At 65.0% G+C, this 55,881-nt stretch carries 52 protein-coding genes (2 of these 52 cut by a window edge); 28 read left to right on the top strand and 24 right to left on the bottom strand.

All coding sequences use genetic code 11. The annotated features are described in order from the left end of the window. The 3 genes in view from WFP44_RS11250 to WFP44_RS11240 are tightly spaced (at most 10 nt apart) and all read left to right on the top strand, a layout consistent with a single transcriptional unit that may run on beyond the window. On the top strand, positions 1–386 hold the 3' portion of the coding sequence (locus tag WFP44_RS11250) for a RidA family protein (RefSeq protein ID WP_336926655.1). It extends 73 nt beyond the left edge of the window; 386 of the gene's 459 nt are visible here — the last part of the coding sequence; the start codon falls outside the window, past its left edge; the stop codon is at positions 384–386. Beyond that, positions 373–1,149, top strand: coding sequence for a glycerophosphodiester phosphodiesterase family protein (locus tag WFP44_RS11245; RefSeq protein ID WP_336926654.1), 777 nt, complete (start codon positions 373–375; stop codon positions 1,147–1,149). The genes WFP44_RS11250 and WFP44_RS11245 overlap by 14 nt, the downstream gene beginning before the upstream one ends. Before the next feature lie 10 nt (positions 1,150–1,159). After that, the gene (locus WFP44_RS11240) at positions 1,160–2,302 is read left to right on the top strand and encodes a GNAT family N-acetyltransferase (RefSeq protein ID WP_336926653.1); all 1,143 of its coding nucleotides are present in this window, start codon (positions 1,160–1,162) and stop codon (positions 2,300–2,302) included. 4 nt (positions 2,303–2,306) lie between these two features. Here the strand turns inward: WFP44_RS11240 and WFP44_RS11235 are convergent, their stop codons facing one another. Beyond that, complete coding sequence (locus WFP44_RS11235) at positions 2,307–2,639, bottom strand: SEL1-like repeat protein (RefSeq protein WP_336926652.1); 333 nt, start codon at positions 2,637–2,639, stop codon at positions 2,307–2,309. A 286-nt stretch (positions 2,640–2,925) separates the two neighbouring features. Here WFP44_RS11235 and dksA point away from each other — a divergent pair, with 286 nt between their 5' ends. The 4 genes from dksA to WFP44_RS11215 all read left to right on the top strand — a co-directional run bounded on the left by dksA (position 2,926) and on the right by WFP44_RS11215 (position 5,950). Beyond that, a complete protein-coding gene (dksA, locus tag WFP44_RS11230; protein WP_336926651.1) occupies positions 2,926–3,384 on the top strand; it encodes an RNA polymerase-binding protein DksA in 459 nt (152 codons plus the stop codon). Between the two features lie 136 nt (positions 3,385–3,520). Continuing rightward, positions 3,521–3,895, top strand: coding sequence for a PilZ domain-containing protein (locus WFP44_RS11225; protein ID WP_336926650.1), 375 nt, complete (start codon positions 3,521–3,523; stop codon positions 3,893–3,895). Positions 3,896–3,986: 91 nt separating this feature from the next. Further along, positions 3,987–5,456: an ABC transporter substrate-binding protein gene (locus tag WFP44_RS11220; protein WP_336926649.1), complete on the top strand. Its 1,470-nt coding sequence runs from the start codon at positions 3,987–3,989 to the stop codon at positions 5,454–5,456. A gap of 65 nt (positions 5,457–5,521) precedes the next feature. Continuing rightward, positions 5,522–5,950, top strand: a complete 429-nt coding sequence (locus WFP44_RS11215; protein WP_336926648.1) for a DUF4112 domain-containing protein — start codon at positions 5,522–5,524, stop codon at positions 5,948–5,950. Between the two features lie 3 nt (positions 5,951–5,953). On the opposite strand, the gene WFP44_RS11210 is transcribed toward WFP44_RS11215, so the two are convergent. Continuing rightward, entirely contained in the window at positions 5,954–6,514 is a 561-nt protein-coding gene (locus tag WFP44_RS11210) for an HNH endonuclease (RefSeq protein WP_336919227.1), read from the bottom strand. Between the two features lie 191 nt (positions 6,515–6,705). On the opposite strand from WFP44_RS11210, the gene gluQRS reads away from it, so the two are divergent. Genes gluQRS through WFP44_RS11195 form a run of 3 tightly spaced genes read left to right on the top strand, consistent with a single transcriptional unit; the run spans position 6,706 to position 8,378 of the window. Continuing rightward, positions 6,706–7,542 (top strand): tRNA glutamyl-Q(34) synthetase GluQRS, encoded by an 837-nt coding sequence (gene gluQRS / locus WFP44_RS11205; RefSeq protein ID WP_336926647.1) that lies wholly within the window; start codon positions 6,706–6,708, stop codon positions 7,540–7,542. Between the two features lie 10 nt (positions 7,543–7,552). Next, the gene (locus tag WFP44_RS11200; RefSeq protein ID WP_336926646.1) at positions 7,553–7,786 is read left to right on the top strand and encodes a hypothetical protein; all 234 of its coding nucleotides are present in this window, start codon (positions 7,553–7,555) and stop codon (positions 7,784–7,786) included. Between the two features lie 25 nt (positions 7,787–7,811). Continuing rightward, the gene (locus WFP44_RS11195; RefSeq protein WP_336926645.1) at positions 7,812–8,378 is read left to right on the top strand and encodes a cob(I)yrinic acid a,c-diamide adenosyltransferase; all 567 of its coding nucleotides are present in this window, start codon (positions 7,812–7,814) and stop codon (positions 8,376–8,378) included. A gap of 18 nt (positions 8,379–8,396) precedes the next feature. Here the strand turns inward: WFP44_RS11195 and mutS are convergent, their stop codons facing one another. Beyond that, on the bottom strand, positions 8,397–11,030 hold the full coding sequence (gene mutS, locus WFP44_RS11190) for a DNA mismatch repair protein MutS (protein WP_336926644.1): 2,634 nt from the start codon (positions 11,028–11,030) through the stop codon (positions 8,397–8,399). A 116-nt stretch (positions 11,031–11,146) separates the two neighbouring features. Here mutS and WFP44_RS11185 point away from each other — a divergent pair, with 116 nt between their 5' ends. Continuing rightward, on the top strand, positions 11,147–13,405 hold the full coding sequence (locus tag WFP44_RS11185; protein ID WP_336926643.1) for an NADP-dependent malic enzyme: 2,259 nt from the start codon (positions 11,147–11,149) through the stop codon (positions 13,403–13,405). 44 nt (positions 13,406–13,449) lie between these two features. Here the strand turns inward: WFP44_RS11185 and WFP44_RS11180 are convergent, their stop codons facing one another. From WFP44_RS11180 to lptB, 6 genes are all read right to left on the bottom strand, one after another. Continuing rightward, a complete protein-coding gene (locus tag WFP44_RS11180) occupies positions 13,450–15,237 on the bottom strand; it encodes an SLC13 family permease (protein ID WP_336926642.1) in 1,788 nt (595 codons plus the stop codon). 88 nt (positions 15,238–15,325) lie between these two features. After that, entirely contained in the window at positions 15,326–16,048 is a 723-nt protein-coding gene (trmB, locus tag WFP44_RS11175) for a tRNA (guanine(46)-N(7))-methyltransferase TrmB (protein ID WP_336926641.1), read from the bottom strand. Between the two features lie 75 nt (positions 16,049–16,123). After that, positions 16,124–16,819: a response regulator transcription factor CtrA gene (gene ctrA, locus WFP44_RS11170; protein ID WP_336926640.1), complete on the bottom strand. Its 696-nt coding sequence runs from the start codon at positions 16,817–16,819 to the stop codon at positions 16,124–16,126. 481 nt (positions 16,820–17,300) lie between these two features. Continuing rightward, entirely contained in the window at positions 17,301–17,843 is a 543-nt protein-coding gene (locus WFP44_RS11165; protein ID WP_336926639.1) for a hypothetical protein, read from the bottom strand. Between the two features lie 184 nt (positions 17,844–18,027). Next, positions 18,028–19,497: an RNA polymerase factor sigma-54 gene (rpoN, locus tag WFP44_RS11160; protein WP_336926638.1), complete on the bottom strand. Its 1,470-nt coding sequence runs from the start codon at positions 19,495–19,497 to the stop codon at positions 18,028–18,030. A gap of 23 nt (positions 19,498–19,520) precedes the next feature. Next, positions 19,521–20,282, bottom strand: coding sequence for an LPS export ABC transporter ATP-binding protein (lptB, locus tag WFP44_RS11155; protein WP_336926711.1), 762 nt, complete (start codon positions 20,280–20,282; stop codon positions 19,521–19,523). Between the two features lie 242 nt (positions 20,283–20,524). On the opposite strand from lptB, the gene WFP44_RS11150 reads away from it, so the two are divergent. Beyond that, complete coding sequence (locus WFP44_RS11150) at positions 20,525–20,914, top strand: hypothetical protein (protein ID WP_336926637.1); 390 nt, start codon at positions 20,525–20,527, stop codon at positions 20,912–20,914. 138 nt (positions 20,915–21,052) lie between these two features. On the opposite strand, the gene ppa is transcribed toward WFP44_RS11150, so the two are convergent. Further along, positions 21,053–21,595 carry an inorganic diphosphatase gene (gene ppa / locus WFP44_RS11145; protein ID WP_336926636.1) on the bottom strand — a complete coding sequence of 181 codons (543 nt, stop codon included), beginning with the start codon at positions 21,593–21,595 and terminating at the stop codon, positions 21,053–21,055. A 205-nt stretch (positions 21,596–21,800) separates the two neighbouring features. Between ppa and WFP44_RS11140 the strand changes: the two genes are divergently transcribed. The 8 genes from WFP44_RS11140 to WFP44_RS11105 all read left to right on the top strand — a co-directional run bounded on the left by WFP44_RS11140 (position 21,801) and on the right by WFP44_RS11105 (position 30,946). Continuing rightward, positions 21,801–22,913 (top strand): LLM class flavin-dependent oxidoreductase, encoded by a 1,113-nt coding sequence (locus WFP44_RS11140; RefSeq protein WP_336926635.1) that lies wholly within the window; start codon positions 21,801–21,803, stop codon positions 22,911–22,913. Positions 22,914–23,095: 182 nt separating this feature from the next. Further along, a complete protein-coding gene (hisS, locus tag WFP44_RS11135) occupies positions 23,096–24,367 on the top strand; it encodes a histidine--tRNA ligase (protein ID WP_336926634.1) in 1,272 nt (423 codons plus the stop codon). A 10-nt stretch (positions 24,368–24,377) separates the two neighbouring features. Then, positions 24,378–25,445 (top strand): peptide chain release factor 1, encoded by a 1,068-nt coding sequence (gene prfA, locus WFP44_RS11130; RefSeq protein ID WP_336926633.1) that lies wholly within the window; start codon positions 24,378–24,380, stop codon positions 25,443–25,445. Beyond that, positions 25,442–26,272, top strand: coding sequence for a peptide chain release factor N(5)-glutamine methyltransferase (prmC, locus tag WFP44_RS11125; protein WP_336926632.1), 831 nt, complete (start codon positions 25,442–25,444; stop codon positions 26,270–26,272). Before prfA ends, prmC begins: the two co-directional genes overlap by 4 nt. Before the next feature lie 233 nt (positions 26,273–26,505). Further along, positions 26,506–27,342: a DUF4167 domain-containing protein gene (locus tag WFP44_RS11120; protein ID WP_336926631.1), complete on the top strand. Its 837-nt coding sequence runs from the start codon at positions 26,506–26,508 to the stop codon at positions 27,340–27,342. Positions 27,343–27,394: 52 nt separating this feature from the next. Next, positions 27,395–29,020: an apolipoprotein N-acyltransferase gene (lnt, locus tag WFP44_RS11115; protein WP_336926630.1), complete on the top strand. Its 1,626-nt coding sequence runs from the start codon at positions 27,395–27,397 to the stop codon at positions 29,018–29,020. 46 nt (positions 29,021–29,066) lie between these two features. Next, entirely contained in the window at positions 29,067–30,272 is a 1,206-nt protein-coding gene (gene metK / locus WFP44_RS11110; protein WP_336926629.1) for a methionine adenosyltransferase, read from the top strand. Positions 30,273–30,307: 35 nt separating this feature from the next. Further along, positions 30,308–30,946: a hypothetical protein gene (locus tag WFP44_RS11105; protein WP_336926628.1), complete on the top strand. Its 639-nt coding sequence runs from the start codon at positions 30,308–30,310 to the stop codon at positions 30,944–30,946. Positions 30,947–30,950: 4 nt separating this feature from the next. On the opposite strand, the gene WFP44_RS11100 is transcribed toward WFP44_RS11105, so the two are convergent. Next, the gene (locus WFP44_RS11100; RefSeq protein ID WP_336926627.1) at positions 30,951–32,216 is read right to left on the bottom strand and encodes a spinster family MFS transporter; all 1,266 of its coding nucleotides are present in this window, start codon (positions 32,214–32,216) and stop codon (positions 30,951–30,953) included. A 147-nt stretch (positions 32,217–32,363) separates the two neighbouring features. Here WFP44_RS11100 and WFP44_RS11095 point away from each other — a divergent pair, with 147 nt between their 5' ends. Next, the gene (locus WFP44_RS11095; protein ID WP_336926626.1) at positions 32,364–33,035 is read left to right on the top strand and encodes an eCIS core domain-containing protein; all 672 of its coding nucleotides are present in this window, start codon (positions 32,364–32,366) and stop codon (positions 33,033–33,035) included. Here the strand turns inward: WFP44_RS11095 and WFP44_RS11090 are convergent. The 4 genes from WFP44_RS11090 to WFP44_RS11075 are packed head-to-tail and all read right to left on the bottom strand — an operon-like array spanning position 33,010 to position 35,967. Beyond that, positions 33,010–33,693, bottom strand: coding sequence for a glutathione S-transferase family protein (locus WFP44_RS11090; protein ID WP_336926625.1), 684 nt, complete (start codon positions 33,691–33,693; stop codon positions 33,010–33,012). The two genes, WFP44_RS11095 and WFP44_RS11090, sit on opposite strands and share 26 nt — an antisense overlap. Before the next feature lie 13 nt (positions 33,694–33,706). Further along, entirely contained in the window at positions 33,707–34,366 is a 660-nt protein-coding gene (locus WFP44_RS11085) for a CoA transferase subunit B (protein ID WP_336926624.1), read from the bottom strand. 15 nt (positions 34,367–34,381) lie between these two features. After that, positions 34,382–35,251 carry a hypothetical protein gene (locus tag WFP44_RS11080; protein WP_336926623.1) on the bottom strand — a complete coding sequence of 290 codons (870 nt, stop codon included), beginning with the start codon at positions 35,249–35,251 and terminating at the stop codon, positions 34,382–34,384. Then, positions 35,248–35,967 carry a CoA transferase subunit A gene (locus WFP44_RS11075; protein WP_336926622.1) on the bottom strand — a complete coding sequence of 240 codons (720 nt, stop codon included), beginning with the start codon at positions 35,965–35,967 and terminating at the stop codon, positions 35,248–35,250. The genes WFP44_RS11080 and WFP44_RS11075 overlap by 4 nt, the downstream gene beginning before the upstream one ends. Positions 35,968–36,366: 399 nt before the next feature. Between WFP44_RS11075 and WFP44_RS11070 the strand changes: the two genes are divergently transcribed. After that, a complete protein-coding gene (locus tag WFP44_RS11070; protein WP_336926621.1) occupies positions 36,367–38,673 on the top strand; it encodes a CDC48 family AAA ATPase in 2,307 nt (768 codons plus the stop codon). A 30-nt stretch (positions 38,674–38,703) separates the two neighbouring features. Here the strand turns inward: WFP44_RS11070 and WFP44_RS11065 are convergent, their stop codons facing one another. Both WFP44_RS11065 and polA read right to left on the bottom strand, forming a co-directional pair. Continuing rightward, entirely contained in the window at positions 38,704–39,777 is a 1,074-nt protein-coding gene (locus WFP44_RS11065; RefSeq protein ID WP_336926620.1) for a mechanosensitive ion channel family protein, read from the bottom strand. Positions 39,778–39,787: 10 nt separating this feature from the next. Next, positions 39,788–42,634, bottom strand: coding sequence for a DNA polymerase I (gene polA, locus WFP44_RS11060; protein WP_336926619.1), 2,847 nt, complete (start codon positions 42,632–42,634; stop codon positions 39,788–39,790). 235 nt (positions 42,635–42,869) lie between these two features. Here polA and WFP44_RS11055 point away from each other — a divergent pair, with 235 nt between their 5' ends. Further along, entirely contained in the window at positions 42,870–43,115 is a 246-nt protein-coding gene (locus WFP44_RS11055) for a hypothetical protein (RefSeq protein ID WP_336926618.1), read from the top strand. 97 nt (positions 43,116–43,212) lie between these two features. Here the strand turns inward: WFP44_RS11055 and WFP44_RS11050 are convergent, their stop codons facing one another. Then, complete coding sequence (locus WFP44_RS11050; RefSeq protein ID WP_336926617.1) at positions 43,213–44,277, bottom strand: serine hydrolase; 1,065 nt, start codon at positions 44,275–44,277, stop codon at positions 43,213–43,215. Positions 44,278–44,391: 114 nt separating this feature from the next. Further along, the gene (locus WFP44_RS11045) at positions 44,392–45,195 is read right to left on the bottom strand and encodes a class I SAM-dependent methyltransferase (RefSeq protein WP_336926616.1); all 804 of its coding nucleotides are present in this window, start codon (positions 45,193–45,195) and stop codon (positions 44,392–44,394) included. Between the two features lie 193 nt (positions 45,196–45,388). Here WFP44_RS11045 and WFP44_RS11040 point away from each other — a divergent pair, with 193 nt between their 5' ends. Both WFP44_RS11040 and WFP44_RS11035 read left to right on the top strand, forming a co-directional pair. Further along, entirely contained in the window at positions 45,389–47,632 is a 2,244-nt protein-coding gene (locus WFP44_RS11040) for a DUF305 domain-containing protein (protein ID WP_336926615.1), read from the top strand. Positions 47,633–48,013: 381 nt separating this feature from the next. Next, positions 48,014–48,247, top strand: a complete 234-nt coding sequence (locus tag WFP44_RS11035) for a hypothetical protein (protein ID WP_336926614.1) — start codon at positions 48,014–48,016, stop codon at positions 48,245–48,247. Between the two features lie 168 nt (positions 48,248–48,415). Here the strand turns inward: WFP44_RS11035 and groL are convergent, their stop codons facing one another. The 3 genes from groL to WFP44_RS11020 form a co-directional block, all read right to left on the bottom strand. Beyond that, positions 48,416–50,053, bottom strand: a complete 1,638-nt coding sequence (groL, locus tag WFP44_RS11030) for a chaperonin GroEL (protein WP_336926613.1) — start codon at positions 50,051–50,053, stop codon at positions 48,416–48,418. A gap of 59 nt (positions 50,054–50,112) precedes the next feature. Next, a complete protein-coding gene (groES, locus tag WFP44_RS11025; RefSeq protein ID WP_336926612.1) occupies positions 50,113–50,400 on the bottom strand; it encodes a co-chaperone GroES in 288 nt (95 codons plus the stop codon). A gap of 144 nt (positions 50,401–50,544) precedes the next feature. Next, positions 50,545–51,948: an MATE family efflux transporter gene (locus WFP44_RS11020; RefSeq protein ID WP_336926611.1), complete on the bottom strand. Its 1,404-nt coding sequence runs from the start codon at positions 51,946–51,948 to the stop codon at positions 50,545–50,547. 194 nt (positions 51,949–52,142) lie between these two features. Here WFP44_RS11020 and WFP44_RS11015 point away from each other — a divergent pair, with 194 nt between their 5' ends. Then, entirely contained in the window at positions 52,143–52,724 is a 582-nt protein-coding gene (locus tag WFP44_RS11015) for a c-type cytochrome (protein ID WP_336926610.1), read from the top strand. A gap of 90 nt (positions 52,725–52,814) precedes the next feature. Here the strand turns inward: WFP44_RS11015 and rplL are convergent, their stop codons facing one another. Together rplL and rplJ are read right to left on the bottom strand one after the other, a co-directional pair. Then, a complete protein-coding gene (gene rplL, locus WFP44_RS11010) occupies positions 52,815–53,192 on the bottom strand; it encodes a 50S ribosomal protein L7/L12 (RefSeq protein ID WP_336926609.1) in 378 nt (125 codons plus the stop codon). Positions 53,193–53,269: 77 nt separating this feature from the next. Further along, positions 53,270–53,782, bottom strand: coding sequence for a 50S ribosomal protein L10 (gene rplJ, locus WFP44_RS11005; RefSeq protein ID WP_336926608.1), 513 nt, complete (start codon positions 53,780–53,782; stop codon positions 53,270–53,272). A gap of 322 nt (positions 53,783–54,104) precedes the next feature. Here rplJ and WFP44_RS11000 point away from each other — a divergent pair, with 322 nt between their 5' ends. Next, entirely contained in the window at positions 54,105–55,202 is a 1,098-nt protein-coding gene (locus WFP44_RS11000; protein ID WP_336926607.1) for an endonuclease/exonuclease/phosphatase family protein, read from the top strand. Positions 55,203–55,461: 259 nt separating this feature from the next. After that, positions 55,462–55,881: the beginning of a DNA-directed RNA polymerase subunit beta gene (rpoB, locus tag WFP44_RS10995; protein ID WP_336926606.1), read on the top strand. The gene runs 3,756 nt beyond the window's last position; only the first 420 of its 4,176 coding nucleotides appear in the window; its start codon is at positions 55,462–55,464; its stop codon lies off the right edge, out of view.

Below are 55,881 nucleotides of genomic sequence, written 5' to 3'. Positions count from 1 at the left end.
TGCCCGTGGTGGTTGCGGGCGGGCTGGCGCATATCTCAGGCCAGCTTCCCTTTGTGAACGGGCAATTGGTAACCGGGCGGCTGGGCGAGGATGTGACCCTTGAAGCCGGGCATGAAGCCGCGCAGGCGTGCGGGCTGATGCTGCTGGCGCAATTGCAGGCCGCCGGTCTGCTCGACCGTGTTGTCCGCGTGGTGAAGCTGGGCGCCTTCGTCAATTCCACCGCCGATTTCACCGATCAGCCCAAGGTCGCCAATGGTGCCTCCGAACTGATGGTGGCCGTGTTTGGCGATGCCGGACGCCATGCGCGCAGCGCGGTGGGCGTGCCGGTGCTGCCGCTGGGCGCGGCGGTGGAAGTGGACGCGATCTTTGCCCTTGGCGCTGATTGACAGCTGGCGCGCGCCGCCGCCTGATCCCGCCCGTGCGGGGTGGCTGGGTGCGCATAGCTATGCCCATCGCGGCCTCCATGGCGGGTTGGTGGAGGAAAACTCGCCCGCCGCCTTTGCCGCGGCAATCGGTGCGGGGCTGGGGATTGAATGCGATGTGCGCTGCACGCTGGATGGCCGTGCGGTGGTGTTCCACGATGCCACGCTTGACCGGCTGGCAGGACGAGAGGGCCGGATCGACGGCTTGAGCGTGGGCGAGGTGACCGCCACGCCCCTCGTCAAAGGCGGGGAAACCATCCCCACCCTGCGCGATCTACTCGACCTGGTGGCAGCCCGCGTGCCGCTGCTGATCGAGCTGAAGACCGAACGTGGGCGTTCCGTCCACCGCCTGTGCCGCGCGGTGCGGCGCGATCTGGAAGGCTATACCGGGCAGGCGGCCGTCATGAGTTTCGACCCGCGCGTGGGCCGCTGGTTTGCGCTTCGCGCGCCGCATATCCTGCGCGGGCTGGTGGTGAGTGAGCAGAACAGCCGCACCTTCTCAGGCCTTGTCCGCCGCCATCTGGCGCTGTGGCACGCGCGCGCGCAGTTCTTGGCCTATGATGTGCGCGATCTGCCCAGCGGCTTTGCAACGGCGCAGAAAAAGCGCGGCCTGCCACTGCTCAGCTGGACGGTATCCACTCCGGCCTTGGCCGCTTTGGCGCGGGAAAATGGTGCGGCACCCATAGCCGAAGGGGCAGGTCTCGCAAAGCTGCCGCCGGCTTCCTAGCTTGGGCCGCATGGGGCACGGCGACATATCCATCCGCGTGGCGCAAGGCGTAGGCGCGCTTGATCCGGCCCAATGGGATGCGCTGACCGGCGGCACCAACCCCTTCATGCGGCACGCCTTCCTCTCCGCGATGGAGGATTCGGGCAGCGTGGGCGAAGGCACCGGCTGGCAAAGCCTGCCGATCGTGCTGGAGGATGCGGGCGGCAATCTGCTGGGCGCGCTGCCGTCTTACGCCAAGTTTCACAGCCAGGGCGAATATGTGTTCGATCACGGATGGGCCGATGCGTGGCACCGGGCGGGGGGAAATTACTATCCCAAGCTCCAGATCGCCGCGCCATTCACCCCGGCCACCGGCCCGCGGCTGCTGCTGCGCAAGGATGCGACCGACCTTGCCCCCGTCCTGCTGCGTGCGGCCGAAAAACTGTGCGATGACAACGCGCTGTCATCGGCGCACGCCACCTTTGTCGATCCCGCGCAGCACGCGCTGTTTGCTGAGGCTGGCTGGCTGCGGCGGGAAGATATCCAGTTCCACTGGATCAACCGCGATTACCGGACTTTTGACGATTTCCTCACCAGCCTTTCCTCGCGCAAGCGCAAGGCGATCCGCAAGGAGCGCGAGGGCGCGCAGGCCGGGGTAACAATCCGGTGCCTGACAGGCGGCGATATTCGCCCCGAACACTGGGATGCCTTCTGGATCTTCTATCAGGATACCGGCGCGCGCAAATGGGGCACGCCCTATCTCACGCGCTCTGCCTTCGACCTGCTGGGGGAACGCATGGCGCAGGACATTCTGCTGGTGCTGGCCTTCGAAGGGGATCGGCCGATTGCCGGCGCGCTCAATTTCATCGGGGCCGACGCGCTCTATGGCCGCTATTGGGGCTGCACGGTGGACCGCCCCTTCCTGCATTTCGAGCTGTGTTATTATCAGGCGATCGACGTGGCGATCGCAAGGGGGCTGAAAAGGGTCGAGGCGGGCGCCCAGGGGACGCACAAGCTGGCGCGCGGTTATGAACCCGTGCCGACCACATCGATGCACTATATTGCCGATCCGGGTTTCCGCAAAGCCGTGGCCGATTTCCTGGAGCGCGAGCGGTGCGGCGTGGCTGCCGACCGGAATTACCTCAGCGAACGCACCCCATTCCGCAAGGATTAGGGCATCAGGCGGCGCGGCGGGTTCCCGCAGACAGCCATTCGCGCGCGCGGCGCTGGGCTTCGGCAATCTCGCGGGCGGTCATCTCGTCCGCCACATCGGCCCGGCACCAGGCGGCTTCCTCGTGGCCGCGGCTGGCGGCGAGGTTGAACCATTTATGCGCTTCGATCATGTCGGCAGCTACACCGTGGCTGCCGGTGGAATACATCACGCCCAGGTCGAAATAGGCGCTGGTATCGCCCGCTGCGGCCGCCGCCAGACATTGCGCCACCTGCAGATCCGGCTCTGCCGGCTGCGCGGGCGTGATCTTGGCAAATGTTTCGATCTTGGCAAGTTCCATGACCGTTAACCCCCATCTTCGGCCCGCAAACCCCCATAGGGCGGGCGTCTGAAGCTGATCTTCTGACAAACATGGTCAAGAAATGGTTAACGAACTCACCAAGTGCTTCGCGGGGCGGAGGAAGGGAGCAGCGGAACTTTCCCTATTTGCCGCTTGTGCCATGCGGGCCTGCCCACTATAGGCGCGCCTCAAATCCACAGCCTGGTTCAGGCCGCCAAAAGATCCAAATGGGCAGGCGCCGTTTGACGCAGGACAGGCCGGTATGGATCAGGATGCGGAGTGCACAATGGCGTCGGTTCCCCGGGGTGACATCGATATTCTGGCCAAGGCCAAGCGAGCCCTGCCCAGCGATTACGCCCCTTCCGAAGATGAAGAATATATGTCGGCGGCGCAGCTCAACTATTTTCGCGTGCTGCTGCTGGAATGGAAGAAAAGCATTCTGGAAGCGTCGGAAGGCACGTTGCAGAGCCTGCAGGACGGCCCCATCCGCGAGCCCGACCTGAACGACCGCGCCTCGTCCGAAACCGACTGGGGCATTGAACTGCGCACCCGCGACCGCCAGCGCAAGCTGATTACCAAGATCGACGCGGCGCTGCGCCGGATCGACGAGGGCGAATATGGCTGGTGCGAAGTCACCGGCGACCCCATCGGCATCAACCGCCTCATCGCACGCCCCATCGCCACCATGACGGTGGAAGCACAGCAGGCGCACGAACGACGCGAAAAGATTTCGCGCGACGACTGACCCGTTACGGGACAGACCTGTCTTTCGGGGGCACCCGTTAACAACCCGTTAGCCAGAATGGCTGCAGGAAATTCGCACGAGTGTTCCCGCGCGACCGGGGTCCATCCCAGCGCGCACCACAGGACCATTGGCGAAAATGAACAATGTCGACACCCGTCAGGTTAACCGCGACAGCCTGTTTCTGCTGGCCCAGCTGCGCATTGATGGCAGCGAGGAGCTGTACCGGGTCAAAGTGCGCAACCTTTCCGCCGGCGGCATGATGGCCGAAGGCCACGTATTGGTTGAACGCGGTCAGCTTGTCGCGGTGGAACTGCGCAATATCGGTTGGGTGAAGGGTTCGGTGGCCTGGAAGCAGGATGAGCGTTTCGGCATCGCCTTTGTCGCCGAGATTGATCCGGCCCGCGCCCGCGCACCCGTCACTTCGCCCCCGCCGGCGGGGGTGAGCGCCGTGCACAAGCCGATCCTGCCATCCCCCCCTGCACCCGACGCCTCGCGCCTGCGCAAGATCTGACAGGGTCGCAAACCCGCAGTTCGCGCTTGTTGTGCCGGCAGATTTGTCCCTGCCGTTGATGCGGGCCGTCCATGCGCCTAGTGTCGGGCGTATGTCCCAGGCCCGCTTTCGACTGCCAACCCTGCTCGCTGCCGCCCTGCTGCTGGCCGGTTGCGCAGGCGGCAATGGCGAATTCGATGTCGCCTTCATGGACGAGGATGAGGCCAGCCTGTTCACCGGCGGAATTCGCCTGTCCGAAGGGGCGCAACATATCGTCGGGGCCACAAGGTCTGGCCTGGTCGCCATGGATGCAACGGGCGAAGTCGTGCCCGCGCTGGCTGATCGCTGGAACGTCACCGACGGGGGCAGCATCTTCGTGTTCCGCCTGCGCGACGGGACCTGGCCCAATGGCGAGGATCTGACTGCTGAAAGCGTGCGCGATGCTCTGCGCCGGGCCATCCGCAATCTGCGCGGCACCTCGCTCGGCCTTGATCTGGCGCCAATTGACGATGTGCGCGCCATGGCGGGCCGCGTGGTGGAAATACGGCTGGCCAGCCCGGTGCCTGAATTGCTGCAATTGCTGGCGCAGCCCGAACTGGGCCTGACCAGTGGCGAAGGCGAGACCGGGCCGATGCTCCTGACTCGCGAGGAAGGGGGCGCGGTTTTGTCGATGCGTCCTCCGCCCGAACGCGGCCTGCCGGAAGAGGAAAACTGGCAGGACAGAGTGCGCGCAGTTCATCTGCACGCACTCCCCGCTGCCGAGGCGCTGGAACGGTTCGGATCGGGCGAATTCGAAGTGGTGCTGGGCGGCCAGCTCGCTTCGCTCCCCCTGGCCGATACCGGGCCGCTGTCGCGCGGGACGGTGCGGCTGGATCCGGCCATCGGTCTGTTCGGGCTGCAGGTGATGCGCGCGCGCGGGGTGCTGGCAACGCCGCTGGGGCGCGAGGCGCTGGCCATGGCGATCGACCGGCCGGCGCTGGCGGCCGCGTTCAACATCGCCGGATGGGTGCCCACTACGCGGCTGGTCGCACCCGATCTGCCCGATGATCCGGGCGTTGTGGGCGAACGCTGGCAGGGCATGGGGATGGACGAGAGGCGGGCCCGCGCAGCGCAGGCCTTTGCCGCCAGCGCCGAGAATACCGAGAACGCGCGCATTTCCGTAGCTCTCGGCGATACGCCCGGCCACCGGCTGCTGTTTGCCGAATTGCGCCGCCAGCTGGCCGAGGTGGGCGTTGTGCTGGTGCGGGTAGAGCCGGGGGCTGATGCCGATCTGGCGTTGGTGGACCGGGTGGCGCGCTATGCTTCGGCGCGCTGGTTCCTGAACCAGTTCAATTGCCAGCTCGATCGCGGGCTGTGCAGCCCGGAAGCCGACCGGGCGGCCGGCCGCGCGCTGGACGAGCGTGACGGCGCCCGGCGCGCTCTGCTGCTGGGCGAAGCGGAAGCCACGCTGACCGCCGCCAATATCTATATTCCTTTTGGCTCGCCGCTGCGCTGGGCTCTGGTGCGCGGCAATGTGCAGGGCTTTGCACCCAACCAGTGGGCGCACCACCCCTTGCCGCAGATGGCTGTCATACCCAAATAACACAGCGGTGACCGGCGGATGGCTTTGGAGATCGCGATCCGCACGGTTGTTGGAGGATTTTTGCGATGACCGAACGTGTGCGACCGCAGCCGATGATGGCCAGCATCGACGCGCAGGCCTTGCTGGGCCGTGATCCGGTGGCGATCCGTCGCCGTGTGGAAGCCATGGAAGCGGTGCTGGAGCGTGCCTTTGTGATTCCCGGCCTCAACCGCCGCGTGGGCCTCGACGCCATTGGCGGGCTGGTTCCGGTACTGGGCGATGTGATCACTGCGGCCATGGGCCTGTATATCGTGTGGGAGGGGCGCAATCTGGGCCTGCCCAAATGGCAATTGGCGCGCATGGCAAGCAATGTGCTGTTCGATACGGCGGTGGGCGCGGTGCCGGTGGCGGGCGATCTGTTCGATGTGCTGTTCCGGTCAAACACCCGCAACCTGAAAATCATCAAACGGCATCTGGACAAGCATCATCCTGCCACGCGGGTGGTGGAGGGGTAGCATCTACTCTTCCAGTTCGATGTCCCAATAGAGCCAGTCACGCCAGGTTTCGTGCAGGTAATTGGGCGGAAAGCTCTTGCCGTGCTGGTGCAATTGCCAGCTGGTGGGGCGGATCGGCGTAACCGCCAGATGCATCCCCGCTTCCTTCGGCGTGCGCCCGCCCTTCTTCATGTTGCACGGTGCGCAGGCGGTGGCGATGTTTTCCCAGCTGGTCCGCCCGCCCAGCCGGCGCGGGACGACATGGTCGAAGGTAAGATGCTGCCCGCTGCCGCAATACTGGCAGGCAAAACGGTCGCGCAGGAACAGGTTGAAGCGCGTGAAGGCGGGGAATTCCGACGGCTTCACATATTGCCTGAGCGCGATGACCGAAGGAATCTTCATGTCGAGCGAAGGCGAATGCACCTGCCGTTCGTAACTCGCCACGATGTCCACCCGTTCGAGGAAAACCGCCTTGATCGCGGTCTGCCACGGCCACAGGCTGAGCGGGTAATAGGACAGCGGGGTATAGTCAGCATTAAGCACCAGCGCCGGGCAGCTTTCCAGCCTGCGCGCCGGATCTTCCATGATGCTGCGGAAGTGCGCAGCACGGTCAATCAGTTCGGCCTTGAACACTCGCTTGTGTCCTCCCTGATGCCTGCAGGTGAGCATTTGCGCCAAAAAGCGTCAAGCCTGTTACACAAGCGCAATTCACAGGTTTATTGGCCACCGGATCATCGGCCACAGGATTATCGTCGACTCGCAGCAGGAGCAGCAGCATGGAGGTGACCCGTTTTGCCCCCAGCCCCAACGGCGCCTTGCATCTGGGCCATGCCTGGTCGGCCATCGTTGCGCATGATCTGGCGCGCAACAGCGGCGGGCGCTTCCTGCTGCGGATCGAGGATATTGACGGCGGCCGATCACGCCCCGAACTGGCGGACAGCTTCCGTGCCGATCTGGCCTGGCTGGGCCTGACGTTCGAGGAAGTGCCCGCGCAAAGCAGTCGGGTGGACGCATATGAGGTGGCCGCCGCCACGCTCGCTGCGATGGGTCTGCTCTATCCCTGCCGCTGTACCCGTGCCGAAATCGCGGCCGCTGCCCGTGCCATGGGGCCGGACGGGCCGGTCTATCCCGGCACCTGCAAAGCCGACCCACCGGGATGGGGCGAGGCAGCCGCGTGGCGGCTGGATGTGGCGGCGGCCCTGGCGCGCACCGGGCCGCTGACCTGGCACGATGCGCTGGCCGGAGAGCAGCCGGCGCGGCCCGATCTGGCGGGCGATGTGGTGCTGGTGCGCAAGGATGCCGACACGCCCGCCTCCTATCATCTCGCGGTCACGCTGGATGATGCGGCGGACGGGGTGACATTGGTGACGCGCGGGGCCGATCTGTTTGCTGCCACGCATATTCATCGGCTGCTTCAGGAACTGCTCGGCCTGCCCGTGCCGCGCTGGCACCATCATGCGCTGCTGGTGGACGAACAGGGCCGCAAACTGGCCAAGCGTCGCAACTCGCCCGCCCTGTCCGACCGGCGGCTGGCGGGAGAGGACGGACTGGCGCTGGCGGCTGCCTTGCGCATGGGCCAATTGCCGGGTGGTATTTGGCTTTCAAGCGCCTAAATAGGCTCTTATGAACTGGCTCCTTGCACTCCTCATCATCGGCCTCAGCGTGATGGTCGTCGTTTCCCTCATCCGCGGGATCGTGGCTTTCCTGCAGACGACCAAGCTCGATCTGGAGCAGCAGGAAGATACCACCCGCGTGGCCGAAATGCAGGTGCGGCAGAACAAGGCGATGTTTGCCCGCATCAAATACCAGGCGCTGGCGATTGTCGCGGTAGCGGTGCTGCTGGCTATCAACAGCTGACCTTTTGGCCTGCGCGCCCCGGCTGATGGTTTCGCTCACCCGCATTTACACCCGCACCGGCGATGACGGGACAACGGGCCTTGTCGATGGGTCGCGCCTGCCCAAATATGCGGCGCGGATCGAGGCGGTGGGCGCGGTGGATGAAGCCAACAGCGTCATCGGTTTCGCCGTGCTGGCCATTGAGGCTGGACACGCAGCCGATCTTGCGCGCATCCAGAATGATCTGTTCGACCTGGGTGCAGATCTTGCCACGCCGGGGACGGATTTCGCCCCGTCTCAGATGGTGCTGCGCATCGTGCCGACGCAGGTGGAGTGGCTGGAGCAGCGGATCGACGCGCTGGATGCCGACCTTGCCCCGCTCGCCAGCTTTATCCTTCCCGGCGGAAGCGAAGCGGCCGCGCGCCTGCACCTGGCGCGCACCGCCGCGCGCCGGGCCGAACGCGCGATGGTGGCGCTGGCTGCGGCAGAACCGGTGAACCCGGCGGCGCTCGCCTATATCAACCGGCTGTCGGATTATCTGTTCGTGGCAGCCCGCGCGGAGAATGCGGGCGGTGCGGGCGATGTGCTGTGGGTGCCCGGCGCCAGCCGCTAGCTTGGGTTCGCTCCCTCCCTAATCCTCGGCAGCAGCCTGCGCTTTCAGCCGGTAGAGCATATCGAGCGCCTCGCGCGGGGTGAGCGCATCGATATCCAGTTCCTGCAAACTGTCGCGCAAGCTGTCGCGGGCGGGTTCGGCGGCTTGCGCAGCGGCGGCAAACAGCGGCAATTCGCCAAGGCCCGCAGCAAGGCCCCCTGTTTCCGCCCGCCCTTTTTCCAGCCGGGCCAGCACCGCTTTTGCCCGCGTGACCACGGGCAGCGGAACCCCTGCGAGCCGCGCCACCGCAAGGCCATAGGAGCGGTCTGCCGGGCCCCGCGCCACTTCGTGCAGCAGCACCAGTTCGCCCTTCCATTCGCTGGCGCGCACATGGTGCAGCGACAAGGCCGGGCAGCTTTCCGCCAGCCGCGCCATTTCATGGTAATGCGTGGCGAACAGGCAGCGGCTGCGGTTCGTCTCATGGATCGCCTCGGCCACCGCCCAGGCGATCGCCAGCCCGTCATAGGTGGAGGTGCCGCGCCCCACTTCATCCAGGATAACAAAGCTACGTGTCCCCGCCTGCGCCAGAATGGCGGCAGTCTCCACCATCTCGACCATGAAGGTGGAGCGCCCGCGCGCCAGATTGTCTGCCGCGCCCACACGGCTGAACAGCCGGTCTACCAGTCCCACCGTGGCGCTGTCCGCCGGAACAAAGCTGCCCGCCTGCGCCAGCAGCACGATCAGCGCATTTTGCCGCAGGAAAGTGGATTTGCCCCCCATATTCGGCCCGCCCACCAGCCACAGCCGGTCATCGGGTGCAAGATTGCAATCATTCGCCACGAAGCGCGCGCCCGCTTTGGCGAGGGCGGCCTCCACCACCGGATGCCGCCCGCCCGTGATCGTCAGCACCGGCTCTTCCACGATCTGTGGCCGTGTCCAGCCGCCTTCCGCCGCTCGTTCGGCAAGGGCTGCGGCAACATCCAGCCGGGCAAGCGCGGCGGCAGTTGCCGCGATTTTCTCCCGCGCGGCAACGGCGTGTTCCACCAGCTCCTCGAAATGCGCCTCCTCCGCCGCCAGCGCGCGGCCGCCCGCCTCGGCAATGCGCGTCGCTTCCTCGTGCAGGCGCAGCGAGTTGAAGCGCACCACATTGGCCATGGTCTGGCGGTGGATGAAGCCCGCATCCGGCGCCATCAGCGCATCGGCGCGGGCAGCGGGCACTTCGATGAAATAGCCGAGCACGCCATTGTGCCGGATCTTGAGCGAGGCAATGCCCGTCTCGTCGCGGTATCGCGCTTCCATCGCGGCAATCGCGCGGCGCGCATTGCCCGACATTTCACGCAATTCATCCAGCGCGTGATCATATCCGCTGGCAATATAGCCGCCCTGCGCGCGTTCGGTCGGCGGGGAAGGCACCAGCGCCCGTGAAAGCAGATCGGTCAGCGCGCCATGGCCGGTCAGGTCAGGCAGCAGCGTGTCCAGCAAGGCGGGGCGATCCTTGCGCGCCGCCAGCAGGCTGTGCAGCCGCCGCGCCTCCTCCAGCCCGTCGCGCAATTGGCCAAGGTCGCGCGGAGAACCGCGCCCAGCGACAATCCGGCCCAATGCTCTGCCCAGATCGGGGATGGCCCGCAAATGTGCACGCATATCCGCGCGCAGCAGCGGATCGCGGTGAATTTCGGCCACCAGCGCGAGCCGCTCCTCGATCGGGCTGCGATCAGCCAGCGGGGCGGACAGATCATCGGCCAGCAGCCGCGCACCCGCCCCGGTGACGCAGCGATCCACCTCGGCGAGCAGTGAGCCCGCCCTCCCGCCGCTTTGGCTGGAGGTGATTTCCAGGCTGGCGCGCGTCGCCTCGTCCATCGCCAAATGGCCCGCATGGCTGCGCACGACCGGCGGCAGGAGCAGCGGCAAGCGGCCGCGCCCGGCATGGTCGAGATAGGCGATCAGGCCGCCCGCCGCTGCCAGCATGGCGCGGGTGAAACTGCCCATCCCGTCCAGCGAGGCGACACCGTGGATGCGCTTCAGCCGCGCCTCGCCCTCGGCGCTGGCAAAATCGGTGCGCGGACGCGGGATCGCATCGAGCGGCGCGCTGACGATCGCTTCGGCCATGCCTTCGGGGGCGACCACCTCGCTTGCGCCGATGCGGGCCAGCGCCGCGCCCAGCGCCTCTGGCGGACATTCCTCCAGCTCCATGCGCCCGGTGGAGATATCGCACGCCGCAATACCGATCACCCCGCGCACCTCGCACACTGCCGCCAGCATATTGGCGCGGCGGGGTTCGAGTAGCGCTTCCTCGGTCAACGTGCCGGCGGTGACGAAGCGGACAATGGCGCGCGCCACCAGCGCCTTGGACGATGGCGTCCCTTCGCGTTTGGCGCGCTGACGCGCCTCCTCCGGCGTTTCGACCTGTTCGGCAATCGCCACGCGGCATCCGGCGCGGATGAGCCGGGCGAGATAGGCTTCGGCCGAATGCACCGGCACCCCGCACATCGGGATCGGCTCCCCGCCATGTTCACCCCGGCTGGTGAGCGCGATGTCGAGCAGGGCGGCCGCCTTTTTCGCATCGTCGAAGAACAGCTCGAAAAAGTCGCCCATGCGGTAGAACAGCAGGCAATCTCCGGCCTCGGCCTTCAGGCTGAGATATTGCTGCATCATCGGGGTGGCGGGCGTAGACATGGCGGCTGCGAAGTAAGCGGGCGCGCAGCGATTCGGAAAGGGCGCGGGGCCAGCTTTCCCCTATCGCGCGCAGCGATTGCTCTTTATGGGGAAACGCGAAATCACGGAGGATCCCCTTGGCCGAGAAGACCAACGAATTCACCGCGCGCGAAGCGCTGTTCTATCACGAGACGATCCGCCCCGGTAAGATCGAGATCGTGGCATCCAAGCCGATGGCCACCCAGCGCGATCTGTCGCTGGCCTATTCCCCCGGCGTGGCCGTGCCGGTGCAGGCGATTGCGGACAATCCCGCCGACGCTTTCCGCTACACCGCCAAGGGCAATCTGGTGGCGGTGATTTCCAACGGTACCGCGATCCTTGGCATGGGCAATCTGGGCGCGCTGGCGTCCAAGCCGGTGATGGAAGGCAAGGCGGTGCTGTTCAAGCGCTTTGCCGATGTGGATTCGATCGACATCGAACTCGCCACCGAAGATCCCGATGCCTTCATCGAAGCTGTCGCGCTGATGGAGCCGAGCTTTGGCGGCATCAATCTGGAGGATATCAAGGCCCCCGAATGTTTCGTGATCGAGCAGGCTTTGCGTGAACGGATGAAAATCCCGATCATGCATGATGACCAGCACGGCACCGCGATCATCGCCACCGCCGGCCTCATCAATGCCTGCCAGTTGACCGGGCGCAGCCTGAAGGACGTGAAGATGGTGGTGAACGGCGCGGGTGCATCGGCGCTGGCCTGCACCGCGCTGATCAAGTCTGTTGGCGTGCCCCACGAAAACGTGATCGTGTGCGACCGTTCGGGCCCGATCTATCCGGGTCGCGACAATGTGGACCAGTGGAAAAGCGCGCACGCAGTGGATACTCCGCACCGCACGCTGGAAGAAGCGCTGGAAGGCGCGGATATCTTCCTCGGCCTGTCGGCCGCCGGCGCGCTGAAGCCCGAATGGGTGGCCAAGATGGCCGATCAGCCGATCATCTTTGCCATGGCCAATCCCGATCCGGAAATCACGCCTGCCGACGCCATGCGCGTGCGTCCCGATGCGATTGTCGCCACTGGACGGTCGGATTATCCCAACCAGGTCAATAATGTGCTGGGCTTTCCCTTCATCTTCCGCGGCGCGCTGGATGTGCGGGCAACCACGATCAACGAGGAAATGAAGATCGCCGCCGCACACGCGATTGCCGAACTGGCGCGCCTGCCCGTGCCCGAGGAAGTCGCCGCCGCCTATGGCCGCAAGCATCAGTTCGGGCGCGATTACATCATCCCCGCCCCGTTCGATCCGCGGCTGATGGAAACCGTATCCGCTGCCGTTGCCAAGGCCGCGATGGACAGCGGAGTGGCGCAGCTTCCGATTCAGGATTTTGACGCCTACCGCCATCAGCTGAAAAGCCGGATGAACCCCACCACTTCGGTGCTGACCTCGGTTTACGACGAGGCGAAGGCCAATCCCAAGCGGATGATCTTTGCCGAAGCGGAAGAGGATGTGGTGCTGCGCGCCGCGATCCAGTTCCGCGATTTCGGCTATGGCACGCCGGTGCTGGTCGGCCGCACGCAGGCGGTGAAGGACAAGCTGGCCGAACTGGGCGTGGACGATCCTGCCAGTTTCGAAATCCAGAACTCCGCCGAAAGCGAGCTGGTGCCGCAGATGGTCGAGCATCTGTATGCCAAGCTGCAACGCCGCGGCCATACCGAACGCGATGTGCGCCGCATGGTCAACCAGGAGCGCAATATCTTTGCCGCGCTGCTGCTCGAACTGGGGCATGGCGATGCGATGATTTCGGGCCTGACCCGGCCTTTTGCGCAGACCATGCGCGAAGTGGCGCGCGTGCTGGAGCCCAAGCCCGGCGGCGTGCCCTTTGGCGTGCACATGATGATCGGCAAGACGCAGACGACCTTCATGGCCGATACCACCATCAACGAACGGCCCAGCGCTGCCGATCTTGCGCATATCGCGCGCGAAACGGCGGCTGTCGCCCGCCGGCTGGGGCATGAGCCGCGGGTCGCCTTCCTGTCCTATTCCACCTTCGGCAATCCATCGGGCAAGTGGCTGGAAAGCATCCGCGAGGCGGTGGCGATCCTCGATGCCGAGGATCCGGGCTTTGAATATGAAGGCGAAATGGCGCCTGATGCCGCGCTGAACCCCAAGGTGATGGGAATGTATCCCTTCAGCCGCCTGTCCGGCCCTGCCAATGTGCTGGTGATGCCGGGCCTGCAATCGGCCAATCTGTCGGCCAAATTGCTGCGCGAACTGGGCGGCAATGCCACGATCGGGCCGATGCTGATCGGGATGGAAAAGCCGGTGCAGATCGCCCCGATGACCGCGATTGCCCCCGATGTGCTGACCCTCGCCGTGCTGGCGGCGGCTGGCGTGGTGGGATAAGCAGGGTCGCGCGTCGGCCCGTATGTGCAGGCGCGCGGCCCCCTCTACATCAGGATGGTAATCGCCATGCAGGTCGCCAGCCCGACCACAAGGTTCATCGGCAGCCCGATCTTCACGAAATCGAGGAAGCGGTAATTGGCCGCACCGTAAACCAGCGTGTTGGTCTGGTATCCGATTGGCGTTGCAAAACTGGCGCTGGCGCCAAACATCACCGCCACGATCAGTTGCCGCACGTCCAGCCCACTCGCCTCGCCAATGCCGATGGCAATCGGGGTCATGATGACGGCAACGGCGTTATTGGTGACCGTTTCGGTCAGCAGGCTGGTGATGGCATAGACCAGCAGCAGCGTCATGAATGGCGAACTTCCGTTCAGCAAGGGCGTCAGCCATTCCACCAGCAGCGTGATGGTGCCGGCATTGTCCAGCCCCTTGCCAAACGCCAGCATGGCAAAGATCAGCACCAGCGTGTTGCCATCCAGACTCGACCACGCCTCGTCCGGTTCGAGACAGCGGGTGAGCAAGACCACGGCCACCGCCATGATCGCCATCACCTCGATCGGAAAGCCGAAGATCGCCGCGCCCAGCACCACGGCGGCAAGCGTGGCAATGGCGACCGGCGCCTTGTCGCGCAGGAAGGATCGCACTGCCGATTCCGACACATTGACCAGCTGCACATTGGATTGCAGCGCTTCGGCGGCATCGCTTGACGCGGCGATCAGCAGGCGGTCGCCCGCGCGCACGCGCACATCGGCCAGATTGGGGCCGGGCACCGCACGCGGGCGCGACAGGCCCAGAACGCGCACGTGCAGGCGCGAGAGGATGGGTATTTCGGCCAGGCGGCGGCCAATCACCGGATTGGCTTCGGAAATCATCGCCTCGACAATGCGCAGATCGTCCGGGCGCTTGCCACGCATGGTCACCACGCCGCCGCCAAGCCCGACAAGGCCGGTCTTGAAATCCATGTCGGCGGCCAGCGAGGCCAGTTCCTCGGGCGAGGCGGCGACGACGAATTCGTCATCCACCTCCATGATGTGGTCGGCCAGATAGTCGCGCTCCAGCTTGTCACCCGCCTGCCGCGCCAGGATCTTGAGCCCCGGCCGACGGAAAAAGCCGGTATCCTCCAGCCGGCGCCCGGCCAGCTTGGTTTCGGGCGCGAGCTTCAGGTGCGAGAGATACAGGTCGCTTTCGCGGTCCTCGTCCATACGGCGCGGGCCGCGGCTGGGCAGCAGCAGCGGGCCAAGCACGCCGATAACCAGCAGGCCGGCAAAAGCGGTGACAAGGCCAACCTTGGTAATCTCGAAAATGCCGAAGGCTTGCTGCCCGTTGGCCTGCGCCACCCCGTCCACCAGCAGATTGGTGGATGTGCCGATCAGCGTCAGCGTGCCGCCCAGAATGGCGAGGTAGGACAGCGGGATCATCAGCCTTGTGGCGGCGATGTTCAGCACCCGGCCCAGCCTTCTGGCGAGGGGGATCATCACGATCACAACCGGCGTGTTGTTCATGAAGGCCGAAGCCGCCAGCGTGCCGCCGACGATCTCCGCCAGCGCCAGACGCGGGCGGCGCAGCGTGCGGCCGATGACCCAGCCCGAAATCGCCTCCAGCGCGCCGGTGCGCATCAGCGCGCCCGACAGGATGAACATGGCGGCAATGGTGATGGGCGCCGAATTGCCAAAGACGCCCAGCATCTCGGCAGGCGGAAGGAAGCCCAGCACCACGGTCATCGCGGCGGCCAGAATGGCAATCACCACCGGCGGGCGGCGTTCCAGCGCAAAGGCGATGAACACCCCCACCAGCAGAAGCACGCCGATCTCGGCTGAATATTCCGCAATCATGCGCTGGCTGTTCCCCTGCTGCCCCGGCAAACCTTGCAGATATAGGGACTTGCCCTGATTGTGGAGCGACAATTTGCGGCAGGTGGAATCATCCCCTCTCGCGCCGCCGGTATCGGAAGTACCACACTTCGTGGCCATAGACCGTCCGCGCCTTGGCTTCATACCGCGTCTGCGGCCAGCCTGACGGGCGCTGCTGCCAGCTTTGCGGCCCCTCCACCAGCCATTCGAACGGGCCTGTCGCCGGATCGGTGAAGCGGCGCATCACCATCAGCGCGTGGCGCAGATAGACCGGGTGATCGGTGCCGAAACGGAATTCGCCGCCCGGTTTCAGCTTGTCCGCGAACATCCGCACCGGCCCGTCATTCATCATCCGCCGCTTGGCGTGGCGCGCCTTGGGCCATGGATCGGGATGGAGCAGATAGAGCATGGTCAGGCTGCCATCGGGTATCCGCTGCAGCACCTGCAAGGCATCGCCGTGATGGATGCGGACATTGCCCAGATTGCCATCGCGGATATGCGTCAGCGCCTGCGCCACCCCGTTAACGAAAGGCTCGGCACCGATAAAGCCGTGATCGGGGAGCAGATTGGCGCGATACGCCATGTGTTCACCCCCGCCAAAGCCAATCTCGAAATGCAGCGGGCAATCATGGCCGAACAGACGCTCTGCCGTCACCGGGCCTTCGGGGGGAACCGCGATCTGCGGGAGCAAGGTATCAACGAGTTCCTGCTGCCCGGCGCGCAGCGGCTTGCCTTGCGCGCGGCCATACAGGCGGTTCAAAGTGGTGGGATCGCCGGCTTTATGTGCAGTCATGCGCGGCCCCTACAGCGCAAAACGGCCCGCCGGAAGGGGCGAGCCGTCTGCATTTCCCGTGACCGGATAGGAAGGTTACGCGGCTTCGGCATCCACCTCCGCATCGCGCAGCACATAGCCGCGGCCCCATACGGTCTCGATGTAATTCTCCCCGCCGCAGGCGGTCGACAGCTTCTTGCGCAGCTTGCAGATGAACACGTCGATGATCTTGAGTTCGGGCTCGTCCATCCCGCCATAGAGGTGGTTGAGGAACATTTCCTTGGTCAGCGTGGTGCCCTTGCGCAAGCTGAGCAGCTCCAGCATCGCATATTCCTTGCCGGTCAGATGGACGCGCGCGCCGTCGACTTCCACCGTCTTGGCATCGAGGTTCACCGCCAGCTTGCCCGTGCGGATCACCGACTGGCTGTGGCCCTTGGAGCGGCGCACCACGGCATGAATGCGGGCGACCAGCTCGTCACGATGGAAGGGCTTCGTCACATAATCATCCGCGCCAAAGCCGAAACTGCGCACCTTGCTGTCCATCTCGGAAATGCCCGACAGGATCAGCACCGGGGTCTGCACCTTGGCCACGCGCAGCTTCTTGAGCACATCATAGCCGTGCATATCGGGCAGGTTCAGATCGAGCAGGATGATATCGTAATCATACAGCTTGCCCAGATCGAGGCCTTCCTCGCCCAGATCGGTCGAATACACATTGAAGCCTTCGGCCGTCAGCATCAGCTCGATCGCCTTGGCGGTGGTCGGTTCGTCTTCGATCAGCAGCACGCGCATCGGGTGGTCCCCTATTTTCCCCCACGGTAACCCTCCCTTCAGAGAGGTTGCCGCGAATTAACCACGCAAGACCTGAATGAAAAAGGTTAATAACAGGTTTAAGCCGTTAACGATTCAGGGGTGAGTCTTTCGAGTCACACTCTTTTTATTGCGGCCCGCGCATCCGCGCGGGCCGCTCCTCGCTTTCGGTCGGCAGAGCCGACCTTCGCTGCGGGCGGGCGGTCGCCCTTGCGGGCCTGTCGGCCCGTTGGTGGCTCAAGGCACGCTTGTCTCCCCTCCCGCCTGCGGGAGGGGCCGGGGGTGGGCGAGACGATAGCCAAGCCCCGTTCGTCACCCCGGACTTGATCCGGGGTCCAGCTGTCCCCGTGCCAATCCAACCAAACCTTACAAAGTTGACATCGTCACGATGCCCCCGATTGCCCGCAAGTCCGCAGAAAACCGCCACTTTCAGCCCCAAAACCAAAGTTGACACTGCGCACGATCACTTCAGTTCCTCCTCCTCATCCCCCGCGCATTCCTCCATCGCTTCGGCGTAGCCAATGCGCCATTCCTCGTCCCAGGTCTCCGGCCCTTGCGCAACGCGCTCCACCAGCCGCCCGAAATCGCTCGCCCCAAAGCCGGCGGAAGGGTGCGAGGGGTAAGGCGGGCCGCCGGGTGCAAAGCTGGCGCGCATCGCCAGCAGCGCCACGGTCAGCCGCTCGTCAAAACGGCGCGATGTGCCCACCAGCTCGCCCTTGTGGTAATGCGGCACTTCCACGCCATTGAGCGCGCGGTCCATCGCGGCCTCCGCCAGCGCATCGAAGCGGCAGATCAGCGCGGCGGCCCACGCCAGATCAAACGGCTCCCCCCGCAGCCGTGCGCGCAAGGCATAGGCCGACTGCCGGCTCATCCCCACCGCCTTGGCCGCGGTGCTGACGCAATGGGTGGCAGCCAGTTCATTGAGAAACCGCGCCTGACGGTCAGGCGTCCAGCCATCATGGCGAAGGGCGGGAAGGTTGGCGGAGGGTGTGAGAGCGCTTGTCATGGCGCAGAGCGAGGCACGGGCCGGGGGGTGTAGGAAAGGGGTTGTGTGGTTTGCCCCCACCTACTCACGCAAGGTTTGATGGCTGGAAAGCGGAGCAAGAGTGAAGGATTGGGATGGGCGCTGTTGGGTGGAAATATGCCATCGAGGTCAAAGTGGAATCATCCGACCGAAGCGGTCGCTGCGCCTAAACCCCCGCCAGCTTCTTTGCCCTGCGCCGCTGCACGCTGGAGCCAATCCCGATCGCTTCGCGGTATTTGGCCACGGTTCGGCGGGCGAGGTCGAACCCTTCGGCTTTCAGCATATCGACCAGCGTATCGTCGGACAGGATCGCGTCCGCCGCCTCCGCATCGATCAGCGCCTTTATCCGCGCCTTCACCGCCTCGGCGCTCGCGCCTTCGCCGTCGGTTCCGCCACCCACCCCGCTGGTGAAGAAGTATTTGAGTTCAAACGTGCCGCGCGGGCAATTGAGGTATTTGTTGCTGGTGACGCGGCTGACGGTGCTTTCGTGCATCTCGATCGCCTCGGCCACTTTGGCGAGCGTCAGCGGCCGCAGTTCGGAGACACCGCGGCGGAAAAAGCCGTCCTGCTGCTTCACGATTTCGGCGGCGACTTTCAGGATCGTCTTTTGCCGCTGGTCCAGCGCCTTGATCAGCCAGTTGGCATCGGCCAGTTTCTCGGAGAGCCAGCCGCGCGATTGCTTGTCGGCGCATCCGCTTTTGAGGGAGAGGTAATAGCTGCGGTTGACCACCAGCCGGGGCAATGTCGCCTGATTGATGCGGATATCCCAACCATTGCCATCGGGGGTGACGAGGATATCGGGCACCACGGGTGCTGCCATGCCGCCTCCAAATCTGAGGCCGGGCTTGGGATCATAGCCGCGGATTTCGGCCATCATCTCGGCAAAATCCTCGTCATCGACGTCGCAGATGCGCTTCAATTGCGCCACGCTGCCCTTGGCCAGCAGATCGAGATTGGCGAGCAGCACCTGCATACACGGATCGTAGCGGTCGGCCTCTTTCGCCTGAAGGATAAGGCATTCGGACAAGGACCGCGCGCCCACCCCCGAGGGGTCGAGCGATTGCACCAGCGCCAGCGCCTCCTCCGCCTCGGCAAGGGCGATGCCCAGATCGCCCGCCACTTCGCGTAAAGGAACAGGCAGGTATCCCGCCTCGTCGAGCAGGCCGATAATATGGCGCGCGATAAAGGCGCTGCGCGGATCGGGGGCGACAAGGCCGATCTGCGCTTCGAGATGGTCGGCCAGGCTGGGTGCCTCGCCGCCCAGTTCGGTGATGTCGGGGCCGTCCTCTCCGCTGCCCGCAGGCAGGGTGGCGGACCAGTCGCCCGTATCGCGGTCGGTATCCATCGCGGCGGGATCGAGATCGAGCGGGGCATCCGCCTCGCCCGCGCCGGCCAGCATCAGTTCGTCGGCGGTAGGCGCATCGGCGGCGGCATCCGCGCCCGGAATGTCCGGCACGACCTCCGCCTCGCCCAGAGCGCCGCCCGCGTCGAGCAGCGGATTGGCTTCCAGCGCCTCGCCAATAAAGGCTTCGATTTCGAGGTTGGACAGCGCCAGCAGCTTGATCGCCTGCTGCAATTGCGGCGTCATCACCAGCGACTGGGTCTGCCGGAGGTCGAGCCTCGGTCCCAGCGCCATGACCTATCCCCCCGCCTCCGCCATCAGAGCGTAAAGCCCTCGCCCAGATAGAGGCGGCGCACATTCTCGTCCGCCACCAGTTCCTGCGGGGAACCGGCGAACAGCACCTGCCCGCCATAGATGATGCAGGCGCGGTCCACGATGTCGAGCGTCTCGCGCACATTGTGATCGGTGATGAGCACGCCGATGCCGCGCCGCTTCAGGTCTTTCACCAGATCGCGGATATCGCTGATGGAGAGCGGATCGATCCCGGCAAAGGGCTCGTCGAGCAGCATGATCGACGGTTTCGCCGCCAGCGCGCGGGCAATTTCGCAGCGCCGCCGTTCCCCGCCCGAAAGCGCCATGGCCGGGCTGTCGCGCAGGCGGGTGATGTGGAATTCCTCCAGCAGCCGTTCCAGCTCGGCCGCGCGGGTGGCCTTGTCCGGCTCCACCATTTCCAGCACGCAATTGATGTTCTGTTCCACCGTCATGCCGCGAAAGATGCTGGTCTCCTGCGGCAGATAGCCCAGGCCAAGGATCGCGCGGCGGTACATGGGCAGGCGGGTGACATCGACCCCGTCCATCAGAATCCGGCCCGAATCGGGGCGCACCAGCCCCATGATCGAATAGAAGCAGGTCGTTTTCCCTGCGCCATTGGGGCCGAGCAGGCCCAGCACCTCGCCCTTGGCCACGGTGAGCGAGATGTCGGTCAGCACCGCGCGCTTGTCATAACTCTTGGCGATGGAGATGACTTCCAGACCCTGCCCGTGCACCGGCGGCGCCGCCTTGGCCGGAGCAGTCTCCATCTTCTGCGCCAGAGCGGCGGTGTCGATCCCGGTTTCTTCGTTCATATGCAGGTCTGTAGCACCTCTGGCGTGGCTTTGAAGCCGGAATTGGCAGGATTCCTGCATGACAAGGCCGCATCGCCTTGCGGAGAGATGGCACTTGCAGGCGGCTGCGCGAAGTGTAATAAAGTGTAACAGAGCCCAAAAGGGTCGCACCTGTCCCATCCCGAATGGGGCGGAAAATGGAGAGAGGAGAGCGCGCGATGGGGAAAGCGCTGCACGATAATTCACTCGCAAGGCAAGGGCAGCTTGCGCCTGCCGCCGGTCTCGACTGGCGCAAACGCATCAGCGATCATGTCGCCTATGCCCTGCTGGTCTATACCGGCGTGCAGATTGGCGTGACCATGCTGATGGTCAAAGGCAGCCATGGCACAATCATGCCCTATTTCGCGCTGGTTGTGCTGGTTGCCGCGATCATTCCCGCTGCCCGCCTGTTCGAGGCGCGCTGGAGCGAACTGGACGATGACGCCGCGCATGATCCCGCGCTGTCCGCCGCTTTTGCCCGCGATGTGCTGGCCCTGTGGCTGTGCGCGCTGGGCCTGCCCTTTGCGCTGGCCGCGCTGTTTCACGGGGTCGAATTGCTGCTGGGATAGATACCGGCCGGATGACGGCGCCCCATTACCGAGCTTCTCTGGGGGGAGAGGGGAGGGGCGCGCAGGAGACATTCTCCGCGCGCCCCTTTGTTTTGGTGCCCGCCCATTGGGTGCGGCGGCCTTGTATCGGCCGGGTGCTTAACCCGCCTTGCTGGCCGCGTTGTAGCGATCGATGGCTTCCTGCGTCACGCGGCGCGCTTCGGCGGCATCGCCCCACGCACCCACGCGCACCCACTTTTCGGCTTCCAGATCCTTGTAGTGGGTGAAGAAGTGCTCGATCTGCTGCAGCACGATGCTGGGCAGATCCTGCCGCTCGCCCACATCCGAATAATAGGGGAAGGTCGAATCCACCGGCACGCAGATCAGCTTTTCATCGCCGCCATGCTCGTCTTCCAGATTGAGCACGCCAATGGGGCGCGCACGCACCACGCAGCCCGGAATGAAGGGCGAGCGGGCAATCACCAGCGCATCGAGCGGATCGCCATCGGGCGACAGCGTGTGCGGCACAAAGCCGTAATTGGCCGGATAGCGCATCGGCGTGTGCAGGATGCGGTCGACAAACAGCGCGCCGCTGGCCTTGTCGAATTCATACTTCACTGGTTCCCCGCCGGTGGGAACCTCGATGATGACATTCAGGCTTTCAGGCGGATTGTCGCCCACCGGTATGTGTTCAATACGCATGGATGCATGGTTTCCCTGTTTGCAGGATTATGACGGCATCCCCTCCCAACTGGGCCCGCCCGTTAAACCACTTAGCGGGACATGACTACTGGCGAATTGCGCGGCAGCGCGAATCGCGCCATCCTGCACGGTGAAACGGCGAGAGCAGGAGTCGATTACAGGCTTCGCCTTGCCGCCACTGGCTCGGGGAGAGGAGCGACACACGATGCATATAGGTCTGGCAACGGGCTTTGCCCATCAGCGCGGCGACAGTTACGACGATGCGCGGCTGCTGCGTGAGGAGGTGGACAACCTTGTCTATGCCGAGGAACTGGGGTTCGATTCGGTCTGGATTACCGAGCACCATTTCTCGGATTATTCGGTCTCCAACGACCCGCTGCAATTGCTTACCTGGATTGCCGCGCGCACCAAAAGGGTGAAGCTGGGCACGCAATGCATCATCGTGCCGTGGCACAATCCGGCGCGGCTGGCCGAATATATCGTCAACCTTGATATCTTGAGCGGCGGGCGCGTTATCCTGGGCTTTGGCGGCGGGCTGGCCCCGCACGAATTTGCAGGACTTGGCATCGACCAGAACAAGAGCCGCGAGCTTTACAGCGACATTCTCGATGTGCTGATCCCGGCGCTCGAAACCGGCATTCTGGAAGGCGAAGGCGCGTTTGGCCGCATCCCGCGCACCACCTTGCGCCCCCGCCCGATCAAGAGCTTTGCGGGCCGCAAGTTCTGCGGCAGCCTGTCGGGCAATTCGATGTACGCCGCCGCGCGCCACGGCTTTGGCAATATGGTGCTGATGATCCCGCAGCGCGGCGCGGAAACCCCGCCCGATCGCTACGCCGAAGTCTGGGCCGAGGTGCATGGCGATGGCTCCGCCCCGCCGCCGCCCATGCTCAGCGGCAATTTCTACATCCACGAGGACGGGGATTATGCCGAGGAGCAGGGGCGCAAATACCTTGCCAACACCATGCGCGCGGCGGTGAAGAATTACAGCCTGGCGCGGCCCGGCACCTTTGCGCAGGTGAAGGGCTATGAGCATTACGAGAAAATGATGCTCCATTCGCCGGAGGAGATCGACGCCTATTGCGCGAATTTTGCCAAGGGGGCGATCACCGGCACGCCGCAGCAGATCCTCGACCGCTTGTGGGAACTGAAAGCCATCTACAAGCCGCAAGGGTTCTTCCCGCACGTCTATTACGGCGGGATGCCGCAGGACGATGCCGTGCGGTCGATGGAACTGTTCGCGCGCACCGTGCTGCCCGAAGTGAAAAGCTGGGAAGCCGAGGCGAGCATTGACGAGCGGTTTCTGGAAGCGGCGGAGTAGGGATTGCCGCCGGACGGCCCATGCCGGGCTGCAAACGGCACATTTCTGCGCTTCCGGTGCTCACGACCCGAAAGGTCGCTGCGCGCCGGTTCTCGAAATGCACCATTTTCGCCTCGGCCTGAGCCGTCCGGCGGCAATCCCTGCGTTGCGGAATGTGTGCGTCGGCCCTAAACGCGCACCCCATGAGCAAGCAGGAAACGCCGCGCCCGGTGCGCGGCACGCAGGACATTTTCGGGGCCGATGCCGAAGCTTTCGCCTTCGTGGTGGAGACGTTCGAGCGCGTGCGCAAACTCTACCGCTTTCGCCGGGTGGAAATGCCCGTGTTCGAACGGACCGAAGTTTTTGCGCGTTCGCTGGGCGAGACGACCGATGTGGTGTCGAAGGAGATGTATTCCTTTGATGACCGCGGCGGGGAATCGCTGACCCTGCGGCCTGAATTCACCGCCGGAATTGCGCGTGCCTACCTTACCGAAGGCTGGCAGCAATATGCGCCGCTGAAAGTGGCGACGCACGGCCCGCTGTTCCGCTATGAACGCCCGCAAAAGGGCCGGTACCGCCAGTTCCACCAGATCGACGCCGAAGTGATCGGCGCGGCCGAACCGCAGGCCGATGTCGAATTGCTGGCGATGGCGGATCAGCTCTTGAAAGAGCTGGGCGTGGCAGACGGCGTGACGCTCACCCTCAACACGCTGGGCGATGGGATGAGCCGCGAAGCCTGGCGCGCGGCGCTGATCGAGCATTTTGCGGGCGTGCGCGGGGAACTCTCTGAAGATTCGCAGGAACGGCTGGACAAGAACCCGCTGCGCATCCTCGATTCCAAGGACCCGCGCGACAAGGCGTTCGTGGCGGATGCGCCGATGATCGACCAGTTTCTTTCGGCACAGGCGCAGGATTTCTTCGGCGCGGTCACATCCGGGCTGGACGCGGCAGGTGTTGCATGGACGCGCAACCCGGCGCTGGTGCGCGGCCTCGATTACTACCGCCACACCGCGTTTGAATTCGTGACCGATCGCCTCGGCGCGCAAGGCACCGTGCTGGGCGGCGGGCGCTATGACGGGCTGATGGAATCGCTTGGCGGCGCGCCCACGCCTGCGGTGGGCTGGGCAGCGGGGATCGAACGGCTGGCGATGCTGGTGGGGGAGCGGGGTGAGGCCAAGCTGGATGTCGCAGTCGTTCCGCTGGGCGATGCGGCAGCCGCGCGCGGCGAAGGTGTGCTTGCCGAACTGCGCCGCCACGGCATCGTTGCCGATATGGATTACCGCGGCAATATGAAGAAGCGGATGACCCGTGCCAACAATGCCGGCGCTGCTGTTGCCGTAATTCTGGGCGAAGATGAACTGATAAAGGGTGTCGCCAATCTCAAGGATCTTGTCGGCGGGCAGCAGCACGAGGTTCCGCTGGGCGACTTGGTGGATCACGCCTATGGCCTGCTGGCGAAGTTGGGCCGCCGGTGAACTTCGCCCGATGATCATCCCCACCGAACGCCTGGCCCAGATAACGCACCGCTTTGCGGAGCTGGAGGCGCGCATGGCCAGCGGCACGCTGGAGGGGGAGGCGTTTGTGCAGGCCAGCCGCGACTATGCCGAGCTGGAGCCGGTAGCCAAGGCGGCAGCGGGTGTGCAGGCGATGCGCGAGGAGATTGCGGGCCTCACCGCCCTGCTGGCCGACCCGGAAATGAAGGCGATGGCCGAGGAGGAGCTGGCCGACCTCAAGCGCCGCTTGCCCGATGCCGAACACGCGCTCGCCATTGCCATGTTGCCGCGTGACGAGGCCGACAGCCGCAGCGCCATGCTGGAAATCCGCGCAGGGACTGGCGGGGACGAAGCGGCGCTGTTCGCAGGCGATCTGTACCGCATGTATGAACGCTTTGCCGCGAGCGAAGGTTGGCGGGTGGAGCCGGTGAGCATGAACGCATCCGAAGTGGGCGGCTTCAAGGAAATCGTCGCCAACATCACCGGGCCGAACGTGTTCCGCAAGCTCAAGTTCGAAAGCGGCGTCCACCGCGTGCAGCGCGTGCCGGTGACCGAAAGCGGCGGGCGCATCCATACCTCTGCTGCAACCGTGGCAGTGCTGCCCGAGCCTACTGAGGTTGATGTGCAGATCCAGGATAATGATCTGAAAATAGACATTTACCGCGCATCAGGGGCAGGCGGGCAGCACGTCAACACGACCGATTCCGCCGTGCGCATCACCCACCTGCCCAGCGGGCTGGTGGTGATCTGCCAGGACGAACGCAGCCAGCACAAGAACCGCGCCAAGGCGATGCAGGTGCTGCGCGCGCGCCTGTATGAAAAGATGCGCGACGAAGCGCAGGGCGAGGAAGCCGCCGCCCGCCGCGCCATGGTCGGCAGCGGCGACCGTTCCGAACGCATCCGCACCTACAACTTCCCGCAAGGCCGCGTGACCGATCACCGTATCGGCCTGACGCTGCACAAATTGCCCGAAGTGCTGGCGGGCGAAGGCCTGGGCGAATTGATCGACGCGCTGACGGCGGAGGACGAGGCCAAGCGCCTTGCCGCAATGGGCGCGTGACCACGATTGCCGAGGCTTTGCGTGCCGCCGCAACGCGGCTTGCGGCAACCAGCGACACCGCCCGCCTTGATGCCGAAGTGCTGATGGCGCACGCGCTGGGCGTTTCGCGTTCGGACCTGCTGCTGCGGCACACGGGCGATGCCGCCCCTGCCGCCTTTGCCGCGCTGGTCGATCGCCGCGCAGGGCACGAGCCGGTGGCCTATATCACGGGCACGCAGGATTTCTTCGGCCTGACGCTGGCAGTCGATGCGCGCGTTCTCATCCCGCGCGGGGACAGCGAATGCGTGGTGGAGGCGGCGCTGGCTGCGGCCCCGGCTGCGGCATCGCTGCTTGATTGCGGCACCGGCTCGGGCGCGCTGCTGCTGGCGCTGCTGGCCCATCTGCCGGATGCACGGGGTGTGGGCGTGGATGCCTCCGCCGATGCGCTGCACGTGGCGCAGGCCAATGCCGATGCGCTGGGGATGGCGGATCGCGTTCGGCTGCTGCGGCGTGACTGGACGCAAGGTAGCTGGGCGGCCGATCTTGGCCGGTTCGATCTCATCATCGCCAACCCGCCCTATGTCGAGGAAGCTGCCCCGCTCGATCCCAGCGTGCGCCACCACGAACCCGCAGCCGCGCTGTTTGCCGGGCCGGAGGGGCTGGACGATTACCGCGTGCTCATCCCGCAACTGCCTGCACTTCTCAATTCCGGCGGCGTGGCGGTGCTCGAAATCGGCGCGACGCAGGCCGATGCCGTCACCGCGATTGCCGCCGCCGCGGGCTTCGCCGTGCAATGCCGTCCCGATCTTGCCGGACGCCCCCGCGCACTCGTCCTGGCGCAATCGTGACATTTGCACTTGGCAAACCCTTGCCGAGTGGCTACCTCAGCAGAAGGCCAGCGGCGCGGGGCACATCGCCAGCGCCAGCGGTCTAACTCCTGAATTTGCTCTGTAAGCGGCGCGCCAACGTCATTTGCCTGCGCAAATCGGAAAAGCCACAGCTGCAAGGGTTGCGCTGTGACAAGGGGTCATGCGACCGGTGCAAATGCCATTCCCGGTCCCAATGAGGAAGCGGATTTCCTTTGAACAACCAACGCAATAACAACAATCGCCGGCGTGGCCGCGGCAGCAATCGTGGTGGCGGCAATGGCGGCAATCAGGGCAACCGGATCGACAGCCGCGCACGCGGCAACGCCCCGCAGATGCTGGAAAAATACCGCAAGCTGGCGCATGAGGCGTCGCTCAACGATGACCGGGTGCAGACCGAATATTACCTGCAATTTGCCGACCATTACTTCCGCGTGATCGCGGATGGGCGCGCGCAAAAGGATGACGGCCGGCCCCCGCGTCGCGAGAACGAGCAGAGCGGCTTTGAGACCGACGATTTCGATGACGAGCGCGATTTCGGCCGCGAGGATTCGCAGGGCAGCAACCGCGAAGGCGGCCGCGACAACTCGCGCGATGACCGGCCCCGCGATGACCGGCAGCCCCGACAGAATCGCCCGCGCCGCCAGGATGGCGAGGGCGAAGCGCCCGCCGCCCGCGAAGATGGCGAGGCGCACGCACCGCGCGCAAAGGCGCGTTCGGACGAAGGCAGCGATACTCCCTTGGCATTGCGCCCCGGCGCCGAAGGTGACGCCGACGATGGCGACAACCCCTTCCTCGCCAAGCCGCGCCGCAAGCCGCGCCGCCGCAAGGATGGCGATGAGGGCGAGGATGCCAGCGGCGGTTCCGCCATTGATCCGGGCCTTCTGCCACCGGCCATCGGGCGCGGCGCTGCCGAACCGGAAGCCGAAGAAGCGCCGGCAATTCCGGCCGCTGCGGAAGCCGAGGACGATGGCGAGGCCAAGCCGCGCCGCCGCCTGAGGATGCCGCGCGCCCGCTCGGGCGACGAGGAGGAGCTGGCGGCTGTCGGCTGACGGGCCGCACTCCCCTCTTGCGCCGCCTTTTGCTTCCCGCCAAGCGGAGCGGATGACGGTGCCTTTGTCCCCTTCCCGATCGGCTTTCGCGCAACTGCCGGGCCGGTTGCACGACCTGCTGATGCGCTATCCGGCTGCCGCTGCGCTGGGGCTGGGCGTGCTGGCTGCCACCGGCTTCCAGCCGCTGGGATTATGGCCGATTGCCCTGCTTGCGATGGGTGCTTTTGCGGGCCTGTTGCAGCAGGCGCGTGACGTGCGGCAGGCGGCATGGTGGGGCTGGCTGCTGGGCCTTGGCCATTTCACATTCGGCAACAGCTGGATCGCCACGGCTTTCACGTATCAGGCCAATATGCCCGCCGTGCTGGGCTGGGCGGCAGTGCCGCTTCTGGCGGCCTATCTTGCCATTTACCCCGCGCTCGCGGCGGGCGCGGCGCAGCGCATTGCGGGGCCGCGCGGCGGGGCAGTTGCTGCGCTTGCGCTGGCAGGGTGCTGGATCGTGGCCGAGTGGCTGAGAAGCTGGGTGTTCACCGGCTATTCGTGGAACCCGTTTGCGATGGTTCTGCTCGGTCCCATGGACCGGCCCGGCCTTGCCGCTCTCGCACCATGGATGGGCACCTATGCGCTGTCGGGTCTGGCAGTGCTGCTTGCCGCCGGGCTTGTCAACGTATTGCGGGCGCGGCGCTGGATCGCGGCAGGCCTGGCAGGCGCGCTGCTGGTGGCAGGGATGTACTGGCCTGCCGGGAAGGCGGAAGAGGGCAGGCTGGCGGTTACGCTGGTGCAGCCGGGCATTCCGCAGCCGCAGGTCAATGATCCGCGCTTCTACGATGCCAATCTGCTGCGGCTGCTGCAATTGTCGGGGCGCACTGCGCGCACGGGCGCGCCGGACGATCCGCGGCTGGTGCTGTGGCCCGAATCGGGCATGGCCGACTATATCGAGGACGGCTATCCGCAACGCTATTACGACCGGCTGACCACTCTGGGCAGCCCCGCCTATGCCCGCGCCTTGCTCGCCCGTGCGATCGGGCCGGGCAGCCTGCTGGTAACGGGCGGGCAACGGCTTGCCTTCGACGAACAGGGCCGGCTGGCGGGCGCATACAATTCGGTCATGGCGGTGGATGATGCCGGGCAAATCGCCGCCATCTATTCCAAGGCGCATCTGGTGCCATATGGCGAATATCTGCCGCTGCGCTGGCTGCTGGAGCCGCTGGGCTTCAGCCGGCTGGTGCCCGGTTCGATCGATTTCCTGCCCGGCCCCGGCCCGCGGACGCTGAACCTTGGCGTCTTTGGCGATGCGGCGATCCAGGTGTGTTACGAGATCATCTTTTCCGGGCAAGTGACCGACCGGTCGGCCCGCGCCGATTATCTCTACACCGGGTCGAATGATGGCTGGTTCGGCGCGGCTGGCCCGCCGCAGCATTTTGCGCAGGCGCGGATGCGCGCGGTGGAGGAGGGGTTGCCGGTGCTGCGTTCCACCACCAGCGGCATTTCGGGAATTATCGATGCGCGCGGCGTGGTGCGCCACATGATCCCGACGGGCCGCATGGACCGGATCGATGCGCGTGTGCCGCCTCCCGCGCCGCCCACCCTGTTTGCGCGGCTGGGCAATCTGCTGGCGCTGGCGTGGGCGGGCCTGTTCCTGATGCTGGCATTTGTTGCATCGCGCAAAAGCCGCCGTTAGACCCGCTACGCAATTCACCGTGATCCTTGAGGGGCAACCGAACCTTATGCGCCAGTCCTACCTCTTTACGTCCGAAAGCGTTTCCGAAGGCCATCCCGACAAGGTGTCCGACCAGATTTCGGACGCCATTGTCGACCTGTTCCTGTCCAAGGATGCCGAAGCGCGCATTGCTTGCGAAACGCTCTGCACCACGCAGCTGGTGGTGCTGGCCGGCGAAATCCGCTGCAAGGGCGTGTATGAGAACGGCCAGTGGGCCGACGGCGCCAAGGAGGAAATCGAGCGGGTTGTGCGTCAGACGGTGAAGGACATCGGCTACGCGCAGGACGGCTTCCATTGGGAGAAGTTTGAATTCATCAACCGCCTGCACGGCCAGTCCGCGCATATTGCGCAAGGCGTCGATGCCGGGGCGAACAAGGATGAAGGCGCGGGCGATCAGGGCATCATGTTCGGCTATGCCACCGACGAAACGCCCGATCTGATGCCGGCCACCCTGTATTACAGCCACAAGATCCTCGAACGGATGGCGGCAGACCGCCATTCGGGCGCCGCGCCTTTCCTTGAGCCGGATGCCAAAAGCCAGGTGACGCTGCGTTACGAAGGCAGCCTGCCGGTTGCCGCCACCGCCGTGGTCGTCTCCACGCAGCACGCGCCGGGTTATGACGAGGGCGAGAAGGAGGCCGAGCTGCACGCTTATGTGAAGCAGGTCGTGGCCGATGTGATCCCGCCCGTTCTTCTGCGCGAGACCGAATACCACATCAACCCGACCGGCAGCTTTGAAATCGGCGGGCCGGATGGCGATGCGGGGCTGACGGGCCGCAAGATCATCGTTGACACCTATGGCGGCGCGGCCCCGCATGGCGGCGGCGCCTTCAGCGGCAAGGACCCGACAAAGGTGGACCGCAGTGCGGCCTATATCACCCGCTACCTTGCCAAGAATGTGGTCGCCGCCGGTCTTGCCACGCGCTGCACGATCCAGATCGCCTATGCCATCGGCGTGTCCAAGCCGCTGTCGCTCTATGTCGATACGCATGGCACCGGCACGGTGAGCGATGACGCGATCGAGGCAGCAATCATGGGGATTGCCAAGCTGGGCGGCCTCACCCCCCGCGCGATCCGCACGCATCTGGGCCTGAACAAGCCGATCTACCGCAAGACTGCCGCTTATGGCCATTTCGGCCGCAAGCCGGATGGCGACTTCTTCCCATGGGAGAAGACCGATCTGGTGACCGATCTCAAGGCGGCCTTGGGTTGACAGCTGGGCAAGGGCAGGAAGGGAGGGGAAGAGCCATGAAGGTTCGGCTTCTTGCCCCTTTCAGTCCGCTTCTGCTGGCCGCCTGCGATGCGCCCGCGCTGGAACTTCCGGCGGAGCGTATGGCTGCGGCCCGAATGTGCAGCGCGGTCATGCGCGTGTACCGTGAACAGGCGGCCATCGAAGGAGAGCCGATGGCGCTGGACGTCTTTGGCGAATGGTCGCAATTCGCCCTGATCGCCGCAGCGCAGCAAGTTCCCTTCGACCCGTCAACCCTGCTGCAGGGGCTGGGCAGCGCGGAGGATATGCAACAGGTGCTCGCCAGCAACTGGCGCCCAAGGGTCGATGATTGCCTCGATCGTTTCGGCGTGACGGACAGCGCCAACCGGCCCTTGCCCGAAAGCGAAATCGAAGCGGGGGCGGCGTGCCTCGTCATTGCCGACTTTCTGCGCGATGCGCTTGCGAGCGCGCCGCATCTGGCCCCGGCGCGGGACGATTATGCGCAGCTTTCCGCGACATTGGAGACGTGGCTGGATGATCCGGGCAATTCGCAATCCCTGTCGCAAGCCGAATATGAAGCCAGCATCGTTCGTGGCGGAATTGCGGGCTTTGCGGCGGGCAATCCGGTGATCCATGCGGAAAATTGCCAACGCCGCTTTGCGCATCTGCTGCGTTGACGAACTACCCGGCCGACCTCGTGGATGCGAGGTCGGCCCCGTAGCGGCGCGCGGCCAGCAGGTAATGCAGCCCCGCCCAGAAATACAGCGCGCCTGTTATCGCCATCGCCAGCACCAGCCCGCGTCCCGCCCCATGGGTCAGCGCCATATGGTCGCTCAGCCAGCCCAGCAGGAACGGCCCCGCCGCGCTTGCAATGCCATACACCACGTTGAGAACGGCCGAACAGGTGGCGCGCATCCGCGGGTGCATCAGGTTCTGCAGCGCGGCAAAGGTGATGCCGAGATAGCCGAAATTGAGGAAGGTGGCGGCGGCGACAAGCACCAGCAGCGTGCCCAGATCCTCGCGCGTGATCGCCAGCGCATAAAGCGGCCCGCCCAGCAGCAGGCAGACGGCGGGCACCAGCGCATAGGCGGCGGGGTTCTTCGCGCCCAGCCTGTCCCCCAGCATCCCTTGCATGATGACCGAGACCGCGGACGGCGCGCTGGCGATCAGGCCCGAATAGAGGCCGGCCTCGGCCAATCCCACATTGAACTGCCGGATCATCAGCGAGGTGAAGAAGTAATTGAGGCCAAAGCCCATCATCGCCGCCAGCGCCGACCCGATCACCAATTGCCGGGCCGAAGGCAAGGCGAACAGCCGCGCCAGCACCGCGCTGACCGGGGGCACAGCATCGCTGTTCGTGACTGCATCATGCGCACCGCGCCGGGGTTCGGCCACCATGAACCACGCCACGATCCCCAGCACCACGCCCGGAACCGCAGCGATGAGGAAGGTTTCGCGCCAGCCCCAGTTCTGCGCAATCCAGCCGCCGCCCATGAAGCCGATCAGTGCGCCAAGCGCCGGGGCCAGCATCAGCACCGATATGGCAGTGCCGCGCTTGTGCGGCGGGAAATAGTCCGAAATCACCGATTGCAGGCTGGGCAGGCCAATCGCCTCCCCCAATCCCACGCCCATGCGCGCGGCGAGCAATTGCACCCAGCTTCCTGCCCAGCCGCATAAGGCGGTCGCGGCAGACCACAACACCGTGCCGATGGAGATGAGCGACAAGCGCCGCACCCGCTCCGCCGCGCGCGCCACCACCAGACCCACGCCGATATTGAGCACGGTAAAGGCCACGCCCATCAGCGACACCTGCCGGTCGGTCAGGCTAAACTCGGTCTTGATCGGCTCGACCAGCACATTGACCACGATCCGGTCGATAAAGCCCACCGTGCTGATCATCGCCAGCACGATCAGCGCAAACCACGGCGAATTGCGGCGCCAGTCCATGCGGTATCTCTCCCTCTCCCAGCAAAGGAATAGAGCGCAAGCTGCAGGGAGAGGCAAAGATAAAGTGATCAAACGCCGTGTTGCGGCCATTTGATCGCGCGCCTATCGGGCACCCTTGGCAACAAATGCGCGGGTGCATGAACGCCTATGGCAACACAGAAACGCCCCCGGCGCACATGGCGGCTCACCCGGCTGCTTGTGGCGCTTCTTGTCCTTGTTGGAACGGCTCTCGCCGTATTTGCCTATGCCGGCTACTCGCCGCGAACGCTGATGCGCGATGCACGGCTTCGCGCGGATATTCACGCCATCGGTCGGCAGGCGCAGGAGCGTTTGCGCCAATCGGGGAATCAGGCATCGCGCCAGCTTGCCGGCCCGCTGCTGGCCCGATCAATCAGCCATTCGCGCTCCCGTGCGCTTGCCGCTGCCACATTTCCCGTTCCCGATGGCATACGATGCCTTTTGGAGCGGCATTTCCTGTCGATCGATTTTGACGAGGTGCGATGGATGCCGTCGGGCGCTGACCTGACGCTCGGAAATATTCTCACGCGGTGGTATTTGCAGGAAGGGGCCGTGGTTCTTCAGGACGTCGTCGTATTCTCTTCGCCCCAAGCCGCGCAGGGGCGCCGATTGTGGGCGCATGAGCTGACCCATGTCCTGCAATATCAGGAACTGGGCCTTGAAGGATTTGCGCACGCTTATGCGGCAAATGCTCTGGCGTTTGAACGCCAGGCCGAGGATCATGCACAGGCGGTTGTCGCGCGGCTGGATGACAAGGCCTATGCGCGCTGCGGTCTCAGGCTTGTCGGTAATCCGCAATAAGTGCCCCCGCTGCGGCCAGTTCCGCTTCGTGGCTTTCCTCGCGCCAGCTTTCGGCCAGCGCCTCGGCTTCCCATTGCTGCATCGCGGGGTGGGCAAGGATGTCGTCGACCCATGCCTGCCCGCGCCCCACATCCAGCGCATAGGTGCGGATGCGATAAGCGACGGGGGCGAAGAAGGCATCGATCGCGGTGAACTGTGCGCCGGCCAGAAACGGGCCCCCGAATCGCTCCAGCCCTTGCTCGAAAATCTCGCGCACCCGCGCCACATCGCGCGTGAGCGGGGCATCGTGCGGCCCCATCTTCACGCGGACGCCCACATTCATGGTGCATTGGCCCCGCAAGGCCGAAAAGCCGCCATGCATTTCGGCAACCGCGCATTGCGCAAAGGCGCGCGCGGTGGCGTCCCCCGGCCAAACCCCCTCATGCCGATCCGCGATATAGAGCGTGATGCCCAGCGAATCCCACACGGTCGCCGCGCCATCCAGCAGCACCGGCACCTGCCCCGTGGGCGAAAAGGCGCGGAATTCGTCGTAATTGCTCGGCTTGGTGAAGGGCTCCACCCGGTCGGTGAAGGGAATGCCCAGCGCGCGCAGCAACAGCCAGGGGCGCAGGCTCCAGCTCGAATAATTCCGGTTCGCCGTGATCAGCGTGTAGGCCATCGGCTGGCCCGCCTCAGCTGACGTAATGCGCGGATGTGCGCGCCGCCACATCCTCGGCGGTAACGCCGGGGGCCAGTTCGATCAGGCGGAAGGGGCTGGCATGATCGGGGCGGCTGAACACGCACAGATCGGTGATGATCATGTCCACCACGTTGCGGCCCGTCAGCGGCAGGGTGCATTGGGGAATGAATTTGGGGCTGCCGTCCTTGGCGACGTGTTCCATCACCACGATGATGCGCTTCACGCCCGCGACCAGATCCATCGCGCCGCCCATGCCTTTCACCATTTTGCCGGGAATCATCCAGTTGGCGATGTCGCCGCCTTCGGATACCTCCATCGCGCCCAGCACGGTCAGGTCGATATGCCCGCCGCGGATCATGGCAAAGCTGGCCGCGCTGTCGAAATAGGCGCTGTGCGGCAATTCGCTGATCGTCTGCTTGCCGGCATTGATGAGGTCAGCGTCCACCTCGTCCGGATAGGGGAAGGGGCCGATGCCCAGCATCCCGTTCTCGCTTTGCAGCGTCACTTCCATGCCGGCGGGCACATGGTTGGCGACTAGCGTGGGGATGCCGATGCCGAGATTGACATAGAAGCCGTCCTGCAATTCCTGCGCGGCGCGCAGCGCCATCTGGTCGCGGCTCCAGCCCTTGGTCAGGCCATCATGCGTGGTCATAGTGTCTGCTCGTCCTTACGGCTGGGGTGTGGGGGATGGCGGGACCGGAGAAAGCGGAGGTGGCGCGAGAAACCAGCCCCGGCCGATATGCACTTCCAGTTCGCCGGCGACCTCCAGGCTGCGCACATATTCATACAGATCGTCGAAATCGGCGCGTTCGTCGCCCAGGATCGCCAGCAGGCAATCGGTGGTGGCCAGCGCGCGGCGGCGGCTCTGCTTGTTCTCGCGGGCAAAGCGGTTGACGATCAGCGGGTCTTCACCCGCCGGATCGAGCCGCGTTTCGACCAGCGCATTGCGGATCGCGCGCGCTTCGCCGGGGCCGTGGCCGCTGATCCAGTAGATGGTAATGCCGCGCTGGCGCAGATCGCCCAGAAAGGCGGGCAGCGCGGAATCGGTGCGCGCGCCAGTGCCCAGCGGCAACAGGCCGCCTGCCGGATCAAGGTCGATCAGCACGGCGGGCGGCAAAGCGTTGCAGGTCAGCAATTCGGGGCTGAGCGCGGGCGGATCGGCCAGCAGCATGGAAGGGCGGCCCGCAGGCGCGGCCAGCCGTTCCAATACAAAACGGTGAAAGGCCGCATAGGGCGATGCGGGCGCGATCGGCAGGGCCGGTGCAGCATCGGTTGCGGAAGGGGCCGGGGTGGGCGCATCAGCCACTGCCGGCGCAGGCACAGGAGCGGCAACCTCCTGCTGAACAGGCGCGGGATTTGGCGCGGGAGTTGGCACGGCAAGAGGCGGGGGCGGCGGGACGGCCCGTTCGCGTTGCGAGGGCGGGATATAGGGCCCGTCGATCGCCGCCAGCGGATTGGTGGCGCAGGCCTGCAGGCTCGCCCCCGCCAGCAGGACGGCCAGAAAGCGTGCGGCGGTTGCGGCAGAGGCGGTAATCATGCGGTCTCGCGCGGACGCGTGGTGACGAATTCGATCTTCTTGTCGTAGGGCGCGCCCACGATCACGCGCTGGACATAAACGCCGGGCAAATGGATGCAGTCGGGATCAAGGCTGCCCGCGGGCACCACTTCCTCCACCTCCACCACGCAGACCTTGCCGCAGGTGGCGGCGGGGAGGTTGAAATTGCGCGCGGTCTTGCGGAAGACCAGATTCCCGGTGGTGTCCGCTTTCCACGCCTTCACGATGGCCAGATCCGCAAAGATCCCGCGTTCGAGGATATATTCCTCCGGGCCGTTCGGGCCATCGAACACTTTCACTTCCTTGCCCTCGGCCACGGCCGTGCCGACGCCTGTCTTGGTGTAGAAGCCGGGGATCCCCGCGCCGCCCGCGCGCATCCGCTCGGCCAGCGTGCCTTGCGGGCAGAACTCGACCTCCAGCTCGCCCGCCAGGAATTGCCGCTCGAACTCCTTGTTCTCGCCCACATAGGAGGAGATCATCTTCCTGACCTGCCGCGTGCGCAGCAGTTTGCCGATGCCTTCATTGTCGATCCCGGCATTGTTGCTGACAAAGGTCAGGTTCTTCACCCCGCTGGCCTGAATCGCGTCGAGCAGCCGTTCGGGCAGGCCGCACAGGCCAAAGCCGCCGCTGGCGATCAGCATCCCATCGTGCAACAGCCCGTCCAGCGCGCTGGCGGCATCGGGGAAAAGCTTCTTCATCGAACACCTCGTTACGCGGAAAATCCGTCAGAATGGCCCCGCAAACTGGGGTCGCAGACAGAACCGAGGAATAGGCTGCCCCGCGCGCCTTGTCACCCCGCTTGCGCCAGCAATGCTGCATTGCACAATTGCGGTCGGCGCCATAAAGGGCCATCCTTCCGCACCCAAGCCCCTGCAAAACCTTGGAAACTGCGCAAAACTGCGTATGTTGCACAAAATCGAACACTGGTTGCGCTTTTCGCACTTGCGAAAGGAATGGTTTCACGGCATACCGAAACTGCCTTTCAGGCATCCTCTCCCAAACTTTTCACGGCCCGGTTGGCAACAACCGGGCCTTTCTTTTTGTCCCGCGCGTTCCTAGCTTCATCGCATACCGATTACCGCAGGACAGGACATTCCATGGCAGAGGCGAAAGCGGCAGAACTCGAAGCGGGCAGCGCGCGGTTGCAGGTCGCTGCCGCCCGGCAGGAGGAATCGGGCCGCGGCATTGCCCGTCTGCCCCGCTCCACCTTCCAGGCGCTTGGCATTACCGAAGGCGATCCGGTGCAGATCACCGGCAAGCGCACCTCTGCCGCCATAGCCATGGCCGCCTATCCGGAGGACGAGGCGCTGGAGGTGATCCGGCTGGACGGGTTGCAGCGCGGCAATGCCGGCACCGCATCGGGCGAACACGTGATCGTCCGCCGCGCCAGTCCCAAGCCCGCCACGCGCGTGGTCTTTGCCCCCGCCCGGCCCGAAATGCGGCTGCAAGGCCCGACCGAGGCGCTGAAACGCGTCTTTTTCCGCCATCCTTTGAGTGCGGGCGATCTGGTGGCGACGCACGGCCAGCAACCGGTGCACAATGTGCCGCCCGAAGTGCGCCGCCTGTTCAATGCGCCCGCCTATGCGCTGACCGAAATCCGCCTCCAGGTCGTCTCCACCGTGCCCAAGGGCATTGTCCAGATCGACGAGGAGACCGTGGTCGAACTGCGCTCCGAATTCGAGGAGCCGCAGGGCGGGCGCGGAACGGTGAATTACGACGATGTCGGCGGGATGGAGGATACCATCCGCGCGCTTCGCGAAATGGTCGAACTGCCGCTGCGCTACCCGGAATTGTTCACCCGGCTGGGTGTCGATCCGCCCAAGGGCGTGCTGCTCCACGGCCCGCCCGGCACCGGCAAGACCCGGCTGGCGCAGGCGGTGGCGAACGAAAGCGATGCCGAGTTTTTCACTATCAACGGCCCGGAAATCATGGGCTCGGCCTATGGCGAAAGCGAAAAGCGGCTGCGCGACGTGTTTGAACAGGCCGAACGCGCCGCGCCTGCCATCGTCTTTATCGACGAGATCGATTCGATTGCGCCCAAGCGGCAGAATGTCAGCGGCGAGGCGGAAAAGCGGCTGGTCGCGCAATTGCTCACCCTGATGGATGGCCTCTCCAAATCCAACATCGTGGTGATCGCTGCCACCAACCGCCCCGATGCGATTGACGAGGCGCTGCGCCGCCCCGGCCGGTTCGACCGCGAGATCGTGGTGGGCGTGCCCGATGAAAGCGGGCGGCGCGAGATTCTGGCGATCCACACGCGCGGTATGCCGCTGGGCGAAGGCGTGGATCTGGGCGAACTGGCGCGCAGCACACACGGCTTTGTCGGCGCGGACCTGGCGGCGCTGGCGCGCGAGGCGGCGATCGAGGCGGTGCGCCGGGTGATGCCGAAGATCGATTTCGACGCGCGCGAGATTCCGCCGCAGGTGCTGGAGGAACTCTGCGTCGAAAAGGACGATTTCCGCGAGGCGCTCAAACGCGTGCAGCCATCCGCGATGCGCGAAGTGATGGTGCAGGCGCCGACCGTGGGCTGGGACGATATCGGCGGCGTGGACGAGGCCGAGGCGCGGCTGCGCGAAGGGGTGGAACTGCCGCTGAAGAACCCCAGGGCGTTCGAGCGGCTGGGCATCCGCCCGGCCAAGGGCTTCCTGCTCTACGGCCCGCCCGGCACCGGCAAGACCCTGCTCGCCAAGGCGGTGGCGAAGGAGGCGGAGGCCAATTTCATCTCGATGAAATCCAGCGACCTGCTTTCCAAATGGTATGGCGAGAGCGAGCAGCAGATCGCCCGGATGTTCGCCCGTGCCCGTGCCGTGGCGCCGTGCGTGATCTTTATCGACGAGATTGATTCGCTGGTGCCTGCACGCGGCAGCGGCGGCGGCGAACCGCAGGTGACCGCGCGCGTGGTGAATACCATTCTGGCCGAAATGGACGGGATGGAAGAACTCAATTCCATCGTGGTGATCGGCGCGACCAACCGGCCCACTCTGGTCGACCCTGCTTTGCTGCGGCCGGGGCGGTTTGACGAACTGGTCTATGTCGGCCCGCCCGATGAAAAGGGGCGCGAGCATATCCTGAAGATCCACACTGCCAATATGCCGCTGGCTGACGATGTCGACCTGGCGCATATCGCAGGCGAGACGGTGCGCTACACCGGCGCCGATCTGGAAGATGTAGTGCGGCGCGCGGGCCTCAACGCCATTCGCCGCACAGCGGGAGAGCCGGAAAATGTGACCGCAGCCGATTTTGCCGATGCGCTGGCCGACAGCCGCCCCACCGTGACCGAGCAGATGGAAGCCGAATACGCCAAGATGAAGGGCGAGCTGAAGAGGAAGGCGCTGGAAGTGAAGCCGATCGGCTTCCTGTGGGAAGGCATGGTGGAATCCACCCGCGATTCCAAGCACCCGTAAATGGTCGAACCGCCTTGGCGGGGCTGGCAATCAGGGCTGCGCGCCTTCCGCGACCGGCAAATTGCCGGGCCGCCGACGCACCAGCGCGTCAGGCAACTCGCGCCGCAGCCAGTCCAGCATATGTTCGCGCACCGCGCAGCGCAGATCGAACAGCTGGCCGATCGTGGCCGCGCTCATCGCCATGCGCAGCTGGATCGAATCGGTCATCACATCGGTCACCAGCAGGCTGGCGGTGCGCTTGTCCCACAGCGGATGCGCGTGCACGAAACGCAAAAATTCGGCGCGGATCGGCTCCACCTCGGCAGCCGGATCGACATTCAGGAACACTGGCCCGGTGAGCATCTCGTTGCGGCGTGACCAGTTTTCGAACGGCTGTTCCAGAAACTGGTTGGTCGGCACGATGATCGCGCGTTCATCCCAGGCGCGCACGATGACATAGCTCATGCGGATTTCCTCCACCCGGCCCGTGTGCCCCTGCACGACCACCAGATCGCCGATGCGCAGCGGTTCGGTAATCGCCATTTGCAGCCCCGCGATGAGCGAGCGCAAGGCGGGCTGCGCGGCCGCACCCACTGCAAGGGCGGCAAGGCCGGCCGAGGCCAGCAGCGTGGTGCCGATATCGCGCACGCCGGGTATGCCCATCAGCATCAGGCCCACCGTGATGAAGATGATGACAAAGGTGGCGGTGCGCGACAGGATCGACAGGCGCGTGCGGCGGCTGCGCATGGCAACGGGATCGTCGCTGATGTCCAGCCGGTATTCGAGCGCCGCGGTGAGCGCCTTTACCAGCGTGTAGACAATCCAGCCAAGCAGAGCGGGCCGCACGAACCGGGCGAACGGCTCCCACACCAGCGCCAGTTCCTTGTCCGCCTGCGCCGCCAGCGTGATTGCGATGGCCAGCATGGCCCATTTCACCGGCCGCTTCACATGGGCAAGCACAAGGTCATCGACCTGCGTATCCGACAGGCGGGCAACCTTGCCCACGATGGCAAAGATGATCCGGTGCAGCAGCAGCGCGCCGCCTATCGCCACAGCCAGCAGCAGCCCGGCCTCCGCCAGCGCGGCCCACTCAATGCGCCAGTTGGCGGGGTTGAAACGGTCCATGGTCACGCCCTCAATGCGCCTCGTCCCAGCTGGTTCCGGTGCCGATTTCCACGCCCAGCGGCACATCCAGCTTGACCGAAGGAAGCGCCGCTTCGGCCATCACGCGTTCGATCACCGGGCGGGCGGCGGCGACATCGCTGGCGGGCAATTCGAACACCAGTTCGTCATGCACCTGCAGCAGCATCCGCACATCGGGCAGCCCTGCATCGCGCAAGGCGGGCAGCATCCGCGCCATGGCCCGCTTGATGATATCGGCGCTGGTGCCCTGAATCGGCGCGTTGATCGCCGCACGCTCGCTGCCCTGCCGCTCGGTCTGGTTGGCGCTGGTGATGCGCGGGAACCATGTCTTGCGGCCGAACAGCGTTTCGGAATAGCCGCGTTCGCGCACGCTTTGCAGCGTCGTGGCGATATAGCGCTGGATGCCGGGGAAGCGCTGGAAATAGCGGTCGATCATCGCCTGCGCCTCATCCGCCTCAACGCCCAGACGGCCCGCCAGCCCCCAGCGCGAAATGCCGTAAAGGATGGCGAAGTTGATCGTTTTCGCCGCCGCGCGGCTATCGCGCGTCACCTCGCCATACATCTCGCGCGCGGTGGCGGCGTGAATATCCTCGCCATTGGCAAACGCCTGCTTCAGCGTATCGACATCGGCCATGTGCGCGGCCAGCCGCAATTCGATCTGCGAATAATCCGCCGCCAGCAGAACGCAGCCCTCTTCCGCCACGAAAGCCTTGCGGATCTCGCGGCCGATTTCGGTGCGGATGGGGATGTTCTGGAGGTTGGGATCGGTTGAGCTGAGGCGCCCTGTCTGCGCGCCGACCAGCGAATAGGAGGTGTGGACGCGCCCCGTCTGCGGGTTGATTGCGGCCTGCAGCGCATCGGTATAGGTGCTCTTGAGCTTGGAAAGCTGGCGGTATTCCAGCACCTTGTTCGCAATCGGTGCACCTTCAGCGGCCAGCCCTTCCAGAATGGCCTGATCGGTGGAATATTGCCCGCTCTTGCCCTTGCGCCCGCCTTTGTAGCCCAGCTTGTCGAACAGCACTTCGCCCAATTGCTTGGGGCTGCCGATGGTGAAGGGGGTGCCGGCGATTTCGTGGATTTCGCCCTCCACCCCTGCGATGCGCGCCGCGAATTGTTCGGACAGGCGGGCCAGCGCGGCACGGTCCACCTTGATCCCCTCGCGCTCCATCGCCGCCACCACCGGCACAAGCGGCCGGTCGACCTGCTCATACACGCGGGTGCCGCCTTCGATGGCGAGGCGGGGCTTGAGCAGCTTCCACAGCCGCCAGGTCACCTCCGCATCCTCCGCGGCATAGGCGGTAGCGCGGTCGAGCGGGACTTCGGCAAAGGAAATCTGCTTCTGGCCGGTGCCGCACACATCCTTGAAGGCGATGCATTCGTGGCCCAGATGCCGCCGGGCGAGCTCGTCCATGCCGTGGCCGCCACCAATGCCGTCCTCGCCGCGCCCGGCATCGAGCGCGAAGCTGATCACCATCGTGTCGTCAATCGGCGCAACCGTGATGCCGTGCCGGGCCAGCACGTTGATATCGTATTTGATATTCTGCCCGACCTTCAGCACCGCATCGCTTTCCAGCAGCGGTTTCAAGGCGGAGATGGCAGCATCCAGCGGCACCATTGCGGGCTTTTCGGCAAACATATCGCTGCTGCCATGGGCCAATGGGATATAGCACGCCTCCCTCGGCCCGACGCACAGGCTGACGCCGACAAGGTCGCCCGTGATCGCATCAAGACTGCGCGTTTCGGTATCCACCGCCACCACGCGCGCGGCGAAGGCGCGGGCGATCCACGCGTCGAGCTGATCTGCGCTTTGCACGCATTCATAAAGCGCATGGTCGATGGCGGGCCATTCGGGCATGGGCTGGCGGTTGCCTTCGCTGCCTTGTGCAACGGGGGCGCCCGCTGTTTGCGGCTTGGCGGGGTTGAGATCGGTCTTGCGCGAAGGGCTGCCCGCGCCTGCATCCAGCCGCCGCAGCAGGCTGGTGAAGCCGTGCTTTTCGAGGAAAGCGGCCAGCGGCTCTTTCGGCACGCCGTCCAGCTTGAATTCGTCCAGCGGCTGGGGCAGCGGGGCATCTTCTTTCAGCGTCACCAGCACGCGGCTGATCGCGGCGGCCTCGCGCCCTTCCAGCAGGCGTTCGCGCAGCTTGGAGGGCTTCATGCCTTCGGCAGCATCAAGTGCGGCATCGAGCGAACCGTAATCCTGGATCAGCTTGGTCGCGGTCTTGGGGCCGATGCCGAAAATGCCGGGCACATTATCGACCGAATCGCCCATCAGCGCCAGCACATCGCCCACCAATTCCGGCGGCACGCCGAATTTCTCGACCACTTCGGGAATGCCGATGCGCTGGTTTTTCATCGTGTCGAGCATATCGATCGTGCCGACGCCGTCGCCGCCCTCGCTTACCAATTGCATCAGGTCCTTGTCGGAGGAAACGATGGTGACATCCCAGCCTTTCGCGGCGGCGGCGCGGGCGTAAGAGGCGATCAAATCGTCGGCTTCCAGCCCCTGCTCCTCGATACAGGGCAGCGAGAAGGCGCGGGTGGCATCGCGGATCAGCGGGAATTGGGGAACCAGATCCTCGGGCGGGGGCGGGCGGTTGGCCTTGTACTGATCGTAAATCTCGTTGCGGAACGATGTCCCGTCCTTGTCAAGGATCACCGCCAGATGCGTGGGGCCATCGGCCTTGTCCAGATCCTCGGCCAGCTTCCACAGCATGGTGGTGTAGCCATAGACCGCACCCACGGGTGTGCCTTCGGGGTTGGTCAGCGGCGGCAGACGGTGATAGGCGCGGAAGATGTAGGACGACCCGTCGACGAGATAGAGATGCTGTTTTCCGCTCATGGCGCGATGTGCTAGCAGCCTTCGCCGCGCGGGTCATCGGGCAAACTGGCCGAAGGAGGCGCGCAGCGGGCGGAATGGCCCTTGCCCTCTCGGCCTGCCGCATTGTCGCCACATTTAGCTTGCGCCGCCTCAATTGTGGCTATATTTGGGCAGCAGGCGGGCCGAGTGGCCTGCTTTGGATCGGCGGATTGCAATCTCCGTTGGCTCCATCACTTTGATGTGTAAGGATATTCTCATGCGCAAGATCGTTCTCGCCGCTGCTGCCGCTCTGACCCTCGCCGCTTGCTCGCAGGGCACCGAAGAAGCCGCCACCGAAACCGCCGAAGGCGCGATGGTTGACGCTGAAGCCAATGCCGACGCCGCTGTCGACGCCGCCGTCGAAGGCGCCGAAGTTGCTGCTGACGCCGCTGCGGATGCCGCTGGTGAAGCCGCTGCTGCTGCTGACGCCGCTGGCGACGCCGTGGAAGCTGCTGCTCAGTAAGCTTCTTCGCGTAAGCGAAAAGAAAGGGCGTGGCCGCAAGGCCGCGCCCTTTTCTTATGCCCGAACTGCCCCGGGGCTTACGAAGCGGGGCAGCGCCTCAGGATTCGGGTGCCGGTTCGGGCTGCGGATACTGGGCCGAGGCATAGACGCGGCCCGTTGCATTTGGCGCATTTCCGGAAGCGGAGAAGCCGTCCACGATCGCCCGCGCAATCGCGGCGATGCGCCGGTCGCGCGTGGTGGAATCGCCTTGCCCCGTTACATAGATCGCCAACGCGATCGTGCGCCCGTCGGGCAGGGTCAGCAGGCCGACATCGCTCGACGTGTTGTGCAGCGTTCCGGTCTTGTGCATCACCAGCACATCACTGCGCATCTGGCCGCGAATGCGGTTTGCGCCGGTGCGCGTGCGCTCCATCGTGCGGATGAGGAGGTTGGTGCTTGCCGGGCTGAGATAGCGGCCCTGATACAGGCCCGCCAGGAACCGCGCCATGGCCAGCGGCGACGCGCTGTCGCGCGTGTCGATATAGGTTGCCGGGTTGAATTCGCGGTTGTCGCGCACCAGCGTGGCGATGTTGCGGGTCAGCTCGAAATCGGTGATGCCCGCGCGCTCGCGCACCCACTGCGTGACCGCCTGCGGCCCGCCGACAACTTCCAGCAGCGCATCGGTGGCGGGGTTGGAACTGCGCGTGATCATGATGTCAATCAGGTCGCGCGCGCTCATCATCTCACCCCGGCGCACTGGTGCGGTGACCGAGGACAGCGCGGGTGAACTGACAGGCAGGATCAGCGGAAAACGGTCATCAAGGCTCCACCGCCCGCGATCCACCCCGTCGAGGAACATTGCCGCCACGGCAATCTTGCTGGTGCTGGCCATGGGAAAACGCTGATCGCCCAGCACGGCGACCTGTTGCCCGGTGGCAAGATCGATCGCGGCCACGCCGATGCGCCCGTGTGTGCCATCGGCCAGCATCGCCACCTGCCGCAGCAGCGGATCGGTGTAACCGGAATAGTAATCGCGCGGTTCGCGCACCTGCGTGCCGAACACGGAATCAAAGGCGATTTCCAGCTGGTCATCATTCGCCAGAGCCGGGCTGGCGACCCCCGCCAGCGGGCTTGCGAGCAGCGCGGCGGCCAGCGCCAGCGTCTTGAACAGTCCCGTCTTCATGACCCCCGATTACCTATCTTATGGTTGTGGAAAACTTAACGCACGCTCTTTGGCTGGCAAAACCTTGCGCGGTGAAAGGACTCCGTGGGGCGGTGGGGTGAGCAATTGCCCGTATCATTGCGCATTCTCCGGCTTGCGCAGCCGCCAGGCGAACTGGTCTGTCCGCCCGCGAATCGCCGCGTCAAAGACATTGGCGGTGCGCGGATCGTCGGGGCGGGTGTAGAGATCGCTTTCGGCTTCCAGCACGAATCCCGCCGTTTCCAGCGCGGTGCGGGCCAGCGCTTCATCCATGCGGTGCAGGCTGTCCGCCGCCGCTGCGCCGCTGCCGGGCGGGGCGCGGTGATCCACCACGATCAGCCGCCCACCAGGTTTCAGCGCCGCATAGAGCGCAGCCAGCGCCGTGTCGGCCGTGCCTTCGGGCAAGGACGCAAGATACAGGTCGTGCAGGTTCATCACCGAGATGATGGCATCGAGCGGTTCGGGAAAATCAGGGGCGGCCACCGGCCCGCGCAAGGGGAATACGCGCACCGGATTGCCCTCGTTATCGGCATAGGGGGCGACCGCCGCGTCCTGTTCGGATGCATATTCGGGGCGGAAGGCGATGAATTCGTCCGGCTGGAAGGCATAGACGCGTCCGCTGCCACCCGTCGCCTGCGCCAGCAGCCGTGTCATATAGCCGCCGCCCATGATGTAATCGCCCACCGCCTCGCCGCTGCGGATCTGGGCAAAGGCGAGGAGTTCACCCGGCTTGCGCTGCGCATCGGCTTCCCTGTCGGCGGCGGGCCGGGCAATGTCGTTGATCGCGGCCGCATAGCGCGACGGGCTGAAAGCATCCGCCCGTGCCGGTGCTGCATCGTCCGCACTGCCGCATCCGGTGAGCACCCCCAGCGCCAGCGCCAACCCCAGAAATCTGCGCATAGTCCTCTCCCCTCTCTACCGTGTATTCTTTTCCCCCATTGTGGCCGGAATGCGGCACAGGCTGCGCCGCTTTCGTCCGTGACCCAAGGACTGGCTTGACGGCAGGCGCATCGCAAAAGAATGGTCCCGGCTGAAACCAGTTTCGCCGGAGATTTGCATGACGCCCGCCGCTTCCTTTCGCCGCTTGTCCGGCATGGCTCTGTTGTTGGCGGGCACGGCCCTGCTGCCGGGCGCGGCTTTGGCGCAAATTGCCATCGTGCAGCCGGGTGCGCCGGGCCAGCCGGTGCGTGTGCTGAACGAGGCCGAGGCGGTGGCGCTGGCGCGCAGTTCCTATGCGCCCGCCGATGTCGCCTTTATGCAGGAGATGATCGTCCACCACGCGCAGGCGGTGGAAATGGCCGCGCTGGTGGCGGATCGAACAAATAACGAGGCGATCATTGCCATTGCCGGTCGCATCACCGCTTCGCAGGCGGACGAGATGAACCAGATGCGCGAATGGCTGGCCGAGCGCGGCGAGCCGGCCGAAATGGCGGGCATGGGCCATGTGCACCATTCGGGCATGGCGGGCATGGCGACACCCGATCAGATGGCCCAGCTGGCCGCCGCACGCTCGACCGCGTTTGACCGGCTGTTCCTCGAACTCATGATCGCGCACCACCGGGGCGCGGTGAAGATGGTGGAGGATCTGCTCGACCTGCCCGGCACCGCCGCCGACCCGGCGCTCTACGCCTTCACCACCGATGTGACGAACGACCAGGAGACCGAGATCGAGCGGATGAACGCGGTGCTGGCGCGTCTTTCGGACGATCCGCGCGCGGGCCTTGCGGCAGGCTTCCTCGATGCGGGCGAGGCGATCAGCAATCTGCGCCATGTGGCTTTCCTGCAAAAGCCCACAGGCTTCTTCGATCCGGAGAACCCGGCCGAACTGCTGCCCGAAATCCCGGCGCAAGAGCCTGCGGAAGTCGCTGCCGATGCTGATGCAGGCCATGCCAATCACGCCGACCATGCCGCGCACAGGGCCGCTGCCGGTCCAGCCGCGCCGGACGCGGAAGAGGAAGCGCCCGAACCCCGCTTTGCCGAACGCAGCGCCCTGTTGTCCTTCGCCAATACCGACATGGCCTTTGCCGGCGATCTGATGGTGGCGGGCAGCTATCACGGCTTTAACGCCTATCGCCTGGGTGCGGACGGCGTGCCGCAGCTTGCCGCCTCGGTCGTCTGCCCCGGCGGGCAGGGCGACGTGTCGATCGTGGGCAATCTGCTCATCATGAGCGTGGAGGAAACGCGCGGGCGAGTCGATTGCGGGCTGCAGGGCGTGCGCGAACGGGTGAGCGCGGAGAGATTCCGGGGCCTGCGCATTTTCGACATTTCGGACATTACCCGCCCCGTGCAGGTGGGCCAGGTGCAGACCTGCCGCGGATCGCACACCCATTCGGTGGTGTCACAGACGCCGACCAGCCTGATCGTCTATAATTCCGGCACTGCGCGGGTGCGGGCAGAAGAGGAGCTGCCGGGCTGCGTGGGCGATGTGCCCGGTGATGACCGCACCGCCCTGTTCCGCATCGATGTGGTGGAGATTCCCCTTGCCAATCCGGGAGCGGCGCGCATCGTATCCAGCCCGGCGGTCTTCGCCGACCCCGAAACGGGGCGGCTGGCAGGCCTGTGGCGCGGCGGCGATCATGGCGAGGAGACGCAAAGCACCTCCCGCACCGATCAGTGCCACGACATTACGGTTTTCCCCTCGCTGAACATCGCGGCGGGGGCGTGTTCGGGCAACGGCATCCTGTTCGACATCTCCGATCCGATGAACCCGGTGCGGATGGATGATGTGCTCGATACCGGCTTTGCCTATTGGCATTCCGCCACCTTCAACAATGACGGCACGCGCGTGCTGTTCACCGATGAATGGGGCGGCGGCGTGCGGCCGCGCTGCCAGGCGGGCGATCCGAAGAACTGGGGCGCCAACGCAATCTACGACATTGTCGAGGGCAAGCTGGTTTTCCGTGGCTATTTCAAGCTGCCCGCGCCGCAGAGCCAGTGGGAAAACTGCGTCGCGCATAACGGCTCGATCATCCCGGTGCCGGGGCGCGATATCTTTGTGCAGGCGTGGTATCAGGGCGGGGTGTCGGTGATCGACTTCACCGATCCCGCCAACCCCTTCGAGATTGCCTATTTCGATCGCGGCCCGATTGACGAGCGGCAGATCGTGGTGGGCGGATATTGGTCGGCCTATTGGTATAACGGCCGCATTTACGCGACTGAGATCACGCGCGGGATCGACGTCTTCGCGCTGGAGCCGAGCGAGTTCCTCACCGCCGAAGAAATCGCCGCGGCAGAGGCTGCCGACATGGGCGAGACCTTCAACCCGCAAACGCAGCTTCCGGTAACATGGAGCGCGGATGTGCTGCGGCGCGTGGAGACCAGCCGCCAAGGGGGGTGAGGGGGGCTCGCTTCTCTATCGCCATTATCACATCTCTCTCGTCATCCCGGGCTGAACCCGGGATCCCGCTTTCCTTTCAGGCGAGAGCGGAAGATAGCGGGGCCCCGGGGCAAGTCCGGCGAGCCGTGCGGGTGCGGTGCGTGTGAGGGAAGGTGCGGTTGGTGTAGTGAACAAAGCGCACAGGACCTGACCGTCATCTTCGCCGGGTTCCTCGCCAGAATCAGAAATTCCGGAAACGACCCCGTTGTCGCCACTAGGCAGGTGTGGCAATCATCCTTCATGTCTATGTGGCGACAGATATTTGCCAGACTTCGACGGGCTTGGGCCCGTCGCAATACAGTTCGCGAACGCATCCCCAACAACCTCAGCGATGAAGTCCCCTTGGACGAAATCCAGAAGGTGACATTCTTCAAGCGCGACGAGCATACCACCGACCTGATCTGCTGCGACAAAGAGGGGCGTGAGCGGGGGTGGTTCTTCCACGAAGACGCAGAGGGCTGGGAAAACCTTTTGCGCCACTTGGAGCGCCTTCCGAACTTCCAACGCGATTGGTATCAGCAGGTAGTCCAGCCTCCGTTTGCCACCTGCGTGACCGTCGCCTTCAGCAAAAGCTGACCGTCGCCTTTCCACCCTCATCTCAAACCAAAAATCCATCGCGCCGAACTTCCTGAAAGCAGCCGTTGCGTCGATCACGCAGCAAAAAACCCCGGTGGATTGCTCCACCGGGGTTTCGTGTTTTGCCAGGCTTTTGGCCGAGCCGGGTCTGACCCAGCCCCTTCAGGCTTAGAAGCCCATGCCACCCATGCCGCCCATGTCGGGCATGGCCGGGGCCGCCTTGTCTTCGGGCATTTCGCAGATCGCCGCTTCGGTGGTGATCAGCAGGCCCGCGACAGATGCCGCATCCTGCAGCGCGGTGCGCACAACCTTGGTCGGGTCGATCACGCCGGCCGCCACCAGATTTTCATAGGTGTCGGTCGCCGCGTTGAAGCCCTGCGTTTCGTCATCTTCGCGCAGCAGATTGCCCGACACCACCGCGCCATCATGGCCGGCATTGGTGGCGATCTGCTTGATCGGGGCGGTGATCGCCCGGCGGATGATGTCGATGCCCTTGGTCTGGTCGTCGTTCGCGCCCTTCAGGCCGGCCAGAGCCTTGGTGGCATAGAGCAGCGCGGTGCCGCCGCCCGGAACGATGCCTTCTTCCACGGCAGCGCGGGTGGCGTGCAGCGCATCGTCCACGCGGTCCTTGCGCTCCTTCACTTCGACTTCCGACGCGCCGCCCACCTTGATCACGGCCACGCCGCCGGCCAGCTTGGCCAGCCGTTCCTGCAGCTTTTCGCGGTCGTAATCGGAGGTGGTGGTTTCGATCTGCGCACGGATCTGTTCCACGCGCGCCTTGATGTCGTCGGCATTGCCGGCGCCATCGACGATGGTGGTGTTGTCCTTGTCGATCGTGACCTTCTTGGCCTGGCCCAGCATCGGCAGCGTGACCGTTTCGAGCTTGATGCCGAGGTCTTCCGAAATCATCTCGCCCGCGGTCAGGATGGCGATATCCTGCAGCATGGCCTTGCGGCGATCGCCAAAGCCCGGTGCCTTCACGGCGGCAATCTTCAGGCCGCCGCGCAGCTTGTTGACCACCAGGGTGGCCAGCGCTTCGCCTTCGATGTCTTCGGCAATGATCAGCAGCGGACGGCCGGTCTGCACCACGGCTTCGAGGATCGGCAGCATCGTCTGAAGCGACGACAGCTTCTTCTCGTGGATCAGGATATAGGGATTTTCCAGCTCCACCGTCATCTTTTCAGGATTGGTGATGAAGTAGGGCGACAGATAGCCGCGGTCGAACTGCATACCTTCCACGACATCCAGCTCGAATTCGAGGCCCTTGGCCTCTTCCACGGTGATCACGCCTTCCTTGCCGACCTTTTCCATGGCTTCGGCGATCTTTTCGCCAACTTCACGGTCGCCATTGGCCGAGATGATGCCGACCTGCGCGATTTCGGCCGAGCCCGAGACCGGCTTCGAACGGCTCTTGAGGTTTTCGACGACCTTGGTGACGGCCAGATCAATGCCGCGCTTCAGGTCCATCGGGTTCATGCCCGCGGCAACTGCGGTCATGCCTTCGCGCACGATCGCCTGGGCCAGCACGGTGGCGGTGGTGGTGCCATCGCCCGCGGCGTCATTGGCCTTCGATGCCACTTCGCGCAGCATCTGCGCGCCCATGTTCTCGAACTTGTCCTTCAGTTCGATTTCCTTGGCAACGGTCACGCCGTCCTTGGTGATGCGCGGAGCGCCGAAGCTCTTGTCGATCACCACATTGCGGCCCTTGGGGCCCAGCGTCACCTTTACGGCGTTGGCGAGCGTGTCCACGCCCTTGAGGATGCGTTCACGCGCATCACGCCCGAACTTCACGTCCTTGGCAGCCATTGTCTTGTTCCTTCTTGCGAATTCTTACAGGGAAAATCGTATCAGAAGCGGTGCGGCAATCAGCCGAGCACGCCCATGATGTCGCTTTCCTTCATGATGATCAGGTCTTCACCGTTGATCTTCACCTCGGTGCCGGACCACTTGCCGAACAGCACGCGGTCACCCACCTTGACGTCGAGCGGGATGCGGTCGCCGTCATCGTCGCGGGTGCCATCGCCCACGGCGAGCACTTCGCCTTCGCTGGGCTTTTCCTTGGCGCTGTCGGGGATGATGATGCCGCCGGCGGTCTTTTCCTCGGCTTCGATGCGACGGACCAGAACGCGGTCGTGCAGCGGACGGAATGCCATGATAATGACCTCTTCCTGTTTGATGTGATGTTTTCTGGCACTCTCCCCATGAGAGTGCCAACGCGCCGGCATATGGTTGGGGGCTAGGCCAGCGTCAAGGATTCGCACCAACAAAAATTTCCGGCTGCGGATTGGAGGCCGGGCCTAGCCCTGAAAAGCGGTCAGTCCCAGCGCCTCGCGCGCCTGCCAGCGCCACAGCAGCAGGCTGGCGGCAATCACCAGGCCGGCGGCCAGGCCCAGCCACACGCCAAGCCCGCCCTTGTCTACGCCGAAAACCAGCCCCAGCCCCAGCGTCGCGGCGAGGCCAAAGCCCGGCACCCAATAGGCAAAGACCGCAATCCACATCGGCACGCGGGTATCCTGCAAGCCGCGCAGCGCGCCCGCCGCCACCACCTGCGCTCCGTCAAACAGCTGGAACGCGGCTGCGACCAGCAGGAACGACGAGGCAAGGCTGGCAAGCCCCACATTCCCCGCCGCGAAAGGATCAATATAAATCGCCAGCAGCCATTCGGGCACCACCAGCATGGCAAGCCCGGTCAGCGCGGTGAAGCCCACGCCCATCATCAGCCCGCACCAGCCGGCCCGGCCAATGCCCACCTTCTCGCCCGCGCCGAAGTAATAGCCGACGCGGATCGAGGTTGCCTGCGCCACGCCGTAAGGCACCTGAAAGGCCATGCTGGCAATGTTGAGCGCCAGCGTGTGCGCCGCCAGTTCCGCAGCACCAATGCGCCCCATCAGGAAAGCCGCTGCGCCGAACACGCCCGCTTCGGCCAGAATGGTAAGCGAAATCGGCAGGCCCACGCGCAGCAATTGCCCCAGCCGCGCCCCATCGGGCCGCCAGAAGCGGCCGAACACGCGGTAACGGTGCAGCCGTTTGTCGAGCCGGATCGCCGCGATATAGGCGGTCAGCACAAAGAGCGAGGAGATGATCGTGGCATAGGCCGCGCCTTGCAGGCCCAGTTCGGGCGCGCCCCAATTGCCGAAGATCAGCATATAATTGCCCGCCGCGTTCACCCCGATGGCGAGCGCGGTGATGACGGTGGCGAAGATCGGCCGGCCCAGCGCCGAAACAAAATTGCGCAGCACACTCGCCATCACCATCGGGATCGCGCACCACAGCAGGATCGACATATAGCTATCAGCCAGCGCGGCGATGGCCGGATCCTGTCCGGTGATGCGCATGATCCACGGCGTCTGCGCGCAGACCAGCATCGCCAGCGCCCCGCTGCCCGCCGCGATCCACAGCGCCATGCGCACGGACCGGCGCACCGCGCGCAAGGCAGGGCCGCGCGCGCCCAGCTCCGCCGCGATGATCGGCCCCACCGCGCCTGACAGGCCGAACAGCGCCCACACCAGCATCCCGAACAGCGATATGGCAAGCGAGGAGGCGGCCAGTTGCTGCGTGCCCAGCCGCGCGATGAAGATCACGTCAATCGCATAGGTGAGCATCTGCAGCAGATTGGCGAGCGCCAGCGGCCCTGCCAGCCGCAGGGTTTCCAGGCTTTCGGCTTTCCAGCCGAGCGGATGGGGGTGGGCAAGCGGTTGCATGGGAAAACAACTGGGCAGAATGTGCCCCTAGCCGCGCTGTTGCCATACGCCAAGCACCGCTTGCCCCTTGCGGCGATTTGGTCACATGGTTGCGGCTCAATCGTGACAGGGGTCACCGTTGGCCCTTTCCCTCGTGCGGCAGGAAAGCTAGGAACGCTGCCGCCATTCACGCTTGCCGGAGAGATTCAAGCCCCATGCGCCACACCCTTGCAATTGCCACCGCATCCGCCCTTGCCCTTGCCCTGTCCGCGTGCGGCCCGGCGGAGGAGCCCGCTGTTGACGAGAGCGCTGCCGCGCCCGAAGCGCCGGTTGACGCCGCGTCGGTGGAGGGCGAAGGAGCCGCCGCGCCGGAAGCGGGTGAAACGCCTGCAGCGCAGGAGACCGCCGCCCCCGCTGCCACGCCCACGCCTGCCGCTTCGGCCAGCGCGGCTGCGGTTCCGTCGCCTGCTGCAACCCCCACCGCGCAGCCCAGTGCCGCGCCGGTGGCCATGGCGCCGCCCGCGGCCTTCACCCAGTGCCGCGTGTGCCACTCGGTCGAGCCGGGGCAGAACGGCATCGGCCCCTCGCTCGCCGGCATTCACGGCAACCGCGCAGGCCAAGTGGCCGGCTTCAGCTACACGCCGGGAATGCGCTCGTCGGGCCTGACATGGAACGATGCGACGCTGAACCGTTACCTTACCGATCCGCAGGGCACAGTGCCGGGCACCACCATGGCGATCGGCCCGCTCGATGCAGCCCAGCGCGCCGCGATCATCGCCTATCTCAAGACGATCTGAGGCCGGGCGTCTCGCCTTACCTACACGAAAAAGGGCGGCGCCTCGATGGAGGTGCCGCCCTTTTCTTATCCTGCCGGAGCAGGAAGAAGATTACTTCAGCTCGACGGTGCCGCCGGCTTCTTCGATCTTCTTCTTGATTTCTTCGGCTTCGGCCTTGTTCACGCCTTCCTTCAGCGCCTTGGGAGCCGATTCCACCAGGGTCTTGGCTTCGGTCAGTCCCAGGCCGGTGATGGCACGGACTTCCTTGATGACCTGGATCTTCTTGCCGCCGTCACCGGTCAGGATGACGTCGAATTCGGTCTTTTCTTCTTCAGCAGCAGCAGCGCCGCCACCGGCAGCCGGAGCAGCCACGGCCACGGCAGCAGCGGCGGAAACGCCCCATGCTTCTTCCAGGGCCTTGGCGAGGTCAGCGGCTTCCAGCACGGTCAGCTTGGAAAGTTCTTCAACGAGCTTGGCGATATCGGCCATGATAATTCACTCCATTCAAAATGTGGGCACCCGGTGCGCCTTTTGCGCGTGAGACCGGGCAGGAACGATAAACAGTCTTACGCGGCTTCCTTGGCGTAGGCGCCAAAGACGCGGGCCAGCTTGCCAGCCGGGGCCACAACCACCTGCGCGACCTTGGTCGCCGGGGCCTGCACCAGACCGATAAGCTTGGCGCGCAGTTCGTCGAGCGAAGGCATCGAGGCGAGCGCCTTGATCCCGTCGGCATCGAGCACCTGCGAACCCATCGCACCGCCGACCACTTCGAGCTTGTCGTTGGTCTTGGCGAATTCGACGATGACCTTGGCGGCGGCAACCGGATCAACCGATGTGCCCAGCGCGACCGGACCGGTGAGCATATCACCGATTGCGGCATAGTCGGTGTCGACGATGGCCAGCTTGGCAAGGCTGTTCTTGGAAACCTTGAACGACGCCCCTGCTTCCCGCATCTTCGTGCGCAGGGCAGTGGACTGCTCCACGCTCATGCCGAGGTTGCGGGTGACAACCACCACGCCCACCTCGTTGAAGGTTGCGTTCAGAGCGGCGACGGCATCGGCTTTCTGCGAACGATCCATGCTTACTCCTTACTTGTATGTCCGCCGCGAATAGTCCGCGGCGAACGGCTGCGTTGTCCGCATCCCGGTGAAGGATACGGGCGAGTCCGTTGTGACAAGGGAAGGAGGTGCGCCCACAAGATCGGGAGCGCCACGGCCACCGTCTGGCGGAGGCCGAAAATCTCTGTTTCCCCGCCTAGGCTGCAAATTAAGGAGGAAACCCCCGGCAGCTGTCTCGGACGGATGATCCCGAGGGATCGGGGTGCGCCATTAGCCGAATGCACGCCTGAGTCAAGCGCGGACGGGGTTGCAGCTTCGGCGCGCAGAGTGCAGGAAGCCGCCGATGCCGCCCTTTCCCGACCTTGCTGGCCGCCTCGCCCCCGCCGCGCTGGCGCTGGTGGCTGCGGCACTGGTGCTGGCTGGATGCGCCAGCCATCCGCGCCTTGATCCGCCCCCTTTGCCTGCGGCGTTCACCCTGCCGGTGGATCATGATGCGGTGACCGGCCAGCCGTTTCTGCATCTCTCGGTGCTCAGCTACAATGTCGCGGGCCTGCCATGGCCGCGCCGCGCCAATGCCGGCGCGGCGATGGAGCGGATAGCCGCTGCCTGGCCCGAAGAATTTGCCTATGGCTCGCCCGATGTGGTGATTTTGCAGGAAGCCTTCGTTCCCCGTGCCACGCGAATGATGGGCGAAGTGGGCTATGCCAATCTGGTGCGCGGGCCACAGCGCGGCGCCCGCGCCGATCCGCTGATCGCCCCGGCAGACCGCGCCTTTCGCAAGGGCCGGCGCCTGCTGCGCGGCGAAAGGCTGGGGCGGCGTGTCAATTCGGGTCTGCTCGTGGCAACCGACCTCGCTGTGGCCCGCGTGCGGGTGCACCCCTTTGGCGGGCATAGCTGTGCGGGGTTCGATTGCCTGGCAAACAAGGGTGTGCAGCTGGTAGAGATTGATCTGCCCGGCGTGCCCGAACCGCTGTTCGTGCTCAACACGCACCTCAACAGCCGCGATTCCTCCGGCGCGAGTGCGGAGCGTTCGCTCTATGCCTATCGCCGCCAGCTGGCCCAGATCGAGGCGTTTCTCGACCGCGCCTGGCAAGGGCGCGGCCCGCTGATCTGGGCGGGCGATTTCAACGCCCGGCACGATCCGGACCGCTTCGCCGCCAAGGAGGAGCATATTCGCGGCGAACTGGCGCACCGCCACTGCATAAGGCACCCGGATCTGTGCGTGGTGACGGCCAGTTGGGACAATGACGAGCCGTGGCTGGACACGCAGGATTTGCAGGGTTTCGTGCAGGGCCAGCGCGTCAATATCGAGCCGGTGGCGATCCGTGCGCGGTTCGATGCGCCGGTAAACGGGCGGATGCTGTCCGATCACGACGGGCTGGAAGTGGTCTGGCGGCTATACTGGAGCGCCAGCGCGAACGCGACGCAAAGCGGGCTTTGACTTGCATGCAGTCTGCCCCTATATGCCGCCCCAGCCGTGAGTTTCGAGCAAGGCGCGCCTTATCGCGGGGGCGGGCCACAGGAGGGAAGCCCGGTTTGCCGTGAGATGATGGAAAAGGCTACGGTCCGGTGCGCTTGCACCGCGACAACCGTGGCCTTTTGTGCGTCTCTTCCGGCCTGTTCCGCCACCCGTTTTTCCGCCTGCCGCGCCCGTTCGAATCGGGCACGGCCGGCCCAGGCAAGAGGCATACGACCTTCTCATGGCGACCAAACCCAAGTCGAGCACCGGGGCTCCCGCAACTGCCGGCACCAAGAGCAAGCGCATCCGCAAGATCTTCGGCGACATCCACGAAGTGGTGCAGATGCCGAACCTGATCGAGGTGCAGCGCGAAAGCTATGAGCAGTTCCTGCGTTCGGACAAGGCGACCGGCTATGTCTCGGGCCTGGAAAAGACGCTGCGCAGCGTGTTCCCGATCCGCGATTTTGCCGGCACGGCGGAACTCGATTTCGTGCATTACGAACTCGAAGACCCCAAATACGATGTGACCGAATGCCGCCAGCGCGGCATCACCTATGCCGCCCCGATGAAGGTGACGCTGCGCCTGATCGTGTTCGAGGTGGACAGCGAAACCGAAACCCGCTCGGTGCTCGATATCAAGGAGCAGGACGTCTATATGGGC

Source organism: Alteraurantiacibacter palmitatis (assembly GCF_037154115.1).
Lineage (GTDB): Bacteria > Pseudomonadota > Alphaproteobacteria > Sphingomonadales > Sphingomonadaceae > Alteraurantiacibacter > Alteraurantiacibacter palmitatis.
The sequence above is the reverse complement of the archived record's forward strand: the minus strand, read 5'-3'. Positions and strand labels throughout refer to the sequence as shown.

Bases quoted from the DNA above. Each gene is read 5' to 3' on its own strand.
- polA (WP_336926619.1), bottom strand. From the start codon at position 42,634: ATGAGCGGAAAACAGCATCTCTATCTCGTCGACGGGTCGTCCTACATC.
- WFP44_RS11150 (WP_336926637.1), top strand. From the start codon at position 20,525: ATGGGGAAAGCGCTGCACGATAATTCACTCGCAAGGCAAGGGCAGCTT.
- trmB (WP_336926641.1), bottom strand. From the start codon at position 16,048: ATGACTGCACATAAAGCCGGCGATCCCACCACTTTGAACCGCCTGTAT.
- WFP44_RS11165 (WP_336926639.1), bottom strand. From the start codon at position 17,843: ATGACAAGCGCTCTCACACCCTCCGCCAACCTTCCCGCCCTTCGCCAT.
- WFP44_RS11105 (WP_336926628.1), top strand. From the start codon at position 30,308: ATGAAGGTTCGGCTTCTTGCCCCTTTCAGTCCGCTTCTGCTGGCCGCC.
- WFP44_RS11235 (WP_336926652.1), bottom strand. From the start codon at position 2,639: ATGGAACTTGCCAAGATCGAAACATTTGCCAAGATCACGCCCGCGCAG.
- WFP44_RS11075 (WP_336926622.1), bottom strand. From the start codon at position 35,967: ATGAAGAAGCTTTTCCCCGATGCCGCCAGCGCGCTGGACGGGCTGTTG.
- gluQRS (WP_336926647.1), top strand. From the start codon at position 6,706: ATGGAGGTGACCCGTTTTGCCCCCAGCCCCAACGGCGCCTTGCATCTG.
- WFP44_RS11090 (WP_336926625.1), bottom strand. From the start codon at position 33,693: ATGGCCTACACGCTGATCACGGCGAACCGGAATTATTCGAGCTGGAGC.
- WFP44_RS11020 (WP_336926611.1), bottom strand. From the start codon at position 51,948: ATGCAACCGCTTGCCCACCCCCATCCGCTCGGCTGGAAAGCCGAAAGC.
- hisS (WP_336926634.1), top strand. From the start codon at position 23,096: ATGAGCAAGCAGGAAACGCCGCGCCCGGTGCGCGGCACGCAGGACATT.
- WFP44_RS11055 (WP_336926618.1), top strand. From the start codon at position 42,870: ATGCGCAAGATCGTTCTCGCCGCTGCTGCCGCTCTGACCCTCGCCGCT.
- metK (WP_336926629.1), top strand. From the start codon at position 29,067: ATGCGCCAGTCCTACCTCTTTACGTCCGAAAGCGTTTCCGAAGGCCAT.
- WFP44_RS11195 (WP_336926645.1), top strand. From the start codon at position 7,812: ATGGTTTCGCTCACCCGCATTTACACCCGCACCGGCGATGACGGGACA.
- WFP44_RS11215 (WP_336926648.1), top strand. From the start codon at position 5,522: ATGACCGAACGTGTGCGACCGCAGCCGATGATGGCCAGCATCGACGCG.
- WFP44_RS11180 (WP_336926642.1), bottom strand. From the start codon at position 15,237: ATGATTGCGGAATATTCAGCCGAGATCGGCGTGCTTCTGCTGGTGGGG.
- WFP44_RS11200 (WP_336926646.1), top strand. From the start codon at position 7,553: ATGAACTGGCTCCTTGCACTCCTCATCATCGGCCTCAGCGTGATGGTC.
- WFP44_RS11000 (WP_336926607.1), top strand. From the start codon at position 54,105: ATGCCGCCCTTTCCCGACCTTGCTGGCCGCCTCGCCCCCGCCGCGCTG.
- lptB (WP_336926711.1), bottom strand. From the start codon at position 20,282: ATGGAGACTGCTCCGGCCAAGGCGGCGCCGCCGGTGCACGGGCAGGGT.
- rplJ (WP_336926608.1), bottom strand. From the start codon at position 53,782: ATGGATCGTTCGCAGAAAGCCGATGCCGTCGCCGCTCTGAACGCAACC.
- WFP44_RS11095 (WP_336926626.1), top strand. From the start codon at position 32,364: ATGGCAACACAGAAACGCCCCCGGCGCACATGGCGGCTCACCCGGCTG.
- WFP44_RS11225 (WP_336926650.1), top strand. From the start codon at position 3,521: ATGAACAATGTCGACACCCGTCAGGTTAACCGCGACAGCCTGTTTCTG.
- WFP44_RS11045 (WP_336926616.1), bottom strand. From the start codon at position 45,195: ATGCGCAGATTTCTGGGGTTGGCGCTGGCGCTGGGGGTGCTCACCGGA.
- WFP44_RS11050 (WP_336926617.1), bottom strand. From the start codon at position 44,277: ATGAAGACGGGACTGTTCAAGACGCTGGCGCTGGCCGCCGCGCTGCTC.
- ctrA (WP_336926640.1), bottom strand. From the start codon at position 16,819: ATGCGCGTGCTGCTGATCGAAGACGAACCGACCACCGCCAAGGCGATC.
- lnt (WP_336926630.1), top strand. From the start codon at position 27,395: ATGACGGTGCCTTTGTCCCCTTCCCGATCGGCTTTCGCGCAACTGCCG.
- prfA (WP_336926633.1), top strand. From the start codon at position 24,378: ATGATCATCCCCACCGAACGCCTGGCCCAGATAACGCACCGCTTTGCG.
- WFP44_RS11220 (WP_336926649.1), top strand. From the start codon at position 3,987: ATGTCCCAGGCCCGCTTTCGACTGCCAACCCTGCTCGCTGCCGCCCTG.
- WFP44_RS11080 (WP_336926623.1), bottom strand. From the start codon at position 35,251: ATGATTACCGCCTCTGCCGCAACCGCCGCACGCTTTCTGGCCGTCCTG.
- rplL (WP_336926609.1), bottom strand. From the start codon at position 53,192: ATGGCCGATATCGCCAAGCTCGTTGAAGAACTTTCCAAGCTGACCGTG.
- rpoN (WP_336926638.1), bottom strand. From the start codon at position 19,497: ATGGCGCTGGGACCGAGGCTCGACCTCCGGCAGACCCAGTCGCTGGTG.
- groL (WP_336926613.1), bottom strand. From the start codon at position 50,053: ATGGCTGCCAAGGACGTGAAGTTCGGGCGTGATGCGCGTGAACGCATC.
- groES (WP_336926612.1), bottom strand. From the start codon at position 50,400: ATGGCATTCCGTCCGCTGCACGACCGCGTTCTGGTCCGTCGCATCGAA.
- WFP44_RS11100 (WP_336926627.1), bottom strand. From the start codon at position 32,216: ATGGACTGGCGCCGCAATTCGCCGTGGTTTGCGCTGATCGTGCTGGCG.
- WFP44_RS11210 (WP_336919227.1), bottom strand. From the start codon at position 6,514: ATGGAAGATCCGGCGCGCAGGCTGGAAAGCTGCCCGGCGCTGGTGCTT.
- WFP44_RS11015 (WP_336926610.1), top strand. From the start codon at position 52,143: ATGCGCCACACCCTTGCAATTGCCACCGCATCCGCCCTTGCCCTTGCC.
- WFP44_RS11065 (WP_336926620.1), bottom strand. From the start codon at position 39,777: ATGGACCGTTTCAACCCCGCCAACTGGCGCATTGAGTGGGCCGCGCTG.
- mutS (WP_336926644.1), bottom strand. From the start codon at position 11,030: ATGTCTACGCCCGCCACCCCGATGATGCAGCAATATCTCAGCCTGAAG.
- WFP44_RS11085 (WP_336926624.1), bottom strand. From the start codon at position 34,366: ATGACCACGCATGATGGCCTGACCAAGGGCTGGAGCCGCGACCAGATG.
- WFP44_RS11240 (WP_336926653.1), top strand. From the start codon at position 1,160: ATGGGGCACGGCGACATATCCATCCGCGTGGCGCAAGGCGTAGGCGCG.
- ppa (WP_336926636.1), bottom strand. From the start codon at position 21,595: ATGCGTATTGAACACATACCGGTGGGCGACAATCCGCCTGAAAGCCTG.
- dksA (WP_336926651.1), top strand. From the start codon at position 2,926: ATGGCGTCGGTTCCCCGGGGTGACATCGATATTCTGGCCAAGGCCAAG.
- WFP44_RS11070 (WP_336926621.1), top strand. From the start codon at position 36,367: ATGGCAGAGGCGAAAGCGGCAGAACTCGAAGCGGGCAGCGCGCGGTTG.
- WFP44_RS11140 (WP_336926635.1), top strand. From the start codon at position 21,801: ATGCATATAGGTCTGGCAACGGGCTTTGCCCATCAGCGCGGCGACAGT.
- WFP44_RS11040 (WP_336926615.1), top strand. From the start codon at position 45,389: ATGGCTCTGTTGTTGGCGGGCACGGCCCTGCTGCCGGGCGCGGCTTTG.